Below are 57,671 nucleotides of genomic sequence, written 5' to 3' on the forward strand. Positions count from 1 at the left end.
AGCCGATCCGGATGGTGGCATGAGAGACAAGTGAATGTCTCAGCCTGAATCACTCAACTGCGCGCGGACGATGTCATCGATCCGGGCGCTGTGTTGTGTGTTGAACCCATCGGGGTTGGCCGTGTTCAGGCCGGATCCCGCACTTGACCCCTTTTCCCTGAACACCCATGTGGTGGGCAGCGCTTTGTGCTGCCCGCGCTGTAGGAGGAGAAACCTGATGGATCACGAGTCCACGATGTTGTCGGTCGCATTCAATGGGGCCGATAACACGGGTAAGACCACGCAGATCGGCCTGCTGGCCCGCCGGATCGGTCCGGCTGCGGCGCCCGCCGGCGCCCTGCACGACCACGACTCTCGATGGACCGCTATCCAGGGCGACATGGCCGGGTGGTGGTTCGAGACGGGCCCCATCGAGGAGGTCGTGGACGTCCTCGCGTCTTCTTACCTCGCGCGATCCGCCGCCCCCGACGGCGAGAGCCTGCGACTGCTGGACCGGGGCATCCCCATGTTGGAGGCGTCGGTCGCCGCCACCGTCGCCGTCCGCGAGAACCTGGCCGCCCCGGCGGCGGCCGACCGGGCACGGGCCCTGCTCGAACCTTGGGCCACGGACCTTCGCGCCGCCGAGAACGCTGAGCTTTCCCTCTATCTGGCGTTCTCCGAGGAGATCGGCGAGAACGTGACCCGCAGCCTCGCCCACCAGGCGAGCGTCACCCCGCCCTACGACCGCTACCAGCAGGCCCTGCACGAACGACTCCACGGCATGGCCGAAGAGGGCCGCTTCTCGCACACGGTGCTGATCGGTGACCGCTCCATCGTCGAGGTGCAGCGGGAGATCCGGCGTGTGCTGCACCCGTGGCACTCGGCCGTGCCTGCCCGTGCCCTGGACGGGGTGCAGATCATCGCGCTCGCCGGGCTGTCCGAGAGCGGCAAGAGCACCGCCGGCGAGTATCTGCGCATGCGACACGGCCACGCCCGCCTCAAGCTCGGGTGGCTGCTCGACACCGCCGCCGCGCACGCCGGCATACCCGACCCGTACGCGGTCACGGAGGTCGTCCAGGCCGAGTTGATCGTCGACGCCCTGGATCGCTATCTGACGGCCCACTACTACGTGAAGGACGTGACGATCGAGTCGCTGCACTCCTTGGGGTCCACCGCCGCACTGCGGCGACTGCTCGGACGGCAGGTCACCGTCACGTACCTCGACACGCCCATGGCGGCCCGCCGCGCACGCAGCGAAACCGGAGCCGACGACGTGGTCGTGCGCGACGTCGTCAAGGAGAGTCGAGGCGCGGACAGGATCGCGGGCATCGCGGACCGGGTGATCGACAACTCCGGTACACGGCTCGGCCTGGAGCGCTGCCTGGACGCGATGGTCCTCGATCGCCACTGGCCCGCACGGCGCCCGGAGGCGCAGCCCGTGAACATGCTGGGCCTCCCGATCAGCCTGGAGTCCTACCTGCACAAGCTGCTGGACCGCACCACCGGCGGCGCTGACCCGGTGGTGGACCTGCTGGCCGTCACCGGGTCCGGTGCCCGGGGCGAGTTCCAGAGCGGGTGGAGCGACCTCGATGTGTTCGTCGTCTCCGACAACGCCCGTCTGGGTGCCCTCGCCCACGTGCTGGCCGAACTCCGCGCCGACCTGGAAGGCGTCAAGCTCGGCATCAGCGTCGTCACGCTCGCCGAATGCCGCGCCGGAAACCTGTCCGTTCGGCTCCAGCATGTGCTGGCCCAGATCGGTGCTGGTGCCATCACCCCGCTGTGGGTCCGAAACGGCCTGCGGCTCCCCGCTCCGGACCCGGCCGCCATCGTGGCCGCCACCGTCATGAACGGGGTCCAAGCAACCTTCGACATCCGCCGGCAGATCCTCGCCGGCGCCGGCGATCTGCGCACCCTCTACAAGGTGACGGGGGTGTCCGCGAAGGTGCAGTTGGAGTTCCGCGGCGTACCGGTCTCCGCCGACGAGGACGCCCTGACCATGCTCCTCGGCGCCCACGGCCACGACACCTCCCTGGCCCGCACCGCCCGTACCGACCGCGACGCCGCCCTCGAGGCCGCCCGGATCGTCCTCGACCTGTGGAACGACACCATGAACGGAGTGGAGCAGTGACCGACGCAGTCTTCGCCAAGAACTTCCCCGATCGCACGGCCGCGAGGAGGGAAGTTCTTGGCCACCGCCTGGTCGAACACCGTCTCTCCGTTCCCCGGCTCCATGGTCTTCACGACGGGCCGGACGGCAGCCAGGTGGTCTTCGACGACGTGTTCGCTCAGGGACGGTGCGAACTCCTCCTCGGCGACATCATCGCCCTCGCCGACCGCGACCCGAGCCAGATACCCCGTGTCGTCGAGCTCGTTGAAGCCGTGTGCCACGACCTGACCACGGCCTTCATGCCCGAACGCCGATACCCCCTGAGTAGCTGCGTTCCCACCCTCTACGCCGACCGCATCCGACCCGGTGGACGCCTGGACACCTGGTACCTGAACCCCGGCCACTCCCTCGTTCCGGCCGGAGGAAACGTTCCCGCTCTCACTGCGGCTGACCTCGCCGACCACACGATCACCGTCAACGGCCGGCCGCTCGCCATCAACCTCCCCGACATCGTCCACACCACCCGCCAGATCCTGACACCGGACAGCAGCTGGGTGAGCGGACACACTCAGGGAGACCCCACCGAGCCCAACATCGCCGACCCCCTGTGCTGGCTCGACTTCACACTCGCCGGCCTCAACACCCTTCCGGGCGAAGCCGCCAACCTCCTCTGGTACCTGATGGGCCTGGGCGGCTGGCTCGTCCCCACCTATCAACCCGACACCTACCAGCGCACCATGCGCCTCGCCCTGCCGCCCCTCACGACCCCCCGGATCACCCAGCAGCACCACCACCCCCGACTCCGACACCTCGACATCCACTACCAGTGGAACACCGGCCCCGGCCGCCGAGCCGCCCTCACCACCGCCCTGCAAGCCCTGCCCGACATCCCCTGGCACGACTTGCGCCCCTTCCTCACCCTCCGCGTCCTCGGCGTCGTCAGTCCCCGGCCCATGACGACGACCGACACCCTCCTGATGCTGATCAAAGCCGCCGAACTCCATCAGACGAGCAGCAACGCCACCGAGTTCTTCACCCAGCACACATTTGAAACGGAGCTTCCGTGAACCCCACCCTCCCCATCACTGATCAGACGCTGCGCAGCCGACCCCTGCGCGGCCGCACTGCTCTGGTCACCGGAGCCACCGGTGGCATCGGCAGCGCGATCTGCCGTGCCCTCGCCACCGCCGGCGCCCAGGTTGCCATCGCCCATTTCGACGAGGACGCTGCCGCCGCCGGCCTCCTGGACCAGCTGCCCACCCGAGGCATCGCCGTCTCCGGTGATCTCACCGATCCGATGTTCCCGGCCGCCCTGATCGCCACCGTCACCGACGCCCTCGCACCCGTCGACATCCTGATCAACAACGCCGGCGCCTACCCCCGTATCCCCTGGGAAGACCTGGACGAGGCCGACTGGGCACAGTCCCTGGCCGTCAACCTCCACGCTCCGCGCCGCCTGTGCCAGGCTGTCACCGCGAGCATGACGGCACGCGAGTGGGGCAGGATCGTGAACATCGGCTCGATCAATGCCCTCGTGGGCCGTCGCCAGCTCACCCCCTACGCCACGGCCAAGTCCGCGATGATCGGACTGACCCGGTCCCTGGCCCGCGATGTCGGCGCGGGCGGGATCACCGTCAACTCGGTCCTGCCCGGAGCGATCCAGGTTCCTGCTGAAGATGCCCTCCCGCCCTCCGCCCGGGTGTCCCCCGAGCACCAGATCGCCCGCCAGTGCGTTCCCCGCCGCGGGCGGCCGGAGGACGTGGCGGCCGCTGTCGCCTACCTGGCAAGTCCTTCGGCCGGGTTCATCACCGGTCAGAGTCTCCACGTCGATGGCGGCTGGCTGATGAACTGATCTCCTCCGGCCGGGTTCATCACCGGTCAGAGTCTCCACGTTGACGGCGGCTGGATGATGAACTGATCTCCTCGACAGCAACGCCTGAGGAGACACAGTGAAAGAACGAGTGCGTGCCGTCCTGATCACCCCGGCCCACACCATGCTCATCATCCGCCGCACCGTCCCCGGCCGCGACGTCTACCACGTCCTCGTCGGCGGCGGCATCGAGGACGGCGACCCCACCCCGGAAGCGGCTCTCCACCGTGAGATCCACGAGGAGATTGCCGGGAAGGCTCACATCGTCCGGCTGCTGGGCACTCTCGCCGACATCGAACGCGAAGAGATCCAGCACATCTATCTCGCCGAGGTCCGCACCTGGGCCTTCGACGACCGTACCGGCAGCGAGTTCACGCGTGTCGATCGCGGCACCTACGAACTCGTCGAGACCCCCCTCACCACCCCCCAGGCCCTGGCCACCCTCAACCTCCAGCCTCCATCGGTGCTGCCCCTGATCCAGGAGGTCATGTCCGAATGGGCGTGAAGCGGCGCTGGAAACTCGGCTTCCTGGCCGCGAACGCCGCGCGACAGCGAGGAAGACCATCTGGCCGATCACGAGCTGTGCAAGGGCACGTGGGGCGAGCTGGTGTGTTCGGATCTCACGTCCAGGCGGAGCAGCCCGTCACCTTCGAAGGAATTCGGTTGGTATGGCGGTTGGCCTAACAAACCCACCACAGACTTCTGCACGGAGCGGTTCAGATCCGCAGTGCGCCGGCTGATCCTCGGCGTACGCCAGTGGGCACACCGTGCAGACCGACCACGGAAGGGGTTCGATTCCTGAGCGCTGCAGGTGATCCCTGTGGCGTGTCCCTGGAGATCTCTGCAGCTCCAACTTCCCCAGCACCCCGGTGCGCGCTCTGCCTTCGGGCAGGTGCGGCGCCGGGGTGCTGTGTTTTTTCGTGGCTCGCCTTACTCGCCCCGTGAAGGCAGTGAGCACAAGGGATCAGCAGAGCTGATCCGGATCTGACGTTGAAGAACGTCCTTGTCCCGCCAGGAGTCGAGCCATGAACTGCCCGAACTGCGCCAGCGATATGGAGTCGAGCGCCTACGGCATCCGCGCTGGCAAGAAGACCACGCACACGTGCTCCGAGTGCGGTTACAGCGAAACACGCTGAGCGGCTGCTTCTCTCCTTCAACTGCGATCTCGGGCGAACCCATGACAGGCTCGCTCGCCGCCAGCTCCCTCCTCATCGGCATGGGCCTGGCCAGCCTGGCCGACTCCATGAGCGGCTACTGCCTTGCCGCTGCCGCTGCCGTACCCGGCGAGATCATCCTCTTCATCGCGGCGCGAGATCTTGTCAGCCGTCTTGCCCCGCCTGGAGCACGTGGACGGTACGCCGGCCTGTGGGGCAGCAACCTCGCGCTGGCCGTCGTCACCGCGACTTGGGTGATCTGCGGTACCGGAGTGCTCGGGGCTGTCCTGTGCTGGCCCTTGCACTCCAGCATCCGTACTCCGTAACGGCACTGGCAACGCCGAGGTGTTCGTCCCCTGGCTGACGAATCCGGACGACCTCGTTCACCAGGACCTCGCCGCCCTGGAGGCCGCACACATCTACGGCGGGCGCTGCGAACTCGACGAACTCGTCTTCTTTCGAACCCATGCGGGCGGCCCACCCCCAGCACAAGCACTGACCAAGGAGCACGGACCATCATGAGTTTCCTCAGCCGCATCGGCTGCATCGAGACCGAAGAGCAGGAGCGGACCCGGCTGGCCCAGGCCCCCGAAGGCTCGCTGAACCACTACCTGTCAACTCTGCCCGTGACCATCGACGAGTGGCCCAAGGACCTGCTCGTCGAACTGCCCTGGCAGCAGCCGCGCACTCACCAGGCCTACCGCGTCGTCGTGGTGCCGATCGAGTTCCGGGAGGAGGCTCTGCCTGAGGGTGTCGAGGAGGAGCCGCTGCCGCGCAAGCGCCACTCCGGCGCTTGGATGTGTGCCGTGGTGTTCTCCGACCACCCGGACTACCCGGCCAGCGGCTTCCGCATCGACGTCCCAGCCGCCGAGATTGTCCGAGGCCGGAAGGTCGACCTCGCCACCGCCCTGGCTCCGTTGTCATACGTGTCCGGCGAGACTCTGCACACCCCGGAACCGCTGTGCGGCTCGTGCGAAGACTGCGGCCTCTTCCGCCCTCCGTTCTAACGCCACGGCGCCTGCGGATCCGGGGCCTTTGGCCGGTCCCTCCCGGTTCGAGGCGAGGCGGGGCACTGACCGCACGCCGGTTTCCGCAATGCACCTGTGCGGTGTACCAGGTCACCAGGTACGCGGAACCGGTTTGGATGGTGCGCGAAGTCGGCGGCGAGCGGCGGCAGGTCGGCAGCCATAGCACCACCCGTAAAGGGCGCGCTCGCGCTGGCGGTCGGCGCGGTTGCCCACGAGCGGGAGAAGGCCGCCGCCGCGCCCGACCGACCGTCGCGGAAATCCGGATGGCGTATCCGCTCGCCGGTGGGGGTGCCACGCTGCGGCTCATGACCGCCGAGGGCAGCGCGACCGAACGCCACATGATCCCGCTCACGGAGCGGGGCGCGGCCGGTCGGGAGAACCACCCCGCCGGTATCTACCTGGACGCCGTCACCGACGGCGCGAACACGGAAGGACTGAAGACCGCCGCCGGGTGGCACCTGATGCGGTTTGGGTTCAACTACGCGCGCGGCGCGGCCTGGGCGCCGTACACCGGCAGCGCGAGCAGCGAGGCACAGTGGAAAGGAGTGGTGGTCGATGCTGCCCGACGGGCACCAGTGGCCACACACGGTGCGCGTCGCCATCACGGCAACCCCTTCTGGCGCCACCTGACCTTCACCAACGACATCGAGGTCCGGATCACCGTTCCACACGAGGCAGACCGGACGCCACGCCCCGAGCGGCTGCGCTGCACGGTCAAGCCCTTCGATGCGTCGAACCCGAGCTACACCGGGGACCCGCACGCCAGGGGGTGGCCGAAGATCGGGCCCGACCAGGAAGGCACGGTCACAGGAAGCCTGAGTGGTCTCTTCTCGAACGGTGGCCAGCAACTGTGTCAGGACCGGATCACGATCCTCGTGCCGGACGGCAGTATCCAGCCGTAGCCGACTGGGGGCTCTCCCTTTCTGCATGATCAGCGGAGCTGATCCGGTCTGGCCTTCGGAAGATCACGTCCACGCCAGGAGTACAGCCGTGAGCCAGGCGCTCCGCTGCAGAGCAGCGCCGGGGGTCTCACTGCCGAATCCATCACATCTTCCGGGGGAGATCGCCATGCCCGAGCGCACCGAGCACACCCTGCTCTACATCAAGTATGTCGACGACGCCCTCGCCGAGCAGGGTGTCGCCGCAGTTGAAAGCGCGATCTCTGGCATCAGCCTGAGGATCAGGCCACCTCCTTAACTGTGCTTGCCCGCGGGCTTCGCGGCGACGGCCTGCTGCTCGACGTGCCGGGCCGCGATGTACAGGCCCTCGCGGTTCAGGTGTCGCGAGTAGCTCGAGTCGAGGTAGAGCACGGGCACATCGCCAGCGGCCTTCAGAAGCGCAGGGTGCAGCAGGTGCTTGATAGGACCCGAGCCGCCGCCGTAGACGTAGACGACCTCGGTCGTCGCACCGGCCTGGGAGAGGACGTCGCCGAAGGAGGAGAGGATCTCGTCGACCAGGTAGCTGGCCTCGTCCTCGACGAAGCCGGCGGCGCGCTGGTGACGATTCTTCACCAGCACAGACGGCTTCGCGTGGAGGAAGTCCGCCAGCTGCTTGCGTGAGGAGAACTGCAGCGTGGCGTCCGACTCACTCATGCGCTCCATGGCGTTCATCAGCGCGGTGCCGTAGCCCTCGTCGAGCGTGGCTGCCGCCTCGGGGTTGAACCGCCCATCGGTGAAGACCGGGAAGTTCACGGTGCCCTCACCGATGTCGACGCCGATGGTGTTCTGCACCGCCACCAGATCGGAGGCCGTGACCCCTTCCACGACGGAGGCGTCGCGAGTGCGCAGATCATCAAGAAGAGCCTGGGCCAGCGGCTCGCCCTTGTCGGTGATGGCGAACTGCGCGGAGGCACCCTCGGCCATCACCTGAACGTCGACGAACTGCAGGCGCACCGAGACCGGGGTGCTGAAGTTCTTGATCGTCACCAGGTGCACCGCGGGGTCGGAGCTGCCCAGCAGACCGATGAACTCGGCGGCGTAGGCGTGGCGGCGCGCGACGAACTCGGAGATCGGCAGCGCCAGGCCGGCGCGCACGTGCACGCGCAGCTCGTGATCGGGCAGCGCGCCGTTCTCGCGGACGTAGTCGCGCAGGGCCTTCGCGGCGAAGGCACCCAGGACCAGGACCTTGCTCAGCTCCTGATCAGCCTTGGAGTGCTTGCCCAGTACCTCGAACTCGGTGAACTTCGAGCCGCGCACGCTCAGCGCTGCCCGGCCGAAGATTCGGCGGTCCGACGCCGCAACCAGGGTTGTGGTGAGCGAGCAGTCGAGCTGGTTGTAGAAGTCGCCGGCCATCACGGAGGCCGCATCCGCGTCGGGGAGCGGCACCTTCGGCGAGGTGCGGGAAGTCGAGACGACTGCGCTGGGCAGATCGATCTCGTCGAAGATCTCCCGCTTCGTATTCTGGATGACGCCCTTGACGTAGCCGTTGCCGACGTCGATGCCGCCGGTGAGGGTGATGATGTCGTTGCTGTTGGCGCTCATGAATCCGGTCCCTCGGTGTCTGTGTTGTCTGCCTGGAAAATGAAATTCACCGCGTCACTCAGCGCCGAGTACTCGCCATGATTTCGTCAATGGAGGCCAGCTTCGGCGGCTCCGGGGTTGGGCCGGGGGCACTTACCGCAGGATCCTCGACCGTCTCAACAGGTGTGGGAACCGGCTCGGGTTGGGCTACCGGCGCTGGTGCTGTCTTCTCGACGACGGCGTCGGCCTGGTCGGCGACCACGGGCTGTGGCTGGCGAGGAATGGCGGTCGGACGGCGCTCGGTGACCGCCTCGTCGTCCTCGCGCTGCTCGGTGCTCTCCAGCGGCGGCCGGCCGCGACGCGGCAGCTGCTCGACGGGCTTGTAGTAGACGTCGACGTATCCGTCGCGCTGAATGGACTCCCGAATGAGCAGTCGCAGTGACTGCGAGATGTTCTCCTGCTGATCGAGCCACTCGATCACCGAGGTGTCGGCAGCGGGCACGGTCCAGCGGATCTTGCGAGGTTCACTCGGCTGATTCGCCATTGCACTCACCTCGCCCTTCCGATCGCTCCTGCACTCCATCCAGTCGTTCGCCGAATGTCTCTCGCTCTGTCACGTGGACTCACCACCCTTCATGTTTCCCTTCGGATTCGAATCACTATGAGCTCACTCTAGTGTCCCTATTGAGCCCCATGCAAGTCCCATTCGATACGCGAGTTGGACGCCATTAATGTCCCCGGTCGTCTCCGGCGGAGACACCTGCGAGGCGCTGCAGTGCCCCTGCCGGAGACGACTGGGCGCAAGCCGACGGCGCCATGCGCCTATGAGTCCCACATGCAACGCAACAAGGGCTCCCACGGGACGCCCGCGAGACACCTGGCGTCAGGGCGTGGTCTCGGGGAAGCCGATCGGGGGCACGCGTAAGCTCCCACTGGTGTCCCGACTGCGCCTCCTCAGAGACGCCACCCGGCTCCCCGACACAGACGTGTCCTCCGAGGGCGCTATGTGCGACACCGGGGCGGCACTGTTGGAGCGCGCACGAGATACTGTGCGGACACGCGCGGGACTCTGAAAGACCCAGCAACATCAGTCGGTGTCTTATGCGTGTCCCAGTCGCGGCCCCTGCGTGTTCCGGTGGGTCACCGCAGAGACGCGAGGGAAGCGCTGATTCACGGGGCCGCGAGGCCTGACCGCCCCCTTGCTGAAGCCATCCGGCGGGTACGTTGAGACAGTCACGGACCGCTGGCGGAGCGTGGCCGGCACAGCTGTCAGCGAGRCACCGACACAGCGCTGGTGCGGCGGTCGGCACGGGGGCGTCATCGAGCCGACACGGTCGCGCAGAGTGAGAAGGGTCGAAGGGGGGAGTAGGCCCCCACACCCAGCGAGCGTGCGAGGAATGACGTGCTTGCACAGTACGGGCCGTGGGGTGGAAGGGGCTCGGAGGCATTGCTGCGGAGGCGCTCCCTGGAGGAAGACGACAACGCTCCGATACCCCTCGAGCTGCTCGCTGTGCCCGATGGGCAGATGGTCGCCGCAGCCGGGGCTCTCTTCTTCTGATGCATCCACGAGAGACCGCCCCGGGCTCGCCGCGCAAGCGCGAAACGAAACACGGCCCGGGGCCGGATCGTGTGTCGACAAGGTAGTGCCGAACGCCCGCCTCCGGCGCGGTGCGTGACGTGCTGGCACGCCGCCGCGGCACCACCGGAGCAACGGCCAGAGCACGGCGAATCCAGGTCGGTGCAACCAGCAACACGATGGTGCGAGGCCGGCTACGCCGTCAGCAGCGAGCGATGAAGCAGAGCGTTATCCACAGCCGAAGCGACGGCGTCGCGCGAGGACGGATCCGCTGCTAGGCGAGGGCTGTGCCGCCTGCGGCAGCAAGGTGGCGAACCGGAGCTGTGCGCCGTCGGGGGCAGACCCGTACCCCGCCTCGTTCGTGCCTCACGAGGACGGATCGGCACGGGGGTACGGCCGTATCCGGAACGACGAAACAGCAGTACGGCCAGAAGGTGTGACGACCAGGCGAAACGGCCAGACCCGTACTCCCGCTGCTCGAAAGGGGGGAGGGGTACGAGTCGAGAGGGTACGGACCGTTTCCCCTGATGTTCCAGGCTTCCACTCATGCTCCAGCCGTGGAACAGCGGGGACGGCGACAAGGAAGTGAAAGGGCATAAGGGAAACTGATAACGCGTGCCCTGCGGACCCTCGCTCCGCTCGGCCTCTTTACTGCGCTCCGATGACGTGTCAGGCATAGCCCGACGGGTTTCCACCGGTCGCTGAGCTCGCCGGCCCCTCGGTCGCCGGCGCTCCCTCTGGCTATGCCCAGCCCTGCGCTTGAGAGGCGAACCCCAACGCTGCCCCGCCGCAGTTGTCCACAGACGTGCGGACCAGCGAGCGGACAGGGGTGAAGGGTGCAGCAGTGGATAGGCGGGCGGGCAGCGCCTGGCTCAGGCGAGAAGTGACGCTCCGCGCGGCGGCTCGCAGTGCGATCCGGCCAGGGGTGGATCACTCAAGCGGGATCTTCCGGGTCGTCAGCCGGCAGGGCTGGCGCGGGAGCTGGGCTGAACATCGAGATCGCACGGACCCCACCGGGGTCCGCACTCGATGGTCGCTACCCCACCCGAGTCCACGCAGAGGCACGACATCGACACAGTCCCAGCCTGAACTCGTCCTGCGATAAAGGAGCCTGCTGCGTGCCGAAGTTGTAGCAGTCGAACAGCGAAGCCGTCGCCGAGTATGCGCTCCGGCGAAGTCGGGGACGTCGATAGTGTCGACTTCACCGACGACGAGAACAGAACGGTCGTCACCGTGAGCATCCCCCGCAGCGGTGACGGGATGTACATCGCCCACCTCATGCCGATGTGTAGTGACGATCAGATCCGCGTCGAGCTCCATCGGGAGAAGGGCCTGGCCGTGATCGGGTCCAGTACCGGCTGGCCGGAATGGGACAGCGGCATGCGGGCCGCCGCGCCTGCCCAGACGTCATGACCACAGCTCTCGATTCCAGCTGTGGAGACCACCGAGTCATAAGGAGAGGAGACTCGAATGATTGCTGAAATGATTCCAGAATCGTCCTCGCGCGTCGTCCTCGTCACCGGTTCCCGCAGCTGGAACGACGCGAAGAGCATGCGTGAGACGTTCAGCGACGCCTGGCGCGGCTGGGGGCCCAAGAACGCCACCCGGCCGGTGCTTCTTTCGGGGCACTGTCCCAAGGGGGCCGACGCCATGGCTGAACTGATGTGGCGGGACGCAGGCTCCGAGATCATCATCTTTCCCGCCGATTGGTCGGCCCACAGGGGAGCAGCCGGCTTCCAGCGGAACCAGGAGATGGTCGACGCCGCCCAGGTCTTCCGCGAGGCCGGGGCTCAGGTGCTGTGCACGGCCTTCTTCGACCTCTGCCAGAAGCCCGGATGCCCGAAGCGAAGCCAGGAGCAGCTCATGCCAGATACACCGGGGCACTTCTCGCACGGCACCATCCACTGCAGGGCTCGAGCGCGAGCTGCGGGGATCAAGACGACCAACGTGATCCATCCGGTCTGAAGACGCGCGAAGGGCCCTGCAGTGTGCTGCAGGGCCCTTCGGGGGCGAACGAGAGAAGTCGGCCAGGAGGCGAACATCAGGCTCAGCGCTAGTTGCTCCGATCGATGCCGTGAGCCTCGTCGTAGGCCTTCATGACCTTCTTCGGGATGCGCCCCCGATCCGCGAACTCGTGGCCCTTCTCCTTGGCCCACTCGCGGATCTTGTCTCGCTCCTCGGCAGTCGTCTCAGGTACGACTCGCTTCTTGGGTGCAGGCTTCCCGGCTTTCCGGCTGACCTCCATGTACGACTTCAGCGCAGCCTCAAGGCTCTTCTTCTCCTCAGCTGTGAGATCGACTTCGTACCAGGTGTCTCCCAGGCCGAAGGTCACGGTAGCCGCATCCGGCTTACCGCTGAGATCTGACTCGACAATGCTTCGAATAGCCATACTGGCGAGAGTAGCTGATGCGCAAGGACTTTGGAAAGCCTGTCGCAATCATTCGACATAGGTGTGCCATTTGGGGCCCGGATGAGGCTCAAAGATGCTGGTGAATTGGCAGAAGGAGTGACTGTTACTGCTAGAATCGCAGTAACGTTGAAAGGCGTCTCATGCCCCGTTCTCCACCGACCAGCGACCCCGATCGAGAGGGCCTCCACGATGTCCACGCTTCATGCCGTCGACGACCACTCGCTCGCCGACGAGGACATCGACCTCTTCATGCTGCTGTGCCAACGCAGAGGATGGTCGGATCAGTACCTGAAGGAGATCGAGTCCACCGAGCACGACGAACTCCTGGACCTGGCCGAGATGGTCGAAGCCCTTCATGACTCCCGGAGCGCGGGCAAGAAGATCAGCACCGCCCCCGACTTCGACATGGACGGCATCTCCTCTGGCGTCCTCGGCCACGCAGGCCTGTCCGAGCTCGGCTTTGACGTCGAGCTGCACCTCCCCGACTACCGCCGCGGCTGCGAGCTCGCGCCCGAGGACGTCGCCGAGATCCATGCGAAGTGGCCTGATGCCCGGGCTCTGCTCACCAGCGACGGCGGAGTGAACTCCCGCCGCGGTATCGCCGCCGCGCGTGCCCTGGGCTGGACGACGTTGGTGACCGACCACCACGAGGAGCTCGCGCCGGGCTCGACCGCGGACATCACTGTCGACCCGTGCCGGATCGACGAGACCTACGCCCATACCGGGATCTGCGGTGCCCACGACCTCTACCGGGTGATCGAGGCGTACACCCGCGTGCACCGGCCCGAGAAGCTCTGGGAGATCCGCCTGCTGCGTCTGTTCGCCGGCCTCGGCACTGTCTCCGACGTCATGCCCGTGCCGTACGAGAACCGCCAGCTGGTGCGCGATGCGATCTCGATTGCCCGCCTGCTGCGCGTCGCCGCGCCGAAGACCATCCCCAATCCCTGGGGTGGGTTCGACGCCGACCCCGATGCCATCGACATCGACATCGAGCGGTCGATGCTGATGCAGCTGCTGCGCACCGAGCCGCATCACCCGGTCTTCCTCCGGGCCTTCGAGGTCTTCGCGATCGTGCTCAAGGCCTTCGCCCAGGCCGGCAAGATCGCCGGGGACCAGCCTCTGGCCCCGTGGGTGTGCCTCCTGGACGCCCCCCGGGCACGTACGGGCTGCTGGCCAACCGGATGATGGGGATCAACGGCCACCCGGTCGTCCTCGTCAACCGGCCTGCCGGCCCCGACGATTTCGTCAGCGGTTCCGGCCGCGCGCCGAGGTGGTTCGACATCATCACCAGCCTGGAGCAGCACGACGGTCTCAGCGCCATCGGACACCAGCAGGCCTGCGGCGTTCGCGTCGCGAAGGCCGAGAAGCTGGGCGACCCAGGTCGTCTCTTTCGGATCTTGTCGGCCGGGCCCGCGGCGTCCGGTGCCGTACATGGCAAGGCGGAGGGGTGCAGCGTGTACTGGACGTACTCGGGCGCCCCGACAACCTGGGGGTCTCCCCGGACGGAGTCTGGGGGATCAGGTGCGGTGCCGGGCGTCGCGGGTCCGGCAAGATCCGGAAGAGACGGCCTGGCCGCCGTGCTGCAGCAGACCACGCAGGTTGCCCTGCTCGCCGTCAGCACCGATGGCCCCAAAGGCGATCTCGTGCTCGGCCCGGACGCCGACTGTGACGCCGGCCTTGAAGATCTGCAGCCGCTGTTCGAGCTGGTGCGCCGGACCGAGGGCCTCAAGCCCTTCGGGTACGGCTTCACCACGCCGGTCGTCGAGATCGCGATCGAGCCCCTGGGCCTGCGCGTGGACCGGATCGGATCCGAATCGCACTACCTGCGCCTGGTCACCCGGTCCGGCCTGTCCTGCCTGTCCTGCCTGTGGTGGAACGTCGCCGAGGAGAAGTTCGACGTGATCCAGAGCTTCGTGCAGCGCGCCAGCCGTACCCAGCTCGGGACGCTGCGCTTCACGGCGACGTTGCAGCTGAACACCTTCCGCGGCGACACCCGCGTCCAGGCCGTCATCAACGAACAGATCACCACGGCTGCTTGAGCCCCGTAGAGGAGAAGACCATGACGACGCCACCGACCACTTCGCGTCTGCTCGGCATCGGGTGGTGCGCCCTCGTGCCGTTCGCCGTCGTCGCGGCCTACCTCGGTCTGGGCACCGTCGCAGTCCGCCTCGTCGGCGAGCCGATCGTCGCGACCTCCGTCCTGGGCATGCTTGTTGTCGTCCTGGTCGGCTCAGTGAGGATCCAGCGGCCCCAGTGGCTCGCGCATGCGCCGGCCCCGCGGCCGAGCATGGAAATTCCGCGCTTCGGGTGGACCGCCGTCGGCTGCGCGGTTCTGGCATTCCTCGCCGGGCAGTCGCTGGCCTTGTGGATCTACGCCGCGACCGGGTCCACAGGCTTCGACGCGTCGAACCAGACGAGGCACGCGGCTGGAGTGCTGGCGACCCTGCTGCTCGCCATGGTCGCGGCTCCTGCGGGAGAGGAGGCCCTGTTCCGAGGGCTGGTCTACCCATTGCTGCGCAAGCGGGTGAGCATCCTCGCTTCCACGCTGGTCACCGCCGTGGTGTTCGGCCTGCTGCACGGCAACGCCGTGCAGTTCGCCTCGACCCTGCCATTGGCGGTGCTCCTGGCCCTGATCTACGAACACACGCGCGTGCTGTGGCCCTGCGTGCTCCTGCACCTGGGCTTCAACCTCGCTGCCGCCCTTGTCCCAGCACAGGCGCTCTTCGCTCTGGCGAACCCCGTCTCCGCAGTGCTCCTGTACCTGGCTTTCGCTGGTTGTGCCTTTGGGCTCTACCGGCGGGTCGCCGGCTTGACCGCGCCAGGCGCAGCCCAGGCCCCGGGTGGCGAGTCCGCGATGCAGTGAGCGAGGTACTCAGCCTCTTCTGGACACCGATGGTGCCCTCCGCACTGGACCTGACGGCCTGCCAGCCACCGGTCCCGCGTACGGAGGGCATGTTCGTGGTGACTGGGGCGATCCGGCCACCGGGGGTGTGGCTGAAGGTAACTATTCAGTGATGCTCATCAGGAGGGGAGAGGATCTCATCATGGCTGTCGTCGGCACCCGCACGTACGACTCGCGAGGAAAGCTCGTCCATCCCGAGACGCTCGACATCAGTCGTGCGAAGATCCTGGGTCCAGCACCCCGACCTCGCCGCGGCCGTCGCCGCGGTCGCCGGCGTGTGCACCCCGCCGCTGGAGGCCGCGCTGCGCGTTCTGTGGCCGCACGTCGTGCGCAGCCCTCACCAACGGCGAGCCGCGCTCTCGCTCGATGCCTGCGCCCGGGAACTCGTGTTCATCGGCGGCCCGCTACTCGTCCTGGCCCCGCACACCCTGACCGGCACCACCGTCGTGCTCATCGCCACAGCGGCGATCGTGCTCGCCGGGTGCGCGCTGTTCCTCACCGCACCGCCGGCCGCCCCGCACGTGGAAGCCGTCCTGCACCCGCACGCACTGGCTCGGCCCGATCCGTACCCCTGGTCTGCGCGCCCTGGCGGCAGCCCTGTTCGGGGCGGGCATCACCCTGGGAGCACTCAACGTCGTCGCCCTCGCCGCCGCCGAACGTCACCACGCCGAGTACCTCTCGACGATGACGCCCGCGGCGCTCGCCGTCGGCAGCCTGATCGGCGGCCTCCTCTACGGACGCCGCACCTGGCCCGGCACGCCGACGCGTCAACTCCGCACGCTCGGTTGTGGCTTTGCGGTCGGCTCCCTGCCGACGCTTGCCGACCCCGCCCCTGCCCTGGCCATCACGGTCGCCGTACTGCCCGGCCTCTTCCTCGCGCCGCTGCCGGTGACGGCCTTCCACACGCTGGACTTCCTCGGCCCCCGCCTGCTCTCGCTGAGGCGTCGGCCTGGCTCATCGCCTCTCTGGGCCTGGGACAGGCCGGTGGGATCGCACTCGCGGGGCTCGTGCCAGCGGCCACTGCTCCCGCGGCAGCCGCAGGTGTTGCCGCCGGCGGGGCCGCAGCCGGGTCCGTCGTGCTGCCGCCACTTCACCCCTGCTGCCGACCGCCCTCCGGTGGCGGCTACTCAGCCGAGCCGCCGACCAGACCATGAGAGAAGTAAGTCAGCCTCCCCGCACAAGGGTTGGGGCAGACTACGGCGAGCATGGATCCCGGGTGCACCCGAACGTGCGCTAAATCCAGTCGACTTGACAGGATCGTTACGTGTAGGGATATCGTACGATCTCCCATCAAGTGGGCTAGATGGTCAACATCTTTGGTTGACCTGGCCATACTGTTCAGTTCCGCAACGGGGGGTAAGGCCAGTACATGCGGTGGAAAGCTCGCCGCGTCGGCAAGGGGTATGCGGTCAGCCGCCGTGCCGGACGCAGAGTGGCCGGGAACATCGTTGAGGAAACCAAGCGCCGGGCGCAGCCGTTTGACAACATCTTCCCCCCGCGCAGTGTCCGCGGATCACGACCAGTCCACCGCATTGCCACCCGGGCGTTCACGGGCGCCGTCATCGCGATGGCCTTCGTGTCCACCGTTGCGTTCGAGGTTGTCGCTGAAGTTCCGTACTTCATGGAACCGCACGCCGACGTCTTGGGTCTGCATATAGGCATGGGCCTGTTCTGTCTCTGCACCGCTGCCGTCGCGGTCTGCGCGGCGCAGCGGCGCGGCGCGGTCAAGCAGACACCCCGGCGGGCGGTGAAGCCCGGCAGGGTGGTGATGGCCGTGGCGATGGTGCAGCACGTCGTCTACGACGTGCTGCACATGGTCACCACACGTCGTCACGCTGGGCAGCGAGGCGGGGGTTCACTGCACACGCGGAAAGTCTGACGACTACTGGCTCAGCCTGCCCAACGCATGCCTGAGCGCGGGGCGGCTGGCGACCCGAAAGCAAGCGGGGCAGGGGCGAGGGGGGACGGGGCGATGAGGTGGGCTGCTCGACGGAAGACCGCCCGGAGCGGGGAGAGTGGCGGGTTGCGTGCAGAACCAGGCGGTAGAACGCCGACGCACCTCGCGAGAGCGGTCATGCGGTGGCGCGGGGATCCTTCGCGACGCGCCCTCTTGAAGGAATGCGAGAAGCTGCTTGCCGATCTGCCTGTGCCCACTCCCTTCAGTGTCGAGGCGCTGGTCCGGAACATGGAGCATGCACTGAAGCGTCAGATTCGGCTGGTGCCTTTTGACGACCCGGATGGAGGGCTGGGCACAGCCTGCGGCCTTCGAGTCAGGACGCCGGAGTTCACGGTCGTGCTCTACCGGCGCCGATCCAGCCGGAACCAGACCGAGCACATCATCCTTCATGAGCTGGCGCACGAGTGGCTGGACCACGGGAGCACCCTGACCGATGAAGAGGTCGAGCGATACGTCCCTGGGCACATCCGGGAGGAAGTCCTTCGTCGATTCCCCTCGGCTCTGGTCCAAGGCCGCGTGAACTACGACAGCCCGGAGGAGCAGCAGGCCGAGTTGTCGGCGTCCCTGATCAAGCGGTTGGCCCGCCGTCAGCCGTTGGCCGGCGACGACATGGTCAGCCTCTTGGAGTCCTCGCTCTCCCACCCGGTTGCTCCGCCGCGGCGTAGCTCCAAGAACGAATAACGGACGGCATGCTCGACTTCTTCAGGTACCTGACCGCGGCAGTGATGACCCTCATAGCCGTCTGGCGATTCCCCGCCGTCCGGTACGGTGACGCCCACCGCCGAGCCCTCTGGGGCGGCTACGCCGGATTCTCCGTGGCCTTGTGGCTCTACACACCAGCAGCGCTGCACGCCGTGGACCGCATCCCCGTGATCGACCTGAACGCTCTCCTCAGACACTTCGCCAGCACCGCCGCCATCATCGCGTCCTTGACGTACGTTGCGACCAGCTACGGCAAGAGCTCCGAGGCCGTGGTGCCCCGACACGTCACGGTGTCGCGCTGGATCGCCCGTGCCTCCTACCCGGTGGGCGCAATCGGCGTGACCCTGCTCACCATTCTCTTTTTCACCGTTGTGGACCGCCACCGGCAAAGTGACGACTTTCTCGGCGATCATGCAGGGGAATTGGGCGCCGCTGTGTATATGAGCGTCTTCTACTTCTTCCCGCTCGTCACAACCGCCGTCTGCGGCTACCAGTGGTCGCGGGGGGCGCGAGAAGCCGAGACGACCAGTATGCGAATCGGTCTCAGGCTCATGGGAATCTCGATGTGGATGGGGCTCCTCCATACGACGGCCCGAATCGTCATCGTGTGGACGGCGGTATTTTTCCCGCTGAGCCATTCCACAGTGGAGATACTCATTGATCTCACGGCGATGTGGATGAACCTGCTCTTCCTGATCGTGGCTGTAGGCGCGAGCATCCCCACCACCAGCGTCGTTGCTGCTCGCTGGAAGACATGGAAGACCCTCTACCGGCTTCACCCGCTCTGGTTCGACCTGGTGAAGGCTTTCCCCGGAACGAGTCTCTACCCGCCCGGGTCGCGCCTGGCCGAGCTGATCCACATGCGGGTCCCCAGCGATGTCCGCCTGGACCGATGGACCCAGGACGTCGCCGATGCCTGCGAGAAGCTCCGGTACTACGCCCCGGAGACGCTCCTGTGGGCAGCTGAGGAGACAGCCGCGTCGCACCCCGACCCCGAGCCGGGCGCCGAGGCGTACTGGATTGCCGCGGCGCTCCGTGCCGCTGCCTCCACAAAGGCCAGCCAGTACGCGACAGGCCCGCTCCAGGAGAAACCTTTCGTCGACACGAACAGTGAGGCAGCTTGGCTCGTGCGAGTGAGCAAGGCTTACGCGGTCATCACCCCGGGCGACGCTCAAGAGCTTCTGCAGCAGTCTGCGGAGCTGAGTCTTGAACCGGACGCGTAAAACGGTGCAGCCCGAAAATGCTATTCGAGTTGCAGGTGCTGCTCCTTGCGGCTGAAGAAGTCGACTCAATTGGGAGGTCGCGTGAAATAGGAAATAGACCCCAGGTGCTATTGCCGCCCTTCGGATTCGGGCGGGGCCCGCCAGTCCCGCAAAGAGGTGGCTGGTACCGTGGGCCAGACAGTGGGTGGCATCGTTTTCCGCCCTGTAAATACCGCCGACCCTGGAAAGCGAAGCGCAGGCGCTGTCGCCGCCACGCGTATGCCGGGGCCGGAACGCTGTCCAGTACGGGCGGCGCCCAGATTCTCAGCACTGGAGTTCCTGCATGTCTCAGCACACCGGCCTCGTCCTCGACTTCGGAGGCGTGCTCACCACACCGCTCCTGCCCGTGGTGCTCGCCTTCGAGCAGCGTGAAGGGCTTCCCCAGGGTGCATGCATCTCGGCCCTGTACCAGGACGAAGAGGGCGTCCGGATCACCAGCGACCTCGAGCGTGGAGCGGTCAGCCAGACCGAGTGGAACGAGATTGCCGGCAAGAAGCTGGGCGTCTCTCCCGACAACTTGATGGGCAGGATCTTCGGAGGCCTGCGTCCGGAGCCGCTGCTGATCAACGCGGCCGCCGCGGCGCGGCGAGCGGGGATCAAGGTGGGCATCCTGTCCAATTCGGTGGGCCTCGCGCCCTGGGACCTCTACGACGGCTACGACCTCGACAAGCTGTACGACGTCGTGGTGATCTCCGAGCACCACCAGCTGCGCAAGCCCGACCCCGAGCTCTTCGAGATCACGCTCAAGCTCATGGAGATGCCTGCCGAGCAGTGCGTCTTCGTGGACGACACCGAGGCGTACGTCCAGGCGGCGGAGCAGCTCGGTTTCGCGGGGGTGCACAACAAGGACCCCAAGCAGACGGTGGCCGACCTGTCGAACCTGCTGGGCGTGGACCTCACCGCCGCGCCGTAGCCGGCCCCCCGGGCAGGCGCCTGGTCCAGCCGTCCCCGGCCGTTGGCCACCTCACTGCGAGGTGGCCAACCGGCACGCCGCATGGGGCGTGCCCCAAGCTGCAGCTCAGCCGCGAAGGGCGTCAGGCTGAGGGCGGGAAGCGGCCGGCTCTGCCATGGCCAGGGGCGGACGGCTCGGCGGCGCTGTCAAGGCGTGGCGCCGGCGTCACTGCTCGCTCTGCTCGCCCGGCAGCTTGTTCTTCAGCTCTCCGACGACTTCGTTGATCTTGGCCATCATGCCGGCCGACAGCCCCGCCTGGTTGCCGCGGGCGGCGAGGCCGAGGATCTGGCCTTGGTGAATCGACCCGAGGAAGCGGATGGCTTCGAGGAATTCACCGGCCGCAGGGCTCAACTCGGCGTCGTCCTGGAAGAGGGCGATGTCGACCTGGAGAGCATGAGCCAGGCCGGCACGTACTGCGTCCGAGGCAGTCGTTGGGGCGCCCGAACGAAGCGCGGCGATATCATCGGCAGTCATGTGCGTCGTGCCGCTGTGCTCGTTGACGGCCTGCGCGATCTGCTCGTTGGACGGAGACGTTTGGCCTACGTACCCGTGCTCCAGAAGATAGTTGATCTTCTCGCCGACCGTGCGAGGTGCAGACGGACGAGCTTCCCTCAGCGGCCGCACCCTGCGGAGCCCGAACGAGACATCCTGCGCGGTCAGTAGCTCTTCCGTCGTCACCCCGTAGGCGCGCGAGAGAGGTCCCACGTAGGCATCCTGGAGTCGACGCCTGCCGGACTCCGCGTTGCTCAGCGGCACGCGACTGGCGTTGATGGCCTCGGAGGCCTGCGCCACGCTGAGGCCGGCGTCGCAGCGGAGCAACTGCAGGTCCACGGCGCCGTCGTAGGGGAAGAGGACGTCAAGGTCCTGACCAAGTGCCGACGCGATCCCTGGGAGTTTCTCCCCCTTGGGGAACTCCTCGCCGCTTTCCCATCGCGCCACAGTCGGGCCGCGGACACCTACTTTCGCGCCCAACTCCTTCTGGCTGAGCTCCTTACCCCGTCTGACAGCCCGCACTCGGCTGCCGTCGAATTGACGTGGCACATGAACTCCTGCGACTTGGCGGTCTGGACCTCGGGTGGCGACGAGAGAACCCTAACGGCAACTGGCTTGATCGATCCATGCATCTACCGTACGTTTCTGTATCGCACCTGATGGTAGGGCTCTGCTCGCGCGTCGATCCTATGCCCTGGTTAGTCCATCGCTGAACTACTCGCCCTGTTCATGACCGGGTCCACCGGACCCGGTCATGCAACGGTCCAGGAACCTGGAAGGATCCCACCGATGATCCAGTCCCACCCAGAGGTGTTCAACTCTGGCGAGTTCAAAGGTTTCAACGAAGCCCGGCGAATCATGTGGTGCTATGAGGCTCGTGCCCGCGTGTGCGAGCGGTTCGAGGAGACGAGCTTCATCGGCGATACCAACGTTGCAGCGGTCCACGTCGACAACACCACCAGGGCGGACCGCGTGTTCCTCGTGGCATTCGACGAGGCCGGCCAGCAGGTCGGCGTTGACACGCTCTACATCGACGGACCGAATCAACACCTCGACATCGCTTCCGAGTTCGACCACGACTTCACCGGGATGGACGTCGTGCCGGACTCGCAGCTTGACCAGGCCATCTCTCGCGAGAACGGCTGGGTCGTCAACCTGAAGGTACTGCGCGAGTACGAGCCCTTGGTCGATCGCCGGGCCACGCAGCGTGCGGTGTTCTTGATGCATCTGCAGGACATGATGAAGACCGGCGATGTCCGCGGATTCCTGTTTGGCCGAGGTGAGTCCGATGAGACTGATGCGGCGTGAGGGGCCACGATCTTGTACATCGGACGACCCCGCTGACCAGGCTGTCGGCGGGGTCGCCTGATCTCTGACGCTGTTGCGGCGCCGCGTTCTCGCAACGAGGGGGGATCAGCACAGCTGATCCGGGTGTCGAACCCGGGCCGACTGCAGGCGTGCCGTGGACCGGCTCGCGCCGGTCCCGGGTGACGCCTGGCGGTGAGCCCCACGAGGTCAGGCAGTTCGTCTTCGACGCAGTCGCCTTCTAGGAGCGGAACCCGTGAGCGAACCGCTGAGCAGAACGGCATCCTGTCCATGGACGACGAGATCGAGAAGCTGCGCCGGCTGCGCACGCGACTGATGGACCTGCAGGCCGCCGGTCAGCAGACTTCTCCGCCTGAGGAGACGACGCCCTGACGGCCTCGTGGCGTCAGGGCGTCGATTCAGGCTCGGTACGTGACGGTGTTGCCCTGTCGCGTCGTCACACCGGCGGGATGAGCAGCGAGGCCCCCGCGTAGATGAGATCCTGAATCTGGACCTTGCTTATCTCGACCAGAATGCCGATCGGAACCCCCGTCATCCCCGAGATCGCGGCGAGCGTATCGCCCGGCTCGATGGTGTACGGCTTCGTCTTCGGCGCGGGCTCGGCCGGTGCGCCCGATCCGTTGGGCTCGTCCTCGTCCTCGTCCTCGTCGCCGCGACCGGGCGTCGGAGCCGGACTCGCCCCGCTCTCGTCCTGCTTCGCCGTGCCGCCCTCGCTCGGCTGCTGGGCGCTGCCGCCTCCGGCGTCCTTCTCGTTCGGGTTCCCCGGTACCTCGGCCGGGGCGTGATTGCCCTGCAGTGCCCGGGTGAAGCCGCCGTCGGAAGTCGCGAGCTGCGTCAGGCCCCAGCCGGCGAAGAGCGCCGCTCCGCCCGCCATGACGCTGGCCGCGATGAGCGGCCCTTTGCCGAAGCCCATCGGGCCGGCGTGACTCCCGGCAGTCGCCCTCGTCTGTGCCTTCGGCTTCGACGCCGTCCCCACTGGCCCCTGAATCGTAGCCGCCATCCCTGCCTCAACTCCTCTATGAATAGCATGCAGAGTCATCCGTGTTCGACATTGACATTCTACTCATAGTCGAATCCAAGTCGATACGATAGGGGATTGAATGGCGGTCGGAATCCTGTCCGATGGGTCGCCAATGGATCCCCGAACCATCGACCGCCAGGCCGAACGAAGGAAGCGCACCACCATGGCCAACGACGATCATTCACGCCGAGGTCCAGTTCGCCGATCCGAACAACCCACCCTCGAGGGGCAGTTCGTTTCCGCGCGCCGCTACGGCTCCCCGAAGCGGCCCGAAACCGGACCCAACTACTCCATCGACTCGAAGGGCACCACCCTGCCGGTCATCGCGATCCCTTCTTTGAAGGGCGACGGCACCTACGACCAGGACGAGTCCGGCCGGGAGCTCGTGCATGGCCTCGACGTCACGCTCGTCCTTCAATGACCGCGGTCTGGCCCTCAAGCAGGTGATCGTTCACGAGTAGCCGCGCTACTACAATGCCGGCGGCATCGATCAGGCTGAGCTGGCTGCGCGTGGCATCGTGCTCAACGGCACGCCGCGCTCCGTTCAGGCCACCCCTGCCAGTGCTGCCCCTCCCGCCGCTGTCCCGGTGGCGACCGAGGTGGAGGACGGCCTGTCCTTTCCGGCCCCGCAGCCTGCGTCCGCACCTGTGGCCGTGGCCGCTCAGGCCCTGGTTCAGACTGCCCCGGCGACCGTGGGTGTCCGCGCCGGCCTTCGCGTCCATCGAGGACCTCTACGCGCAGCCGGCCGTGAAGGCCAGCGAGAGCTCCGGCGCTTCAGCGTCCGCTGTCGACACCACCGAGGACATGCCCGGCATCCCGTACTCGCAGGCCATCATCGAGCAGACCCTGTCCGGTGCACGTCATCAGCTCCGGGATCCCGGCGACTTCAACCACGACATGTCCCGCTGGGAGTTCTCGGTTCTCGCCTCGCTCTACGGTCGGATGCGGACGCAACTGCGGGCCTGCAGCGCCCTCGGCGTCGAGTACTCGACAGGCGACACCTCGTGGGTGCTCTACAAGGCTGGGCTCGACGTCATTCCTGCGCGCCCCAAACACAGCGAGCGGCGAAACGGCCGGCCTTCCTCCTCGACCGGGCGGCTGCGCTCGTGGCTGACCGCGAGGCCCGCTCCTCGTCGACCAACTGACGCTCCATGCCTGTTCCTGCTGCTTCTGCTTCTGCTCCTGGTTCATCTGCTGCCTCCGTCAGCGGGTGAGGCAGGTGACGGGTACTGCGCAGGAGCCGAGTACAGGTGGGGGACAGCGCTGATCGCGCGGAGCGCGATCGGGTGGCGATGTGCAGCAGGACTCCATTGAGGCTGGTGCGACGCCCGCTCCCATGGGCGAACCCGGTATTGGCAAGTCCAGCTTCGTCGAGGCCCTGGCCTACTTCATGGGCACGCAGGCCTTCACGCTGCCGTGCAACCAGCTCGCCGACCGCCCTGGACGACCGTGACCGAGTGGTGGCCCTGTGGCGCTCGCTCGGCATTGTCTGCATGCAGGTCGACGAGGGGAACTTCTGAAGTCGTGACTGTCCATCAATCAGGGGCCCGTGCTCCAGCCCCGCACCGTGCGGGACTGGAGCACGGGCTCCTCCTTCTCTTGCCTGGCCCGCCTCTCGGAGATGGAGTGAACCATCATTCGACACCCGTATCGACTCGGCGATGACCCTCGTATGTGAGTCGACAAGAAGTTGATCTCGACTGACTATACTGAAGGCATGACTCGCAACGACAACGCTCACGACAACAGCACTTCCGGTGCCGAGCTCCCGAAGTTCTCTGTCAATGTCGTCCCGACAGGCCAGCTCGGGCACGAGGAACTCGCCACGATTCTGAACCTCTATCGCCGCGGCCAGATCACGCCGCTGATCTTCGGAGACGGCAACAAGCCCGAGGCTGCGATCATCCCCTTTGCCGCGTTCGTGCGCCTCATGAAGTACGACCACGCGGCCCATGTCCACGCTGAGGCTGATTTCCAGGCCGAGCTCTCCCATCGCATCCAGGAGTCCGACGCCTCCGGCGAGGCGGGCATGACCATCGAAGAGCTGGCCGAGAGCCTCGGCCCGCTCGGTCAGCAGTGGGCGGATGACCATCGTGCTGCCCAGCAGAAGAAGACCCATGAGTGAGCGTGGGCCTGCCATCCGCTTCCTGCCGACCGCCGGTCTCAAGCAGGACCTCCAGACTCTCCACGACGCTGCGATGATGCGACCTCTTGGACCGGAGGGCCGGCTCCTGCGCGTGGCTCTCAACCAGCTGAGCCGGATCCAGCAAGGCGCGCCGGGCACGCACCCGCTGGGGTACTTGCCCAGTTATCCCGACCTCTCCGATTGCGAGACCACATACGTCGGCGCGGATCCGAATGCAAAGCCCTCGCACCGGATCGTCTGGCGGGAGCACGCGCCCCAGCGCCCGGGCGAGCCCGTCACCCGCGAGGTCATCGCCCTGGGTGAACGCGCGAACGGGCAGGCCTACTACATGGCCGGTCAGCGTCTGGGCCGCCCTGTGGGCTTCACTCTCGCCGAGCTGGCCGCGCAGCGCGAGCCGATTGCGAGTCCCTCGCGACCCGGACGGCGCTTGATCGGCAGTTTCGACACGCCATCCATGAACGAGCCTGACCTCCAGTTCGAGTGACCTGTACCTGGCCGTGGCCGGCGTGCTCATCGTCCCGGTCAGCGCGCTCGTGCTGATCTTCGTCATCGCCGACGGCTGAGCCTCGCGGCCGAACTTGTCTCATCCATAAAGAAAATCCCCGTGATGCCTGCAGGCATCACGGGGATTTTCCTTTCTGTCGGCTCCTCGCTGTCTACGACGCGGGCCGCAGCTCACGACCTTCAATGACGTTTTCGAACTTGTCGGCATCCCCGATCGCCCCGTAGGTATCGCGTGAGGCGTCGTCCCCATTGCCCCCCAGTCGGCGGTTGAAGCTGCTCGATGCGGAGAACTTGAGAACCACGTAGTCATCGACGTTGCTCTTGCCGAAGCGCACCTTGTGACCCTTATGGTCCTGCCGGTAGAAGCGGCCGAAGCTCGTGAGTACGACCGCCTCTCCGCAGCTGACCGCGCCAGTGAGTTCACCAAGCAACGACTCGTACACCTTGTTCACCACCCGGACGGGCAACTTGCTGCGAGTCGCGACCCGCGAGATGAATTCGCGCTTACTGACACGCGGCGTCTTCGTCGTTTCCATGTCTACACCCTGCCCTATCGTCGTTCATTACACGGTTCCACTGAGAAACCAGTCTATCGGAGATAGGTATGAGTGGAGAAGAGGAGTTGGGCGTATCAAGTGCAGTCGCCATGCTTTCTTTGCTCATTTGACTAGATTTCCAGATCTGGCTCGATCCCCTCCCGGTCGTCCTCGGGCTCATAGCCGACCGACTCGATGATGGTCCGCGTGTTCGGATCGCGGCGCCGGTTCACGACCTTGTCGTGAGACTCCCCGAACCGCTGCTGCGCCGCCACGCGGTCGGCCGCATCGAGCTTCGCGCCGATGCTGCGCTCTCCGAACTCCATCATCGAACTCAGTGCCGACATCGCGCCCTGCTTGATGGCGTTGACGTTCGGCCTGTTCTGCGCCCGCTGTTGCTCCCATCGGCTCCGATCCTCCGGTGTGACGTAGCCGAACATCCGCGCGAAGCGCGATCCGAACCTGACCTGCTGTCGCTCGTTCTGTTCCTGGTTCATGCCCCCTCCTCCTGCTCCTTGTTCGTGTTCCCGGATCGCGCTCAGGTGGGCTGGTAGTCCTCGGAGTCGGCCCCAGCGTTCGGGCCGTTGTCCTGCGCGCCGGCCTCCTGCTCGGCCGACGGACCCGTAGGGCGCGACCGCGCCTTGAGCCGCTGCTCCTCGAAGAAGGCCCCGGGGTCGTCGACCGCCGTCTGCAGTGCTTGCTGCCAGTTCTCTCCGAGGCTCCGCTTCAGCTGAGGCTCAAGATCCGGGTACTTCTCGTTCACTGCCTCTATCGCGTCGACGTAGGCGTTGGAGTAGACCCGCTGCTGCTCCTCGGGTGGCAGACCGTCGATGTCCATGCTCGCGATCATCACCTCGGACTGGTCCAGGCGCTGCTGGAGCATGCCGGGCAACCCGCTGGTGTCCAGACCCTGCTTCTGCGCCGCGAAGCCGACCAGGTAGCCCAGCATGTTGCCCCCGTAGGCCTCTTGGTCACCGCGGCCCAGCGCATTGAGAAGCGAGGTCTTCATCGTCTCGGCGAGCTGAACCTGGTGGGCGTCCGCGTCCATAGGCCGGCGCAGTGTGAACATCCCGTCCTCGGGCAGACGCTGGCCCAGCTGGTCGTCGAACTCCCCGCTCCAAACCGTGTGGACCCGGTCGGAGCCCGCGATCTGCTGCTCGTGTGCAGGGGCCTTGACGATCCGTCCGTGGGCCACGCCGTTGAACATCGTGCGCAGCTCGGGCTCGTACTCCATCCGCTCGCCGATGATCTTTCGGGCGCGCTGGACGACCTCCCGGCGCTCCAGGCCGTCTTCGCTCATCTGCTCGTGCAGCCGCTTGCGCAGCGCCCGGTAGCTATCGCGGATCAGGCCAACGTCCGCGCCCGGCTCACGCATCTTCCAGAAGGCGCTCTCCATGAGCGCGACCTCGGTCATGGCTGCCGAGTCCGGAGTGAACATCTCCCGGTGGCCGCGCTCACGATGCTGCATGGCGTCGAAGCGCTTGCGCCACTTCTTCGTCAGGTGGTCACGCGGATCCGTGCTGCCGATCAGGCGCTCGCGCCGGGCGTCGCTCGGCAGGTCCTTGAAGATCCTCTGCCGGTGCGTGATGCCGCTCTCGGCAAAGGCCACCATGCCACGGCCCCTCGTGTCGATGCGCTCCTGGATCTTGTCCTTGAGGGGTTGGAGGTAGCTGTCCATCTCCTTCTTGAAATCCGGGGCGAGCATCCGCATCGTCATCACCATGCCGACCGCCTGGATGATCGAATTGGCATTCACTCCGCGCGAGAGCGGCTTGAGACACGACTGCATCATCATCTGCATGTAGACGTGGTGCATGACGCCGAGATCCTGGGTCCGCTCCTCGTCGTCGAAGCCGGGCACCAACAGCTTCGAGTCCCGCAGCGAGGCCATGTACTTCTCGCCGGCCAGCCGCGTCTCCGCCCTGAGTTTGAGTAGCTGCTCGCGCTGATCCAGGCCCTCGCTTTCGTCCTCGGCTCGGTCGACGTCGATCCCGTGCACGCGCTCACGGTCGGCCATCCGCTTCCGGGTCTTCTCACCGAAGAACTCGCGGGCACGGTCCCGGAGCCGCTCACGCCAGGCGCGCGCACCGTCTGCGTCCTGCGGCCCCGGATCGTCGATCACCTCGGCGTCGATCGGCTCGTCCGAGCGCGAGGCCCAGTTGGCATAGGTGTTGCCTCGCGGCTCACCGGTCCGAAGCCGATCGACGCCAACCGGAAGCACCTTGATCGCGCGCCGGCGGCCCGCGGGTCCTGTTCCCAGTTCCTTGTGCCGTGCCATCTCAGTACCCCATCCCGTAGTCGCCGCCGTTGGCCTCCGGCTGATCGATCTCGATGCTCGGCGTGTAGACCCGGCGCGCCGGGCCCACGCCAACGGCATGCGCGGAGCGGCGATTCGAGCCGCGGGTGCGGGACGCCTGTGCGTCTCGCGAGATCACGTCGCGCTTGACCACCGAGTCATCGACAGCGATTACGGCGTTGTCCAGGCTGTGCGTCTTGGTGGAGCCCAGCTGATCGAGCTGCCAGGACGCCTGCACCCGAGCCTTCAGAGTCCCCGAGGACGCGAACTGCTCGTTCTTCTCGCCGTCGTAGACGCTCTCGCGGTTCTTGGCCGCCTCGACCAGATCGGTGAACGCGCCGCCGTAGGCCATCCGGTCCATCACGGTGCCCCGCAGCGACACGTCTTCTTCCAAGTTGCGGATGAGCCCGGTCGCCGGGTCCTTCAGCGCACTGGCCACGCGGGCCACATACTCCGGGTTGACCGTGACTCCGAAGCCCTCCTTGGACTCGTAGAACTCGACGAACTGCTTCTTCCACTCCTCCTCCGTAGCCTGGACGGGCTCACCGTCGACGAATGGCGTGCGCCACTGGCCCGGGCCGACCTGTTCGATTCTGCGGCCCCTCCAGAGATCGCGGCCGGGGCCCTGGAGCATCGCGTACTTGTGCCGGGCCTCGGCGGCGTCGTGCTTGGCCTGCAGGATCGACTGGGTCACCGGGTAGGTGACCTCCAGGACGGCCTTGAGGTCCTTGCCGCGCAGCGCGCGCACGGCGCGCTGGCTGAACGAGCCGCCCAGGCCGGTGCCATGTGACTTGATCGCCGTGGCGAACATCGAGGCTTCCTGGTCGGTCTGCGTGATGCCGGGCACGCCCTGCGCATCACCCAGGTTCCGGGCGTAGTCGGTGAGCTTCTGCTCGTTCCCCTTGGCGCCGGTCTCGACACAGACCTCGCGCACGCTCTGCAGGTGCGCCTCGCAATCCGAGAACGTCAGTGCCGTACCGAACTCGCCACGCTGCGCCTGGCGGTACAGCCCGCTCAGCTCCTGCGTCACGACCTGTTGGGCGAGCTTGATGTCCTCCGGCGAATCCGAACCCGTGAGTGCCTGCAGCCGGAGCCGGTTCGCCTGGCTCCGCGAACCCTCCAACTCAGCGGCCAATCCAGCGTCCTTGGACAGTGCGACCTGGGTGTCCAGCGACACCTGCATGGCCAGCGGGTGTGAACCATCGCCCTTGACCACTCCGGTGTCCAACAGGTTGGCCGGCACCGAGAGCTTCGCCAGGGCCTCAGCCTTGGCTGCCTCGCTGTGCAGCTTCACCACGGCGACGGCGTCACCGTCGAAGTCGCCGTCGAAGCAAGCGTCCATCACCGGGTTGATCGCGGCGCCGGTGAGTCGGTCGTCGATCGCGACCCGCAGGTAGCGCACGCCGGCGTCACGGAGCACCGGGTCACGCCACACCAGCGCGTGGTCGCCCTCGGCAAGCCCCAGCTGCTCGGCCTTGACCGAGCTGAGCGCAACCTGGTCGACGTTCAGCCGTGGGTCCGCGGTCCACACCATCGTCGCCGAGTCGGTGAGCCGTGAGGCCATCAGCCCGGTCTTGAAGATGTTGCTCTTGCCTGTCAGCACTCGGTTCTGGACGTCGGTCGTGATCGCTTCGAAGGCGCGCTGAGCGTGCGAGACCGATTCGCTCATGGCGCGACGCACCTCGGCGCGCTTCTCGGCGGACAGACCCTGGCCGTCAAGCTGCTCGGCCATGTAGCGGTAGCGGCAAGCCTCCACGAAGACGTCCTGGTAGGCGCGGGTGTAGTCGTGCGTGACGGAGGACCCGTCCTCGAACTCCTGACCACTGCGCAGATGCGAGGACATCACCGGCAGCTTCCACGAGCTCGCGCTCACCGTCTCGGTCTGCTCACCAGTCGGATACGTGAGCGGGAACGGGATCTCCATGTCGCCGCCGCGGTCGCCGATGAGGTCGCCGAAGGACTTGCGCATCGCCATGGTATTCAGTCCCGGGAGCTGGCCCGCCTTGCGCGGCTGCGTGCGCAGCAAGTCGGGCATCGGGATGAACCGACGCTCGGGACGCTCGTCGAGGGCCTCAGCCTGGCCGATCACGCGCAGCGTGCCGTCAGCGTCCATGTCCATGCCGGATACCAGCAGGTACTCGCGCAGGCTCGACTCGGCCCCGCTGTTGTGGCCGTAGAACTCGCGCATGATCGCCGGGCAGTCCTGAGACTGCAGCGCCCAGGCCAGCTGAGAGGAGGCCTTACGGCCCTTGCCAGCACGCACCTGCTCGTCGTCGTAGATCTTCGTCTTCTCGTCGACGGCCATATGGGTGACCACGAAGCGCATCTCGCCCAGGGCACTCGGCCGCAGTTCTCCGTTGGGCGAGCGCAGATCGGAGACGTTCCCGCTCATCAGCTCGCGCGCCGAGCCCGCGTTGCGCCGGGAGATGAGACTGAACGGACTCATCACCACGTCCAGACCCGGGTTGGCCCGGAACCAGTCGACCTCTTCGACGACGGCCTGCTGCCGCGCGTCGTGCAGAGGCATGTCCCGGTCGACGATCAGCGAGATCACGCCCTTGTTGCCGTGCAGATCCGAGATCTTGTCGCCCACGACGAGAGCGCGCTCCTGACCGCCGGCCCCGCGGATGCGGTGGCGCCCGGCGAACTCCTTCGACACCACGATCGGGTCATCAGCCGTCCAGCCGCCGAAGGTCATCAGCGCCGTCTTCGCCGGCGCGGTGACCTCAGAGGACTGCATGATCGTCGAGGCCGTCATCTGCTGACGGTCGAACGGGTCGTACCGCAGCGTCTCGAGCTCGGGGAGAGCCATGAGCGGCGCACGCTGTCCGGCCACGCTCTCGTCGCCCGGCACGATCCGACCATCGGTGTCGACCTGGGCCTGAGTGGTCAGGTACCGCACGATGCCCTGGTTGGTCGCGCCTCCGGTCATCACCGGGTCGAAGTAGCCGCTGGGCGCAGCCACGTTGTTCCGGTCCTTGCCGGTGAGCACCGTCATGTTCCGCCCGCCGGTGAGCCGCCAGGCGTCGAAGCGGTTGTCATCAGCCGGGTCGGTTCGGTCGCGCTGGGACCTGTACTCGGCGTAGACCGTCGAGCCGGCCTTGATCTCGTTGGAGTAGCGCACACGGCGCGCCTCGGTCTGCAGGATCGCTGCCGCCCACTCCTCCAGGTGCGCCTTGATCTCGCCGGTGGACTCGTCCCGCTGGTACGTGGTGGCCCGCTCGATGAAGTCGATCGGGTGCTTGGTGCCATACAGCTGTGAGTAGACCGTGTTGAGCGAGGAGGGCTCGCCGGTCTCGCTCCGCCCGGTGATGAGGTCACCGGCGATCTGGTACTGGATGCGCTCGTGCATGAGCTGCTCGTAGCCGCGCAGGCGCGTGCGCTCCTCGACCGAGGTCGGAGCCTCGCCCGGAGTCTGGGCCGTGATCGTGGCCTCGTAGCCGGGCACGATGAGGGCGTTCTGCCCGCTGGCGAAGTCGGTGGTGATCTCGCCGTACTCGCCGACATCGAAGACCTGGCCGATCTCACCCGAGATCGGAGTTCCCTTGCCGTCACGGCGAAGCTTCGCGCCACTCCAGCGAATGACGCCGTGCTCGTCGACCAGGATCTCGGAGACCTTCGCCGCGTTGCGCTCAATGCTCTCACGCACAGTGACCCCGATACGCCGTATGAACGCAGATTCGTGGTCGGCGATCGGCACGGAACGCTCGGCGTCGAAGCGGACGAGCCGGTCCTTGAACCGGGTCGTCTGGAAGGTCGAGCCCATGATCTCGTCAGGGGAGATCTCGCAACGACGAAGCGCTGAGGCGAGGTTGTCGAGGTTCGACCACTGCCCGGTGGGGCTGGTCATGTATCGCGCCACCCGCTCCGGGTTGAAGCGCTGATCGACCCACTCGCCGTCGACGTCATGGGGTTGCGCCTCCCAGGTCCCGATGAGTTCGAAGGGAACGTCCTCAGCGTGCTGTCGGACCTTCTCGACGGCGGTGCCGCCGTAGACAAGGTTGCCCATCTCGGGCGCCTCCTCGGCCTGCAGCTCGCCGATCCCCTCCAGCCTTTCCTGGTACATCTCCTCAGTCGCACCCGGGCGCAGCAGTTCGCTGCGCGCGCCTGTGAGTACGTCCCAGTACGAGCGCTGGATGGCAGCGACCTCAGAGTCAGCCGAGTACTCCGGCGGTTCGATCGCATCCAGCTGTCCGCCGGTTCGCTCCAGCTCCGTCTCGGCACGAGCAATGAGATCCTCGACGCCAAGGGCTGCCCGCAGGTTCTCCCGAGCGCTCTCGACGGCGGTCTTCGCATAGGCCTCGGCCGGCTCGGTGTCGAGGAAGAAGGCCGGCAGTGAGCGGTTCTTCGCGTCCCGGCGCAGCATCACCTTCGAGCCGGGCCGAGGGCCGGACTCACCGGGGGCCACGTAGTCGCCGACCACGAACATCGACTCACGGTCAACGTGGTAGCTGTCGGGCACATCCACCATGCGGTCACGGCCGCGCTCCTGGTGTGTCGCGCCGGTCTCGCCGGCGGCGTGCCCCGGCAGATCCGTACGCTCGACGCGATGTCCCTGGGCGAAGCGCAGTAGTTGGACAGCCTCCGTCGGCGAGGGGGAGTAGACCGCCATGCCGCCGGGAACCCGGTAGTTCGTCGAGTAGCGCAGCACGGTGCCGTTGTCGTATACCCGAGCTCCGGCGTACTGCTCCTGACGCGTGTCGGTGAGGCGGATCTCCATGCCGGTCCCAGCGATCTTCGCCTTGATCTGACCTGGCTCGCGGTCGCGCATCACCTCGTAGGACACGCCCTGGGCCTTCAGCTCTTCGAGCAGAGCGGCCGAGCGCGCCACGGCGCGCGGGGACATGAAGCGGTTGCGGTCGACGCGGTTCGTCTGCGGGTCCCGGCCGCCGTCGATGACCCACTCGCGCACCTGGTCGTACTCCTGCTGGCTCATCTTGTCCATCAGCGCGGTGAGTCCAGCGGCGTCGTCGTTCGTCATCGCGCGGCCTGCCTCGAACGGCCTGCCGTCGTCGCCGATGCGCCAGAGCACCATGTTTCCGCGCCGCGGATCGGCCAGGGTCTCCACCTCGCCGCCGGCCACGCGTCCGATCGTCTCGTCCGGCAGGTACACCAGCGCGGTCCCGGCGCGCTTCACGGTCGCGCGTTCGGACCAGTCGGGGTCGTAGGGGCTGATCGGCAGCCCGGCCGACTTCGGGTCGACCTGGGCACCGACACCGGTGACGCGGGTGAACTCCCGCTGCGACTGCTGATAGCGCTCGTTCTGCGGGGAATGATCACCGAACTGCGGCTCGTAGCCGGACACCTTCTCCGCGAACGCCTGGTCGATGGCAGAGAGGCAGTCCGCGATGCCCAGCCGCGGGTCGGCCAGTGCGGTGCCCCGCTGGCCGAGGATCTCGTCGACTCGGGCGCGGATCGCCTTGGCCTGGGAGATCGGAACGACCTGTCCGGTCTGCGCCCGGGCCTGCCCGACTGCCTTGTAGTAGACGTACTCGTAGAAGTACCTGCGTAGTCCGCGTGCCTTCTTCATGGTCAATCAGCCTCCTGTGGACGCTTCGGGTTGCATAGAGCCTACATCGCCTATCGAAAGAGAGTTGGAGGCTATTCAAAAGGTCAGTGCCGAGGCTGTCTCTCTTAGGTGAGAGATGGCCTCGGCACTGGTTGTGATCCTTGTCCGACCCCAAGCGGCCGTCAGCTACTTCGAGTTCATCTCGATGGCCATTGCCCTGTCGAACCGGCCGTCGGCCAGCACCTCCCAGCTCGGCAGCGAGGCCAGGTACTGGTAGAAGGCCGAGTAGACCCTCACCGTCGCCAGCGACTTCAGGTCCTCCTCGGTGACGTCCTCCTCCGCGAACACCCGCGAGTCCTTGTCGTTCACGTGGCCGTTGATCCGGCGGGCGGCATTGGCGTATGCGTCCGAGCGGATCTGGCTGATGTAGGTCTGAGACCCATCGGCGCTGCGCAGTTCGCCGTCGCCGCCGACCGAGAAGTGCTCGCGATCCTGTTCCAACTCGGTCTGCGCGGCCTTGTAAGCCTCACCGATCTCGATGTCCAGGCTCTTGACCTTTGCCGAGCCGTCGGGATTGACCAGCATCTCCTTGCTGATCGTCCCCTCCGCGTAGAGCAGACGCCGCCGCTCGACGCTGAGCGCCTGACTCTCGGCGACTGCGACCCCGACCTCGACGTTCTCAATGAACTGGTCCTCGTCGAACATGCTCATCCCCTCGTACTCGTCGGGGTCGACGACCACCGGAGCGTTGGGGTCCTGGCACTTGTCGACCGTGGTCATCGTCGTGATGACCTCCATGACCTCGTCGGCGTAGACGTCCGGGTCCAGGCGCTCGATGTCGACCTCCTGGTAGCCGTAGATCTCCTTGTACTGCGCCTTCGCGTCCGCGGCCTTGACCGCCTGCCGCATGCGCTTCTCCAGCATCTTCACGAAGTCCGGCTGATTCATCCGCACGTCGAAGTCCATGGCACTGGACAGCGTGGGGATCGTCTGCAGCGAGTACGTGTGCCCCGGGTGCTTGATCGTGTTCCCCAGTAGCCGGAACGACATCGGCAGGATCGTCTGGTTGCGGTTCCAGATCGGCGCATCGCCGGCCCGGAAGACGATCGAGTTGCGCGGCGAGAGGAAGGCCATGTCGTTGTAGCTGATCAGCGGCTCTTCCTTGGTGCTCATCGTGTAGGAGACCCGGCCCTCGGTCTTGCCGCCGATGACCTTGTCGAGATCCTGGCTGATCTGCTTGCTGTCCCTGTACGACCGGTGAGTCTTGCCGCTCATCTTCTCCAGCGTCTCGATCATCGAGTCGTCCGTGGACTTCAAGAAGACGATGTTCGAGGTGTTGCCCTGCACGATCTTGTCGACGCTCTCGCCGTAGACGTCGCGCAGTTGCTGCAGGGTCTGCAGGATGAGCGTGAACTGCTGCTCCTGGCCCAGGCCGATGGAGAGCATCGTCGCGAAGCCGTCGATGCCCTTGCCCTCCGACTGCAGGTTGCCGAGCTCGTCGAGCATGAACCGCGTGCGGTAGAGCGGCTTCTGGTTTGACTTCGTCATGTACGCCTGGTCGGCGCTCACGTCGAACAGCTGCTTGACCAAGATCAGGATCAGTTTCGCGTACTTCATCAGGTGAGGCGGAGTCACTAGGAACAGCGCCTTCGGGGACTCCGAGTAGCGAGACAGCTTCTGCGTGACCGCCCGTGCCTGATACGAGACCTTCTCCGGGTTGCCGCCACCGGAGAAGTCGAGTCGCGTGTCCGGGTAGAGCGTGTCCCCGGCCTGGAAGGACAGGATCTTCCCGTCCCGAGTGCCACCCTCACGCACCGGCTTCAGCTCACGCATCACGCCGTTCTTCACGATCTTCTTGCCCGTCACCGGCTCGACCACGTAGTGCCGGCCGTTGAGCGAGACCTGGTGGGTCTTCGTGAAGCTGAAGTAGAAGGTGCGCACCAGCATCTTCGTCTGTGGGTTGACCAGCTCCAGCTTGAGCCAGGCTTCGTCGTCAGGGAACTTGCCCTTGAAGTTGTACCGGGCCCAACCTTCGCGGCCGACGATCTCCTCGTGCTCGAAGTCCTCGCCGAGGCTCTTGGTGAACATGGGGTCCGCGTAGGCCGACCACACGGCCTGCTGACCGACGAGGTGGTCGCGCTTGACGTAGTTCGGCGCGAAGCGCACGCCGAGGCGACGCGGGAAGCTCAGGCCGGCCAGGTCGGTGTTCTGCGACGGCTTGCCCGAGGTCAGCGTCGAGATCGTGGGGTCGGTGAAGAACGACATGGCGGTGATCGCGATGCCGTACACCGAGGCGAGCATCTTCTCCGCCCCGGCCATCGAGCGCAGCGCGTTGTGGGCGTTGCCCACCATCGTGCGCATGTTGTTGCGGGGCAGCTCTTCGCTCGCGTTGAAGTACAGGCTGAGCATGTCCTGATCGGCCTTGCCTTCCCACATGAAGGCCTGGGCCGCAGCCCTCTCCTGCTCCTCGGCCAGGGCGTCCCCGTTGTTCTCGAACTCGCCGGCCTTGACCCGCTTCTCCAGTTCGGCCTCAGGGTTCTTGATCTTCTTCGAGCTCATCTGCACGAAGAGCTGGTAGCAGTTGTAGAGCGTGACCTTGCCCCAGATGTCATCGAGCTTCTGCTCGAGCAGCGCCGGGTCCATGTTGAGCACGGCTGCGGCGCTGCGCAGCTCCCGTTCCTCCTCCAGGTAGAAGTCGATGAGTCCGTAGGCCGCTCGCTTGAAGGCGTTGTTGGCGGCGTTTGGCCAGACCGGGTCCTCGCCGCCGTCGAGCGGAAAGAAGATCCCGGCGATGTTCTCCACGTACAGTGCGCACTTGGTGAAGTTGCCTTCACGCGCTGCGTCGGCCGCCAGCCCCAGGGGGTTGTAGATGTCGGTCTTCATGGAGTTGATCAGGTTGAACTGCACCGGTTCGAACCCGCGTGTGACCAGGGGTACGTAGTTCTTCACCAACAGCTCGCCCTTGGGGTCGTTGATGACCATGTTCGAGGGCTTCTTCTCTCGCGACCACATGTCGATGACCGGCTCGATGTACGTCTGGCCCTTACCGGCTCGGGTAATGGCCAGAACCATCGTGTTCACCGGCGCGGTATCGACTACGTACGCCCCGGCGGGGCGCTGGACCTCGTACGCCGGGAACGTCCAGTCCTCCTTGATCAGGGCGGCGACGGTCTTGTACATGTCCGATCCGAAGCCGAGTTTGTCCCGGTTCTTGCCGTCAGGGTTGTACGGGATGCGAGTTGTGTCGTACTTCTGCCGCAGGGTCTTGTCATCGGGGAGGCCGGAAGCCTCGAACAGCTCGTCGCCGAAGCCTTCGTCGATGATCGGCAGGGTCTGCGTCAGCGGACTGCCTTCGTCGTCGTCCATGACCTCGCCGGCGTAATAGGCGAGGTTCCCCTCCTCATCGATGACGTCCTTCTTGGCGCGCTGGGCGACCTCGACGGTGCCCAGACCCTTCTGCCTGAGCATCATGTGACTGAGCATCGAGCTGACCTGCACGCTCGAGTGAGCGCCGGCGTCGGGGAACCAGTCGTAGTTCTGCTGGATCTCTTCCGGCAGAGCGATGTGCTGGTCGTTCTGGTACTGGTTGATGTCGCTCGTGGTGTTCATCAGGTTCGCCGCGGCGACCCTCCGCGAGAACCACGTGCCGATGGCGAGGGCGACCATCAGACCCGAGCCGAGCGTGATGAAGAGCTTGAACCCCGAGACGTCGGCCAGCTGCTCTCCGACCGTCGTCGCGATCTTCTCGGGCTCAGCCGGCCTGTCGGCGCTGAGCTCGTCGTCCTTCGCCGCGGTGTACCAGATGGGGACCGGAACAGCGTCAGCGCTGGGGTAGCACTTCGCCTTCACGTCCGGGTTGCCGTCCTTGGTCAGGGGCCGGTAACACTTCACGACCGAGCCGCCCGCACCCGTCGTGGTGTCCTGAACGTAATACGCACTCGGTTTGCCTCTGCCGCTGCCGGACACACCCGAGCCCACGGACACGCCCACCGAGAGCACCGCCGCGGCGATGAGCGAGTAGAGGACCCAGGCAACGACCGTCACCAGCACTCCGGTGATCACCGCGACGACGATGCCCGGTCTGGTCGACCTCAGGGTCAGGAACTTGCTGCGGTCCAGTTGCTGGTTGTCGTAGACGTCTCGGTTCGTCAGCGTCTCGCCGGGCGTCCGCGCCGAGATCTTCTCCCAGCTGTTCGCCTTCGGCCGTGCCGCCTTCCGCCTGTTCGTGGCCATCGTGATTCCTTACTCCCGAGCCTCGCTCATTTCGCTGTCCCGCTGTCCAGTGCGCCCGCCTGCGCAGACGACGACGGCGCATGGGGAACGCGTCCCATGCGCCGTCAGATCACCCCGTCGGTCATGACCGGATCGCTCAACGGATCAAGACCACCCCGACGATGAAGCCGGCCACGCCCATCAGGAGCGAGAGCGTGACGATCATGACGACGAGGATCTTGTTCGAGCGGCTCTGCATCTCGGAAGCCCGCGCCAGCTCGTTGGCGTAGGACTCCTTGTCGGCCTGCATCTCCGTCAGGCGTGCTTCGTACCGCTTGGCCACTGAATCCTCGACCGTCGACAGCTGCTTGAGCAGGTCGGTGACCCGCGTCACCTGGGAGTTGGTCTTCTCCTTCTCCAGGTCGAGGTTGTGCTGCCAGTCGGCGTCCCGAGTCGTCATCTGGATGACGGCGTCCTTGCGGTTGCGTTCGAGCTCGTCCTCCATTCGGCGGATCCGGTCGGCGTGCTCAGAGCGCACCGACTCCAGGAGGTCCCGCTGTTCCCGGCGCAGGATGCCGATCTCGTCCGTGGTCCGCTGGTGCTCGGCCAGCGCCTCGTACTGGGCGATGTCGACCTTGCGGTTGTCGTCGACGATTCGCTGGATCTCGGACTTCCACCGGTTCAGGCGCTCTTCCTCGGCCGCCAGGTACTCCGACTGCCGTTCGGCCAGCACCTCGAATATCCGCGTCTGCCCGGTCTGCATCTTCAGCGTTGCGTCCGACCGCCGGACCCGCAGGATTTCCTGCTGGTTGTGCGCGTGGGTATCCTCGATGTCCCGCTCGATCTCGGCGACGGAGTCAATCTGCTCGCGCTCCATCCGCGAGCGGTTGCGCTCCTTGTACTGCAGCTCCGCCGAGAGCGCCGCCTGCTGGGCCACCTTGGCGGCCTGCGCCTCGTAGTCCTTGGCGATCTCCGCCCGGCGGGCTCGGATCTTTTCCTCCCTCTCTGTCTGCCGCTGCTGGTGCTCAGCCTCAGCCGCGTCCTTCAACAGCTTGTACCGGGAGCCCTCGCGGTCGGTGGCCACCGCACGGATGACCTGCTCGGTGTGCGCCGACATGAGGTTGACGTAGAGCGCACGCAGCTCAACCTCGTGCGCGGAACGGAGCTGCATCAAGTCTGCGTTGGCCTGCCGGTTGAGCTGGGCGACCTGGTCCCCGAGCCACTCGGTCGCTCCCTCGGGCACGGCGATCTGTACGACCGGTGCGCCGATGGCGAAGGTCGCGTTGAACTCATCGAGCCGGACGTCCAGGTCCAGCTCCTCGGAGAGGAACCGGCGGGCGATGACATCGCGCACCTGGGCCTGATCGGCCAGCAGCACAGCGTCGCCGGCCTCCTGGTAGTCGCCTTCGACGCCGTAGCCGGCGTCGGTCTCGTCGAAGCCCTCGTAGCCGGTCACCTCGTCGCCGTCGTGGTCCGGCCATGACTCGACCGAAGCGGTGCCCACGTCGTCCCCGTCGAACACGGGCGTGTCCACCCCTTCATCGTCGACGACGTCGCTGAAACGCGGCTCGTCGTCCAGGCCCTCGTCAGCCCCCTCGCCACCGGGGATCTCATCGAAGATCGCATCCCCCTCGTCCTCCCAGAGGACCGCCGGGGCGGGGCCAGCGGTCCCAGCCTCGGCGACCAGGCCGCTGTGCTCTTCCCACGCCTTCTTACCCACGGCTTCTTCGAGGCTCGTGGTACCGGCAGCGACAAAGCGCGCCTCCGCGAAGGTCGCATCGTTCACCAGATCGACGAGCAGATCGCCGCCGGGCTTCTGCCACACGACGGCCCAGGCGTAGGTGGCACCGGTGAGCAGTGAGTACTCCTCCATGCGCGCGAGAGTCTCGTCGGTGGGGATGATGCCGAAGACCTCCTCTTCGATCATCTCCGCCGTGGCCACCGTGCGGATCTGGTCGGAACTGATGAGCTCGATGATCGAGCCCTTCGCCTCGTCCCGGCCGTGCCGTTTGCTCAAGCCGCCGATCTCGTCGGCCGCAAGCACGAGCATCACCCAGGCCGTGCCGCTGGGAAAGACGAACGGAGTGTTCGACCGCAGCAACTCGACCGCTGCCGGGATCGCCGTCTCTCTCACCACGGAGGCCAGAAGCTCGTCGGGCTTCTTCTTCCGTTCCTTCTTCTGGCGGACCGCCGCCGCTCCCAGAATGCCCATTGATGCCGATCCCTTCGCCCAAAGAACACAGTCCGCCTGGTTTATGAGCATCCTATCGTCGCCTTGTCAGAGTAAGCAACTACAGGATGTCTAAGGGCTATCGACTCGTTAGTCGACTAGTTCACCCGGCCTTGACCGACTCATCGCACCGCGCTGACCTCGATGTAGGCATCGGAACTCAGCAGGTTTTTGTCGTCGCTGACCAAGTCGCCGACGACGTCGATGCGGATCCGTCGCTCTGAGGGGTGCTCGTTGAGGAAGGTCGCCACCGCGGTGGTGACCTCGTCGGTCAGCCGCGCCACGGCCGCACGCGCGCCGCCGGCATCGGAGTCGGTGTCACCCTTGTCCTCGATGAGGTACTGCAGGACCCTCGCATCGACGTCGGCCCGCACGTTGTGCTTGATGAACACCTCCTGCACCATCTGCCGCAGCTTCTTCCGTACGATCTTCTGCTGCGTCGGCAGCGACAGCGGCTGGAAGGGTACGATCGCGTCGATGCGGCCCAGCAGCTCGGGCGGGAACCGGTTGTCGCCTGTCGTCGAGGAGATGGAGCGGCGGATCAGCTTCTCGTACTCCATCAGCTGTTTGCCCGAGCCGGTGTCGTCGGCGGCGTACTGCGAGATGCTCTTGTAGATCTCCGTGCCGGCGTTCGTCGTCAGAACGATGTACGTGTTGAGGAAGCTCACTTCGCGGTTGTTGTCGTCGTTGAGCCGGCCGTCGTCGAGCACCTGTAGTAGCACGCGCGTGACCATCGCCGAGGCCTTCTCGACCTCGTCGAAAAGCAGCACAGCGTGGGAGAGGTCCCACACCCGCTTGGTGAGTTCGGAGCGGAAGGCCGCGAATGACGAGTCCTCGGCGTACTCCGTCATGTCGAAACGGATCAGGTGCCGCTGGTCATCGCCGAACAGCAGCTTCGCCAGCTGCTTGGTGAGTTCGGTCTTGCCGACACCAGTGGAGCCCGTGAACAGCAGGCTCGCCATCGGCTTTCCCTTGTCGTTGAGGTCCGCCACCGCCAGCTGTAGGCGACGTGCCACCGCGCTGGTCGCCCAGTCCTGGCTGAACACCTTCTCGTCCAGCTGCTTCTTGATCTTCGCGCCGTCGACCTTGAAGGCCACGTTGACGTTCAGGGTCTCCATGAGCACGTCCGAGAGCAGGTCCCGGTCCATCGGCCGGTGCGTCAGGCGAGACCAGCCGACCATGGAGTCGAGCACGAGGATCGACTTGCGCGGTTGAGCGCTGGCCGGCATGTAGCGCTGGGTGTACTCGTAGATCTGCCGGAAGATGTGGTCGTCGTAGAACTCGTCAGCCACCCCGTATCGTTCGGCCATGCCCTGCAGGATCTTGATGGTCGTCGACTGGTCGGGCGGGTTCAGGTTGATGCGTTGCAGTCGCTCGACGAGCGGCTGGTTCGGCGAGATGTGCTTGTGGAACTCCTCGTAGGTTGTCGCCGCGATGATCCTGATGCCGCGGGTTCCCGATGCGGCGAGGACCGGTTTGATCGCCTCGACGGCGGCGTCGGAGAGCTGAACGACCTGATGGAACTCGTCGATGAAGAGGACCAGTTCGTGCCTCTCGTTTCTGACGAAGTCCTCGGCCTCGTCGAAGAAGCCCTTGAGGATCGCGGCCATGTTCTCGGCGGTGCCCGCCTCGGAGATCATGCGCGCCGGGTCCACCTCCAGGTAGAGGCGGTCCTTGTCCACCAGCATCGTGGCCTGGACCAGGGCCGTCTTGCCCGTGCCGGCCTCGGCCAACAGGAGCGCGTTGCACAGCTCGGGACGGCTCATCGAGGCCAGCAGCTGTGTCGTCTCATGCTCGCGGCCGACGATGTCGCGCTCGGCCTTCTTCAGTGGCTCCGAGAGCTTGGACAGGAGCCGGTAGCGCTCGTTGAGCTGCACCTCTTGAAACATGCCACACAAGACCTCTCGACAGGACTGCTGATTCAACTGCAATATCAGTCAAAACCTATCATGAGTCGTACTTGATAGGGCGCTTGATGGTGAGTGGGAAGGGTGYGCTCACTGGCTGGGTCTTGGATCGGAACCCGGCGGCCGCGCGATCAGTGCTCGACATCTCGTAGCCGTAGGTCGTGCACTCCAGTGGGTCAAGGCGATCGACTTGTGCGTCCAGATGCATGCGCTCGCGCGCGCAGCGCTGACGGTTTCGGTGGTGTGAGCTGGCCGGCAGGTAGGCGCCCCGTGGTAGCGGTCCAGCGAAGCCGTCATGGTCTGTTGCCCTATCCCGCTCGTGTCCCGTGCAGTCGAAAGGCCCCTGGATGTCATTCCAGGGGCCTTTCGCATACGGCTCGACCTTGGTCTCAGCCGGCCGTCGGCTGGTCGATCTCGACCTCGGCTGCCTGCTCCCACTCGGTCTCGGGGGCCGAAGCCTGAGCCTGTGACTCCTTGGCCGCGGCCTCGGCCCTGCGGGCTGCGCGCATGGAGGTGAGTTGGTTGTCCAGCGTTTTGCTGTCGACCTCGAACTCGGAGGCCTCGACGGACTTGGTGTTGACCACCAGGCCGGTGCCGCGCGTCGAGGGCATCACATTGCCCTTGAAGCCGTAGACGGTGCCGACCTCGTTGCCGTCCTTGTCCAGGATCGGCTCGGTGTTCGACCCCGCGGCCTTGGTGATCTCCTCCATCTGACTGATGGAGTACGGGGCGCCGTTGTTGTAGCGGACCTGGCCGTCCTCACCCCGAACCCGATCGGACTTCAGATGCAGGTTCGTCTGATTCGGGCCGCGCAGATCTCGAGCGTCAAGCTGGATGTCGGCGTACTGGGACTTGCCATCCCTGGTGAAGCCCTTCTTGCGGACTATCGCGATGAGGTTGACTCCGGTCATCGCGCCCCTGCCCTTGAGAAGTGCCATGATCTCTTCCCTCCACTTGTTCCGACTGTCATCTGGCAAGTCGGCCGCGATCAGTCACATCGCCCGAACAAGACGTTGAGTCCCCGCCGAACATTCTTCACGCTAATACCCTTATAGGTCATTCGACAAGACCGCTAACTAGCCTGTCCAGTTGAGCTCAAAAACGGATTAGATGGACGGCTGATGCGAGTCCAATGCCATCTCGGCATCTGGAGTGGTCACAGCCTGATCGACTTGGGCCTGGACCCGCACGACGAGGCCGGCGTCCAGCGAGGAAGCCTTGGATTGCCGCATCCGCTCGGCCTGCTCGCGCCCGGCGCGCAGCTCCGAGATTCGGGAACGCAACACGAGCGAGCCGGATCCCTCGCCCGTCTGCTGAGGCGTCAGCTCCCGGGAGACCCGTGTCATCGCCGCGACATCGTTCACCGGCAGATCGGGAATTGCCTCTGCCTGACCGGACTGGTCCAGGTAGTCCATCGCCGCCAGCAGCAGCCGTCGGCGATCCCTGGCCGTCTCGACGAAGGCCTGGTGTGCGCGCGGCCCGATTTGGACGTCGGTGACGAAGTCGTAGCCCAGGTGGTGTAGATCCAAGCCCTTGACCTCGTCGAAGTCATACGCGGCACCGACGACGACCTTGAAGTCCGTGCTGACCGCGTCGGTCTCCGTACTCGCCCGATCCTCGGCGCTCGACCCCACGCGCAGCACCAGGCCGGAGGAAGCGAGATCGGCCCGGAGGCCGTCCAGTTTCTGGTCATAGGACTGCTTCATCGCCCGAATGCGCGCGTCCAGCACCGCCCGGCCGCGCTTGCCCTCGGTCAGGAGCCTGCCGCCGGGCTGATCGTAGATTGTCCGGCCCAGATTCTCGGCCTCCTCGGAGTCTTTCATCCGCTGCAGAGAGGCATCCGCGCGCAGGGCCATGAGCGAGAGCAGCCGCTGGCCGTAAGCCGCCACGTCCTGCTGCTGCTCGTGCCATGCGCCTGCATCCCCGACAAAGGGTAGGAAGTGCCGGTACTTGCTCATCAGCCTCCAGTGGTAGTCCTCCTCGAAGCGATAGAAGGCGTAGAGCGGGCGCGAATCCTCGGCGGCAGCACCGGCCTTCTCGGCCTGTTCCCACTGGTGAGCGAGATCGCGATAGACCCCGACCTTCTCCCGGTGATGCTGCAGACGTGAGGCGTAGCTGCGCAGCCGGAAGCCGAAGGAGACCAGATCAGCTTCCGTGTTCTCGTGGTCCACCTGACGATCTGCAGCCAGCGCCGCCATCTGCTGATAGTCCATCCCCATGACTTCGAGCATCGGCGTGCGCACTCGCAGTTCCGACTCCTGCATGGCTCGCAGCATCTGGTAGATGCCGTTGACGGCGCGCTCCGTGATCTGCGTACGTCCCTGCTCGACCAGCTTCTGCCATTCCTCCGTGCTCAGAGACTCCTTCGCGCGGCGCTCGTTGGCGTAGTCGACGATGCGCTCCATGGCCTCCGGCATCGGGGACCCAGCACGTTCGAGCTGCTCCTTCACGAGCTCGGTCACCAGCTGGTTCGCCTTGCGCATGCGAGCGTCGTTCGAGCCGGCGCGCCAAAGCGTTCGGTCCCCAGGCAGGCAGGCGAGCAGAAACTGCGGCAGGGACTCGGCACGGATTCGCTCGTGCGCCCACCGCTTGATGAAGGTGGTGACGTTGCGCCGCTCGTAGCCGACGGCGCTGGAGAGGTGAGCCACCGCCTGCTTCTCGTCGAGCCAGGCATCGACGCCGCGGCGGAGCCGGGACTTGTGCCGGTCCAGTAGCTTGCCGCGCTGTGTGCCGTTCTTCGTCACCTGGCCCCGGCCGCCGTCGACCATGGCCAGGTGGCAGTGCACATGCTCGGTGTCGACCTGGATGACCCCCACGTACCGCAGGTCGTCGAAGCCGCTGGGGCCCGAGCTCATCCGCTCCAGGCCGTACATGATCGCCATGCGCAGCTTCATCTGATCGATGTGGCCGCGGTAGTCACCGCGGGCTTCGCAGCGGAAGTCATCGTCGGTGATCTTTTGCTTCCGCAGGTACTCCTCGTCGAAGGACAGCACGGTCTTCAACACGGTGTGCCCCGCGTCGAAGTAGTGCTGGATGTCCTTGCTGGCCGCCTTGAGCTGTTCGTCCGAGAGCGAGACCGAGCCGTAGCCGAAAGCCACGCCGCCGTCGCCTTGAGCCTGGCGCATCTCGTGCTTCGTCGCACCCCGCGAGATGCCGACGCGCCCGACGGCGGACTCCCGCGCCGTGTAGCGCAGGATGAAGTCGTCGGTGCGCAGACGCTGGATCGGAGCCAGAGACTCCGTCGCCTGCGCGCGGGCCATGTACCGGGTGACGTAGTCGCCCGGCGTCGCGCCGCGCGATCCCTTGCCGCCGGGCAGCGGCACGCTGAACTCATTCACGATCACGATGTCCTGCTTCAGGCCCATCGTCGCTCTCCTTCCTATCTCGCTACCGATGCACTACGGCCCCGGCTGCTGTCCGCCAGCACCCGGGGCCGCGCACGCCGTGCCTGATCCGCCCTCAGGAGCCCAAGCCCTGCTCGTCGTCAACGCCGAAGTCCAGATCGGCCGCACGCTGGGCCACCTGGAGCTTGCGCTCGTCCAGGCTCGGGACGGGCTTGACCTCACGTCGGCGTGTCTCCTGCTCCTCCGCCTCCAGATCGGGATCCAGGTTCAGGTCGCGCTGTGCCTCACGGGTCGGGACCGAGGAAGCGGCCGGCACCTTCTGCTCTTCAGTCCTGTGCAGTGGTGCAGCCACGCGCTCCCGGTAGAGGTTCTCCGTGGTGCCCTCGGTGCTCGCACGCTCGGTCTTGTACTGCTCCCGTTCGGTGGCGATCTCCGCCTCGATCTGCCGCAAGCGTGCGTTCATGCCGTCAGCGACCGGCGCTGCCTCAGGCACGGGCGCTCCGACGACATGCTTGACCTCGGTGTCCAGGCCCAGCTCGTCCTCGGTGAACAGCGGGTTGATCGCGTCCGAGCGCGACTTCAGCCCACGTGCATCGACTACGGCCTCGGCCCGCGGGACGCCGTTCTTGGAGTGGTCGGCGAAGTAGCCGGCGAGGTCATAGCCGCTGGACTCGAGATCGATCTCCAAGCCCCCGATGCCGTGGACCTGGGTGAAGACCACGGGCACATCGCCTTCGGTCTGCACCTCCGACGGAGCGAGGACAAGCATGTCCGCCGTGGCCGGCAGCTCCCACTCGATCCCAGTGACCTGCTCGGGCACGGTGAAGCCACTCGTGAAGTATCCCTTGCTGGCCAGCGCCACCAGCTGCTGGTCGTCGAACTCGTAGAAGGCGTCCACCTTCTCGCCCTGGCCGGGGGAGTAGGTCACCTGGGAGATACCGAACGGCAGGGCCTCGGCCGGGGTGACCGAGCGCAGCTCGCCCCTCATGTGCAGATACGGACGATAGTTCTCCTCCTCGCCCCGATGCTTGAGGTCGAGCGATTCGACCATGACGCCGAGCTCGGCGACCACCCCCTCCAGCCGGTACGTCTCCACTCCTCGTTCACGCAGGACACGGTGGGCCCATACGTCGTTCATCGTCAGTCCTGCGGTACGCATCACTTGCTCCTCTTGCGGTTGGTCTTGCTCTGGTTGGCGGTCCTGGTCGTGGACTTCGGTGCGACGTCGGCCCCGGTTGCCTCGCCCTGGGCGTCCTGGATCTTCGCGATCATCCGTGTTGCCCAGCGCCACATGCCGCGCATCACGGCGATCTCGCCCGCGGCGAGCAGTGCGACCAGGAAGAGGAGCGGCATCAGCCACATGGCGATGGTTCCATCCGCGCTGAGCGCACCCTGGGATGCGCCCGACCGCTGGTGCAGCCATGCGCCCAGCAGCGGGAGGATGACCACGGCCGTGATGAATGCCAGCAGGTAGTCGGCGAGAAGGACGACGGCCCGGAAGAACCCCGCCCACACCACGACGGAGAACCTACCGGCCTGATTCTTCGGAGCCAGGCGCCGCCATCCGGTGCGCAGCTTCGAATCCTCGTGCTCCTTCTCAGGCTTCGCCGTGGTCTTCCTCGCCGCCGCGGCCGTGCTCGTCGGGACAGTCGTCTCGGTTTTCTCCAGGGCCTGAGTCGACATGTTCGTGTCCTTACGTCTCGTAGGGGTCTTCTGGGGTGCGTGCCGAAACGGCGGGCGCTTCGCTCACCGTTTCGGGGAGCTGGTGCCGACGAGGGCGTCGCGGGTCTTGCTGGAGGCCCGATAGGCGTCCAGCGACGTCGCCGTGCCGTCCTGAGAGGTGGAGTAAGTGAGGACCACGAACTCGCTCTTGGCAGCGCTGCTCTGATYCGGTCCAACGCGGACCGGATCGAGACGGGCCACCCCCGTGTAGGAGTAGTTCAGGCCCTGCACCCGACTCACATGAACGTCCAGATCAGCAAGCGCGTACGTCGTCCCGGCGCCCTTCGTGGCTCCGGTCGCAGTCATCCACTCCGGCACGAACTCGGTCAGTACCCGGGACTCGTGGTCGAGGAAGCCGTAGCGCGTGTCGAGTAGTGCCTGCTGCTCCTTGACGGTCCGGCTCGACGCCGAGCTGTCCGTGAGACTGAGCAGAAGGGACCGACCCGTCGTCCTGTCACGGTTCACCCGCTCGATGTCCACGCCCGGCAGCTGGGCCAACAGCGCCGTGTGCTGTGCTGCGAGCTCGGTCTGGGCGTCGCTGAGGTTGCCTTCGAGCTTCTGAACAACCGCGTTGTCCTGGATGTCCGACGCAGCCGGACCGTCGCCGAGCAGGCTGGCTCCGAGTGCGACCACCGAGAGCGCGAGCAGCCCGCCGGTGCCGCCGAGCAGGATCCTCCCGGCGTGCAGGCGCAACTTGTCCTTGATCTCCTCCTTCACGGTGCCTCCACCTCCTGCTCCAGAGCCTCGCCCGTGGCCGTTGTACCGGTCTGGATGTTCACGAACGCGTTGCGGACCAGGTCGTAGTCGGCGCGGGCCCAGGCCAGCACCGCCGGCTTCTCGCCCGCACCGGTCCTGGTCTCCATCGCCAGCCAGGTCACCGCGATGGTGCCGTCGTCGTTGACCAGGTAAGGCACCTGGACGGCCCACTCAAAGCCGGAGTTGAAGCACATTGGGATCCCGACGCCGGCTGGTACGTCCTTGTCGCTGGCGAGCAGGTACCACGGGCCCAGGTCCCCCTGGTGTACCGAGGGGGCGAAGTAGGGGATGAGATTGCGTAGCGTCGACTGAGACGTCGCCGCGTCGAGCTTGCCGCCGTCTGCCGCCACGTTGGGCGTCAGGTAGCGGTAGTCGTCCTGCAGCTTCGCGACCTGACCAGCCGCCGTCAGGGCCGTGGTCAGACCACGCTCGGCGTCGTCGGCYTTCGGTAGCGCCGCAGTCTTCGCCTTGGTGATCCTGATCTGCTCCTGCAGAGAGGACATCTTCGGCACAGCCGTACCGCGCACCGCGCTCTGGCCGTCGGAGGTTCCTGCGGAGAGTACGAAGCACAGCAGTGCGCCCACACCCATGCTCAGGCCGGCCGCAAGGGTGGGCTTGCGCAGGCTGCCCGCGGGCTCCATGCGCTCAGGAGTGTCCGCGTCCTCCTGCGAGGACCCGGACGTCGCGACGAAGCGCGTCTTGCGTACCGCGGCCCCGCTCGACTCATCGGTCCGTGTCGACGCCATTAGCCCTCAACTCACCGTTCCACTCGAATATCAGCATGACTCTATCAGTGAGGCGAGTTGAAAGGGAGTGTGCGTCATTTGGAATGGCGAGTCTCGCCGCTTGCCGGCACGCCGGAGAGGTTCGAGACCTTGCCCTGGGCGTCGACCGTGACGAAGAGCAGCGCGCGCCGGTACGCCGTGACACTGGCTTTGCTCGCCTTGTTCTGGGACGTCGCGTCGGAGGTGACCTCGACGTCGGCAAGGACGGCGTAGGTGTAGACGCCCGCCTCGGCGTCGATGACCTCTATGTCCGGATCCGCGCCGAGGGCCGAGTTCAGGCCAACCGTGTCGATGTAGTAGTAACGCCGCCCTTGGGAATCCTCGTTGAACCTCGACGGGGGCATGAACGACTTCAGGAACACCTCGTTCTCGGTGAGGCCGAACCGACTCTTCAGGCTCTCGCGCGCAGCCTCGTAGCTCTGCCCCGAGTCCCACGTGAAGACCATCGAGAGCAGCGACCTGATGCGCTCACCGTCGGTGCTCAGCCGGCTCTGGCTGACACCCAGGGCCGCCATAACGTCCGCGTTCACCTGCTCAGCGCGACTCTTCTGGACTGCCGCCAGATGTCCCTCGACATCGTTGATCTGGGCTTCCTGCTCAACCAGGGCCGCGTGCTGGCTGCTCCAGGTCACTCCGCCAACCGTCGCGACGACCGCGAGGACCGCTGCCGTCCCCAGGACCGAGAGGTTGCGCCGGAAGAATCCCCGCCGCGTGGGTGCTGCCGTCTGCTCCGTCATCGCTTCCCGCTCTCCTCCTGTGTCCCCGTGCCACTGAGCTCTGTCCCCGTGCCGCTGAGTTCGGGTACTCCGGACCCGGCCGGCATCTTGACCGCCGGGTTCTCGTACTGGGCCCCAGCGGCGGTTACCACGAGGGCCAAGTGGTCGAAGGCCCCCGCCGTGCCATTGCGCACGTAACGCGCGCTCGCCCAGGCGAGCACCTCGCCGCTCGTCGTATCCCGGCACAGCCAGACGACCCTTGCCTGGTTCGTCGCGCCCGAGCCGCCCTTCACGCTCAGATCGGGCGTCACCGTCTCGACCTTCCATGCGTACGTGCTCGGGTCAGCTGCTTTCTCGCCGTCGTAGCGGATGTACCAGGCGTGGCGCGGATCGATCTCGGTGGTCGCATCGAACGGCGTCAGCGACGAGGTGCTGTACGCCTCCTTGTCACTGACGAGGAAGGAGTCCTTGCCGAACAGCGGCGCCAGGTCCCGTCGGTGCTCGACGATTTCCAGCGTGGCCTGGTTCGGAGCCCCGTTGTTCGGGCTGGGCTGGACACTGGCCTGGTGGTACAACGTGGCGAAGGTCTGCTCACCTGCCGCGACCTTCTTCGCGTCGGCGGCTGCCGCCTCGGCGAGCTTTGACAGCTGCGCGCCGGCGTCCGCATTCACGGGCGTGGACTGGGCATCGTCCAACTGTTCCTTGAGTCGGACGATCCGGGCCTCGTTGTCCGCTGTGGTCGCCTTGAAGCTCTCGCCGGTCACGCCCGCAGCGACGACCAGGGCGAGGATCCCGGCACTCATCACCGCGGTGACGCCGCGGCGGAGCAGGCGCGCGTTGTCCGCTGGGGCGCGGGCCTGGCCCTTCTCGCGCTGGCGCGTCATCCAGCCCGCGAAGCGCTCTTCGAGCTCGACTCCGGTGACCTTCGTGTGCGTCTTCGATACCGCGGGCTTCTCCTCGGGCATCGACTCGCTCTCCTGCTCCGCTCCGGTGCTCTCGGACTCGTCAGGGGTTGTCGTCACGGAACGCTCCTCACTCCGCATTGTTCTCATAAACGAACCAAGCCTATACCGAAAGCCATTCATGGCCGAGTCTGAATCCATTCAGAAAGGGCGTCGAAGGTGGAACTGGCGCGCGGACCTGACTCGGACACGAAGAAGCCGGTGCCCGGATCGCCGAGCACCGGCTTCTTCCTCCCAGGTCAGATGCTGCGCATCAGGCCTTTTTGATCTTGTCGGAGGTGAGCATCGCATCCGACATATCCACGAACTTCCAGCCCTGGGCAGCCATCTGCGCCGCGCTGGCGACGCGGACCCGGCCCATGTAGGCGCAGTAGCCAGCCTCACCGAGGATGACCCTGTCCCCCTGGACGCCGAGCACCACGAGGGTGTGGCCGACGGGAGTGGATCCCGGCCCGGACCCGACCGAGTAGGGGACAGGGGTCGACTGCAGCGTCTTGCCGGTCTCCCTCGCGATCGTGTAGGCCGTCTCCTTGCCATCACCGGACGGGTAGGCCTGGAACGTCGTGTACTTGTTCACGAAGTAGGTTGAGAAGCTAACGCAGTTCATTGCGTGGTTGTCGCCGCAGGAACCAGGGCCGCCGCCCGGACCGTACCGGTCGTCGAGGAACTTGTCCCCCTCCTTGTTGAAGAGGTCGACGAGGGCCTGGGCCTCCTCCTGCGTCATCCCGCCGTCCTTCGGCGAGACGGAACCGCCGTCCGTGGAGGTGCAGTTTCCCAGGATCGTGTTGATCCCGTTCGCTATGTGCTCGATGATCCCGCCGACGATGTCCTCGACGCCACCCACGATCGAGCTGTCGACCGACCAGCCGCTCATCTTGCCGAACCACATCTCGGCCTTGTCGCCTCGTGCAGCGATCCCGGCCGCGCCGTCAGCGGAGCGCTCCCAGTTCTCGTGAAAGTGCAGCGCTGCCGCACGCGGCGAGCCCTGCGACTTCCTGAGCATGTCCTTGAAGACCGCAACGTCGCCCGGGTTGTCACCATCGACCATGAAGGCCAACTGGGCCTTGATCGTAGACCAGTCGACGCCCTTGCCCTGCGCGTACTGGCGCAGCAGCGTGTTGCGGCCGAACGTCCACTGCCCAAGACCGATACCGTTGTCCGTGTTCTGCGCGGCGCTGGCCTTCGCGGCGGTCATGGCATACGTCCCCGTCGGAAAGTTCTGCACACTCGTCGGGTCGATCCCAGACTCCTGCGACCAGTTTCCGAGGATGCCCGCGATGTTCGCCTTCGGCATCCCCCAACTACTGAGTACCGAGTAGATCTCCTTGGCGTTCTTCTCCACATCCGCCGGGACGGTGGCACCGGAACCGTTGCCGACGCTACCCGCGTTGACGACGCACGCCGCCCTGTTCGCGTTGATGCCGCCCTCGGTCAACGCCGTCGAGTTGAGGACACCGGTCAAGACCGTGCCCAGCAGGGCCACGGTGGCAGTCACCGCGACCGCACCCGACATCGCTGCCGCTACAGGGGCCATCGTCGCGGTGACGGTGATGCCCAGGACCGCGCCGGCCCCCTTGGCTATAAAGCTGCCGATCGCCATGAACGGCGCAGCGATCGCATGACCAACTGCCTTAACGATGTTGACAATGAGCGTCCACACCAGCTTCCCGGCGTTGACGGCCATCGCCATGGCTGCGAAGAACATGGACTTGAGCCAGTTCAGTAAGGCCATGGCCATGATCACGCCGATGGCTGGCGGAGCAGCAGCCGCACCACCGCCGACGGCGACGCCCTTGGCCGCCTTCGAGCCCAGGCCCTCGCCGCCCTTCGTCGCACCGCGCTCGTAGCCCGTGCCGCCGACACCCAGCTCGCGCTGGTCGGCCGGCTTGGCGTTCGGGCTGCCGCCGGTGGCCTTGGACACGCCCTTGACCGCGTCCTGGGCCCCCTCGACAGCGACGTTCTTCGCTGCGCCAACGGCGGCTCCCGGAAGCCCGCCAGCCTGTGCGCCGGCCACGGCACCGGAGACAGCGGCTCCCGCGTAACGCCCGACGTTGCGACGGGTCGCGCTGCTGCCGTCTCCTTCGATCGCCTTCTGGGTCGCGCCTCCGGCCAGGTTCCCGGCGACGCCGTTCATACCCTGCTTGAACGTCGCCCCGGCATTCGCGGCCCCGGCATTCGCGGCCCCGGTCTTCGTCGCCCCGGGATTCGCGGCCTCGGTCTTCGTCGCCCCGGGATTCGCGGCCTCGGTATTCGCGGCCTCGGTATTCGCGGCCTCGGTATTCGTCGCCCCGGGATTCGCGGCCCCGGCCTTCGCGGCCCCGGCCTTCGCGGCCCCGGCCTTCGCGGCCCCGGCCTTCGTCGCCCGGGGATTCGCGGCCCCGGTCTTCGTCGCCCCGGCCTTCGCGGCCCCGGCTGTCTTGCCTGCGGTGCCTGCACTGTCCGGTATCTTCGACCCAGCCTCCGGCATCTTCGGCGCAGTGTTCGCCGTGCCCGATGGGCCAGAAGGACCGGAAGAATCAGCTTCCCGTCCCGGGAGCTGCTTGGGCACGGTGGTCTTACCCGAAGGAGGCTTCTCGATGTCCTCCTTATGGCCGAGGCTCTTGGTCCCGCGACCCTGCCGGGGCATCCGCTGACTCACCGACGCGTCCGGCTGGTCCTTCGTCGTCCCCTTCTTGGAGCTCCGATTCGGTTGGTCGGCGGCCATGCTGTTTTCCTTTCCGGCTCAATCCAGGTAGCAGGGTGCGACACTTCCTCGCCGCACTCAGTGGAGCGTCGTGAGGAAGTCCTTGTCGTCGCGAATGGTGCTGTTGGACTGCACGTCCCGCAGACTCACGTCCAGTCGGAGTAGGTCGAGCGAGAGATCCGACTGGTACTTGGACTTGTTCCTTGAGTAGTTCTGATACGCCTGTGAAAGGTTGTTCATGATGTTCATGAGCGGGCGCATCGTCACGTCAGAGGACTGGTAGTCCTTGGTGAGACTGGTGCCATCCGAGAGAATCCACTGCATGTCCGAGATCTGCTGACTCGTCGGATCTGAGCCCTCGTCACGCTTCTTCGTGAAGAACTGGGCGTAGCTCTGTCCGGCTGGCGTCAGGGCATCGAGGTAGCCGTCGTAGACGTTGCCTGTGCGCCAGTTGAGGTCGAAGCCGCCGGGGGTGACGTGCTTGGTCTGCAGCGCCAGCGTCGGGACACCGTCCTTTGCCTCGGCTGCGGAGACGCCCGTGATCTTGTCCGTGGCGATCGAGGCCGGAACGGTCGGCGGACGCAGGAACAACCCGTCGATCTTCGTCGTCTGCAGGTCGGACGTGTAAGACCGAATCTGCGTCAGATTCGCGCGCATCTCGACGAGCTTCTGGTCCAGGGCGTTCCTGGCCCCGGTCTCCTTCTCCTTGAGTGCGACCCCGTAGTAGGCCTGCGCGGGATCGAAGGTCGGAGCGTTGAGCGCCGCGATTTTCTGGACCCCGGACGCACCGGGGTTGAAGAAGACCCGCCACTGGTCGTACTTGGAGAAGGTCTCGTCGCCGGCCGGCTTGCCGCTGCTCTGCTTCTGCTCCGCTCCGGGCGCGGTGAGTTCGGCATTCGCACGGACCGTCAGATTCAACACCTGACGGTCGAAGGGCCGGTCGGCGTTCAGGAGGACCCCGATGTAGCCGGTCGAGCCGAAGGCGTAGAGAGAGCCCTTGATCCCGCTGGTGCTGACCGGCTCGCTGTTGAGCGAGGTGTCCGACCCGAGCAGGAACGCCCTGTAGTCCGCGGCGTTGTACGAGATCTGAGCGGTCGGGCTGAAGTGCATCATCACGAGCGCCTTGTTGCCGCTCTCGTTGGTGTAGACCCCGTCTACGGTGCCTTCGAGATTCGTCTTCGACGTTTTGAAGTCGCGGGTGTACAGCGCCGTCTGCGACAGCGAGTCACGCTCCGCCTGGTATGCCGAGACCCCTGATGCGCCGATCGAGATCGCGCCCGTGACCGCGAAGATGCTGAAGAACACCCCAAAACGCTCGATCGCGTGGTGCGAGTCAAGCTTGAACTTCCTACTGAAGGCCAGCGCCTTGTCCTTGATCCCCATGTTCTGCTCTCTTTCGCGCGTGCACCGTGCTGCGAGCCCGGATATGGCGAACCGGGTCGGAAGAGGCGGACTTGCACCTCAACCGACCCGGTTCGCTCGATGCCTTTGTCACCGTTCGTGTGCGCGGTCTGTGACGGCCCCCTACTTGGAAGGGCCGCTCAGGAATCCGCTGACCTGGTCGACGGTCCGCACGATCACCGTGCCGCCGCCGAGATCCGTAATGGTCTGCTGGCCGCCGGAGCCGATCGTCGAGATCAGCGACCACCCGCCGGTGCCCAAAGCTCCGCCGACGAGAATGAGGAGTGCGATCGTGCCCCAGCCCTGCTGTTGGCCAGCGGACTGCGGGTTGGCCATCAGCTTCTTGATCAAGAGCACGCCGCCCCAGACCAGGCCGACAACACCGAGCAGCATGAGTACAGAACCTCCCCAGAGCTGGACCTGGGACTTGGCGTTCGTCAGGAAGCTGGTCAGGTCCCAGGCGGCGCTCGGCAGGGATGCCTGTGTGAGGACGGCTGCCCCGTAGGTGTTCGGCATACTTCTTTCCCCTCGCCTTTCGATTCATTCAGTGGGCGTGACATCGAGTCGCACCGCAACAAGCGCAGACTGCCTACCGTGGCAGGTGGTGATAGGGGCTGAAGCGGTCCATGACATCCATCGACGCCTCTTGTCGACTCGTATACGTGTGCATCTTGAGTGGTCAATCTACACCATTCGAATGGTGCAGTGTAGGGGGCGCCAGGGTCTGTCGATAGACGGCCGAAAGGGGCTCAGAAGCGAGGCGAATCGACGTCGCGGCGCGTGGCCGTGGAGGTGGCGCGTGGCCGTGGAGGTGCGGCGGAGGCCTGTGGAATCCGCAGTGCGAGATGTGTAATGTGCCGCTCTAGCATTGCTGCGACGCTGGCCTGCTCGGTTCCGAGGTGGGCCGCCCCCACCTACCCCCGTCGATCGCGATCTCGACCAGGAAGTGTCAAACCGCCATGAATCCACTGCCCGGTGACCTTTTCGCCCGCCGGCTTCGTCAAGAGCGCGAACGCCTCGGCATCAGCCAGGCAGAGCTAGCGCGCCGTATGGCCGCACTGCTTGGCACGAACGTTGACTCCACCGCCATCACGCGCATCGAGCAGCAGACCCGTGCGGTCAGGCTCGACGAGGCGGTCACCGCTGCCGAGGCTCTCGGGGTTCCGCTGATCACACTGGTCAGCGACAACTACGCCCGGGAAAACGAGGCTGAGATCCAGAAACAGCTCGCCGAGCTCGCCATCGCCGAGCAGGAGCAGGAGAGGCTGCGGCAGAAGATCCACCGGATCACCCAGACCATCCAGCAACTCTCCGCCGAGCGGGAGGCCTTCCGCTCTCACGCGCTGAGCGTCAACCCTGAAACCGCCGGCGACCACGAGCTCGACCCTGAGCCCCAGGCCTCTCTCGATGTCCGGATGCGTGTTGTCCGCAACAAGCCAGCCGGAGAGGGGACAGGCCTAGGCGCATGACGCTGTTGCGGGCGGCCGGGTTGAACTTCCGGTCGCAGACGTTCACCGTCTCGGTTTCCGCCACCGGCCGGCCTGCACGATCTCCTCGGTGCTCGCGCCGTTCCGCCTTATCCGGGTGACATGACCAGCCCGCAGACTGTGGAAGTCGTACGCCGACGGATCCCTCCCGGCCCCTCCCATGTGCCGGTGCGGCATCGCGTGCAGCGCGTCGCCGCTCACGCCGGTCGTGTGGATCCGTGCGTCCCTTCGAATGGGGGGCGTCGCCCGCAGCAAGGAGTGGACGACCAAGGTCCGCGCTGCTGATCAGCCCCGCGTGGCCGGCGGCGCCAAAGACGTGCGCGTCGAGTTGGCACCCGTACGACCGCCGCATGATCGTCCGCCGACGCGCATGGGCATCTTCTGTAGTAGAGGCCGCCACCAATGCGCCCCACCGGTGAACCGTGCACGGCGCGCAGGTCGATGGCACCGGCTCGGACGGCGTGACAGCGGCGTCGAGAAGCGCATTGTCCTGGTTGGCCTTCGGCTGGCCGCGGGTATAGATCCGTCGATCAGATGTAGCCCCAGGCCGTGCAGGCGCACGGCCGCAGTGTCCCGCATCGCCGAGACTCTCGGGTGGTGCAGATAGGATCGTAGGTATGGGAATTGACTGGGAAAACATACTCGGCACAAGCGGGAACGGCCTCAACGAGGCATACGACACGGCGGTATCCGCGGTCATCTATGGCGAGACCCCGGAGGGCGACCATCAGCCACTCCCAGTCGGCGAAGAGACCGACGACACGGACGGCTTGCGCTGACCTGAGGGCGCACACAGAAACTGCCCGATGAGCCGGGGTTCTTGTTGGGCTTGAGCGCGCCACGGGTAGCGATCAGAGATGTAGTCAATCCAACGCATGAGGAGATGGCCACCTGGGCCTGCGTACCCGGAGTGCAGCCCCCGGTCTCCCAGGACTGGGCCCGAGCGTTCGGCTCGCTATTCGTGACCTTGGCAGCCGCTGGGCATTGCCCTCGCGGTCAGTTCTTCCCTCGGCTGCCTGTGCCTTCTAGGTGGCAACGCCGTGCTCATGTGTTTCCGGACGATGCCCGAAGTAACGAGTAGCCGCACGATAGGGCTTGGGATGTGCTGGCCTGGCGGTTCGGCTCAGGGGTGGATCAGCAGGCCGTTGCGCGGACACGGTCGGGTTCCACGCTCGGCCTGCTGCCGGTTGGGCGCTTGGCGCTGCGGTCGGAGACCAGGGCGCCGATTGCGGCGATGACCTCGGGCAGGTCGTCGCGCTCGCCGGTCCAGCGTTGTAG

48 protein-coding genes and 1 pseudogene are annotated in these 57,671 nt (G+C 66.1%); 25 read left to right on the top strand and 24 right to left on the bottom strand.

What is annotated here, in order from left to right; all coding sequences use genetic code 11:
- Window positions 1-217 precede the first annotated feature (217 nt).
- The 8 genes from AB4039_RS22385 (at window position 218) to AB4039_RS22420 (ending at window position 7,335) form a co-directional block, all read left to right on the top strand.
- Complete coding sequence (locus tag AB4039_RS22385) at window positions 218-2,107, top strand: nucleotidyltransferase domain-containing protein (RefSeq protein ID WP_266842987.1); 1,890 nt, start codon at window positions 218-220, stop codon at window positions 2,105-2,107.
- Complete coding sequence (locus AB4039_RS22390) at window positions 2,104-3,153, top strand: hypothetical protein (RefSeq protein ID WP_266842989.1); 1,050 nt, start codon at window positions 2,104-2,106, stop codon at window positions 3,151-3,153. The genes AB4039_RS22385 and AB4039_RS22390 overlap by 4 nt, the downstream gene beginning before the upstream one ends.
- On the top strand, window positions 3,150-3,938 hold the full coding sequence (locus tag AB4039_RS22395; RefSeq protein WP_266842991.1) for an SDR family oxidoreductase: 789 nt from the start codon (window positions 3,150-3,152) through the stop codon (window positions 3,936-3,938). Before AB4039_RS22390 ends, AB4039_RS22395 begins: the two co-directional genes overlap by 4 nt.
- A gap of 97 nt (window positions 3,939-4,035) precedes the next feature.
- Window positions 4,036-4,461 (top strand): NUDIX hydrolase, encoded by a 426-nt coding sequence (locus tag AB4039_RS22400; protein WP_406086648.1) that lies wholly within the window; start codon window positions 4,036-4,038, stop codon window positions 4,459-4,461.
- Between the two features lie 672 nt (window positions 4,462-5,133).
- Complete coding sequence (locus tag AB4039_RS22405; protein WP_442271638.1) at window positions 5,134-5,436, top strand: hypothetical protein; 303 nt, start codon at window positions 5,134-5,136, stop codon at window positions 5,434-5,436.
- A gap of 192 nt (window positions 5,437-5,628) precedes the next feature.
- Window positions 5,629-6,117 carry a hypothetical protein gene (locus AB4039_RS22410; protein WP_266842999.1) on the top strand — a complete coding sequence of 163 codons (489 nt, stop codon included), beginning with the start codon at window positions 5,629-5,631 and terminating at the stop codon, window positions 6,115-6,117.
- Between the two features lie 326 nt (window positions 6,118-6,443).
- A complete protein-coding gene (locus AB4039_RS22415; RefSeq protein WP_266843003.1) occupies window positions 6,444-7,040 on the top strand; it encodes a hypothetical protein in 597 nt (198 codons plus the stop codon).
- Between the two features lie 166 nt (window positions 7,041-7,206).
- Window positions 7,207-7,335, top strand: coding sequence for a hypothetical protein (locus tag AB4039_RS22420; RefSeq protein ID WP_266843005.1), 129 nt, complete (start codon window positions 7,207-7,209; stop codon window positions 7,333-7,335).
- On the opposite strand, the gene AB4039_RS22425 is transcribed toward AB4039_RS22420, so the two are convergent.
- Both AB4039_RS22425 and AB4039_RS22430 read right to left on the bottom strand, forming a co-directional pair.
- Entirely contained in the window at window positions 7,332-8,618 is a 1,287-nt protein-coding gene (locus AB4039_RS22425; protein ID WP_266843007.1) for a ParM/StbA family protein, read from the bottom strand. The genes AB4039_RS22420 and AB4039_RS22425 overlap by 4 nt on opposite strands.
- Window positions 8,619-8,676: 58 nt before the next feature.
- The gene (locus tag AB4039_RS22430; RefSeq protein WP_266843009.1) at window positions 8,677-9,141 is read right to left on the bottom strand and encodes a hypothetical protein; all 465 of its coding nucleotides are present in this window, start codon (window positions 9,139-9,141) and stop codon (window positions 8,677-8,679) included.
- Between the two features lie 2,193 nt (window positions 9,142-11,334).
- Here AB4039_RS22430 and AB4039_RS22435 point away from each other — a divergent pair.
- Together AB4039_RS22435 and AB4039_RS22440 are read left to right on the top strand one after the other, a co-directional pair.
- Window positions 11,335-11,586, top strand: a complete 252-nt coding sequence (locus tag AB4039_RS22435; RefSeq protein WP_442271639.1) for a hypothetical protein — start codon at window positions 11,335-11,337, stop codon at window positions 11,584-11,586.
- A gap of 57 nt (window positions 11,587-11,643) precedes the next feature.
- Complete coding sequence (locus AB4039_RS22440; protein ID WP_266843013.1) at window positions 11,644-12,138, top strand: SLOG family protein; 495 nt, start codon at window positions 11,644-11,646, stop codon at window positions 12,136-12,138.
- A gap of 88 nt (window positions 12,139-12,226) precedes the next feature.
- On the opposite strand, the gene AB4039_RS22445 is transcribed toward AB4039_RS22440, so the two are convergent.
- Window positions 12,227-12,562, bottom strand: a complete 336-nt coding sequence (locus tag AB4039_RS22445) for a histone-like nucleoid-structuring protein Lsr2 (RefSeq protein WP_266843015.1) — start codon at window positions 12,560-12,562, stop codon at window positions 12,227-12,229.
- Window positions 12,563-12,772: 210 nt separating this feature from the next.
- Between AB4039_RS22445 and AB4039_RS22450 the strand changes: the two genes are divergently transcribed.
- The 7 genes from AB4039_RS22450 (at window position 12,773) to AB4039_RS22480 (ending at window position 20,319) form a co-directional block, all read left to right on the top strand.
- Window positions 12,773-13,768 (top strand): DHH family phosphoesterase, encoded by a 996-nt coding sequence (locus AB4039_RS22450; RefSeq protein ID WP_442271640.1) that lies wholly within the window; start codon window positions 12,773-12,775, stop codon window positions 13,766-13,768.
- Window positions 13,765-14,622 carry a hypothetical protein gene (locus AB4039_RS22455; RefSeq protein ID WP_442271641.1) on the top strand — a complete coding sequence of 286 codons (858 nt, stop codon included), beginning with the start codon at window positions 13,765-13,767 and terminating at the stop codon, window positions 14,620-14,622. Before AB4039_RS22450 ends, AB4039_RS22455 begins: the two co-directional genes overlap by 4 nt.
- A gap of 20 nt (window positions 14,623-14,642) precedes the next feature.
- Window positions 14,643-15,446, top strand: a complete 804-nt coding sequence (locus AB4039_RS22460; protein WP_442271642.1) for a CPBP family intramembrane glutamic endopeptidase — start codon at window positions 14,643-14,645, stop codon at window positions 15,444-15,446.
- Between the two features lie 1,471 nt (window positions 15,447-16,917).
- A complete protein-coding gene (locus AB4039_RS22465; RefSeq protein ID WP_266843025.1) occupies window positions 16,918-17,364 on the top strand; it encodes a hypothetical protein in 447 nt (148 codons plus the stop codon).
- 231 nt (window positions 17,365-17,595) lie between these two features.
- A complete protein-coding gene (locus tag AB4039_RS22470) occupies window positions 17,596-18,123 on the top strand; it encodes a hypothetical protein (protein WP_266843027.1) in 528 nt (175 codons plus the stop codon).
- Window positions 18,124-18,131: 8 nt separating this feature from the next.
- Entirely contained in the window at window positions 18,132-19,367 is a 1,236-nt protein-coding gene (locus AB4039_RS22475) for an MAB_1171c family putative transporter (protein WP_266843029.1), read from the top strand.
- 322 nt (window positions 19,368-19,689) lie between these two features.
- Window positions 19,690-20,319 carry an HAD-IA family hydrolase gene (locus tag AB4039_RS22480; protein ID WP_266843031.1) on the top strand — a complete coding sequence of 210 codons (630 nt, stop codon included), beginning with the start codon at window positions 19,690-19,692 and terminating at the stop codon, window positions 20,317-20,319.
- A gap of 204 nt (window positions 20,320-20,523) precedes the next feature.
- Here AB4039_RS22480 and AB4039_RS22485 read toward each other — a convergent pair whose 3' ends face one another.
- Together AB4039_RS22485 and AB4039_RS22490 are read right to left on the bottom strand one after the other, a co-directional pair.
- The gene (locus AB4039_RS22485; protein ID WP_442271674.1) at window positions 20,524-21,189 is read right to left on the bottom strand and encodes a helix-turn-helix domain-containing protein; all 666 of its coding nucleotides are present in this window, start codon (window positions 21,187-21,189) and stop codon (window positions 20,524-20,526) included.
- Between the two features lie 30 nt (window positions 21,190-21,219).
- Window positions 21,220-21,399: pseudogene (locus AB4039_RS22490) on the bottom strand (helix-turn-helix domain-containing protein); the annotation flags it as partial.
- A 240-nt stretch (window positions 21,400-21,639) separates the two neighbouring features.
- Here AB4039_RS22490 and AB4039_RS22495 point away from each other — a divergent pair.
- On the top strand, window positions 21,640-22,158 hold the full coding sequence (locus tag AB4039_RS22495; RefSeq protein WP_266843033.1) for a hypothetical protein: 519 nt from the start codon (window positions 21,640-21,642) through the stop codon (window positions 22,156-22,158).
- Window positions 22,159-22,612: 454 nt separating this feature from the next.
- Here AB4039_RS22495 and AB4039_RS22500 read toward each other — a convergent pair whose 3' ends face one another.
- A complete protein-coding gene (locus tag AB4039_RS22500; RefSeq protein ID WP_442271643.1) occupies window positions 22,613-23,089 on the bottom strand; it encodes a LysM peptidoglycan-binding domain-containing protein in 477 nt (158 codons plus the stop codon).
- Window positions 23,090-23,360: 271 nt separating this feature from the next.
- Between AB4039_RS22500 and AB4039_RS22505 the strand changes: the two genes are divergently transcribed.
- The 5 genes from AB4039_RS22505 (at window position 23,361) to AB4039_RS22525 (ending at window position 25,827) form a co-directional block, all read left to right on the top strand.
- Window positions 23,361-23,618 carry a hypothetical protein gene (locus AB4039_RS22505; protein ID WP_442271644.1) on the top strand — a complete coding sequence of 86 codons (258 nt, stop codon included), beginning with the start codon at window positions 23,361-23,363 and terminating at the stop codon, window positions 23,616-23,618.
- A gap of 275 nt (window positions 23,619-23,893) precedes the next feature.
- Window positions 23,894-24,511, top strand: a complete 618-nt coding sequence (locus AB4039_RS22510; RefSeq protein WP_442271645.1) for a hypothetical protein — start codon at window positions 23,894-23,896, stop codon at window positions 24,509-24,511.
- 146 nt (window positions 24,512-24,657) lie between these two features.
- Complete coding sequence (locus AB4039_RS22515; protein WP_442271675.1) at window positions 24,658-24,717, top strand: hypothetical protein; 60 nt, start codon at window positions 24,658-24,660, stop codon at window positions 24,715-24,717.
- Between the two features lie 197 nt (window positions 24,718-24,914).
- Window positions 24,915-25,322 carry a hypothetical protein gene (locus AB4039_RS22520; RefSeq protein WP_266843043.1) on the top strand — a complete coding sequence of 136 codons (408 nt, stop codon included), beginning with the start codon at window positions 24,915-24,917 and terminating at the stop codon, window positions 25,320-25,322.
- Window positions 25,282-25,827 (top strand): hypothetical protein, encoded by a 546-nt coding sequence (locus tag AB4039_RS22525; protein ID WP_266843045.1) that lies wholly within the window; start codon window positions 25,282-25,284, stop codon window positions 25,825-25,827. Before AB4039_RS22520 ends, AB4039_RS22525 begins: the two co-directional genes overlap by 41 nt.
- A gap of 172 nt (window positions 25,828-25,999) precedes the next feature.
- Here the strand turns inward: AB4039_RS22525 and AB4039_RS22530 are convergent, their stop codons facing one another.
- The 18 genes from AB4039_RS22530 to AB4039_RS22615 form a co-directional block, all read right to left on the bottom strand.
- Window positions 26,000-26,383 carry an HU family DNA-binding protein gene (locus tag AB4039_RS22530; RefSeq protein ID WP_266843047.1) on the bottom strand — a complete coding sequence of 128 codons (384 nt, stop codon included), beginning with the start codon at window positions 26,381-26,383 and terminating at the stop codon, window positions 26,000-26,002.
- A 131-nt stretch (window positions 26,384-26,514) separates the two neighbouring features.
- Window positions 26,515-26,880, bottom strand: coding sequence for a hypothetical protein (locus AB4039_RS22535; protein WP_442271646.1), 366 nt, complete (start codon window positions 26,878-26,880; stop codon window positions 26,515-26,517).
- 41 nt (window positions 26,881-26,921) lie between these two features.
- A complete protein-coding gene (locus AB4039_RS22540) occupies window positions 26,922-28,661 on the bottom strand; it encodes a hypothetical protein (RefSeq protein ID WP_266843051.1) in 1,740 nt (579 codons plus the stop codon).
- A gap of 1 nt (window position 28,662) precedes the next feature.
- Complete coding sequence (locus tag AB4039_RS22545) at window positions 28,663-34,209, bottom strand: hypothetical protein (protein WP_442271676.1); 5,547 nt, start codon at window positions 34,207-34,209, stop codon at window positions 28,663-28,665.
- Window positions 34,210-34,374: 165 nt separating this feature from the next.
- Window positions 34,375-38,421: a type IV secretory system conjugative DNA transfer family protein gene (locus tag AB4039_RS22550; RefSeq protein ID WP_442271647.1), complete on the bottom strand. Its 4,047-nt coding sequence runs from the start codon at window positions 38,419-38,421 to the stop codon at window positions 34,375-34,377.
- 136 nt (window positions 38,422-38,557) lie between these two features.
- Entirely contained in the window at window positions 38,558-40,612 is a 2,055-nt protein-coding gene (locus tag AB4039_RS22555; RefSeq protein ID WP_442271648.1) for a hypothetical protein, read from the bottom strand.
- A gap of 140 nt (window positions 40,613-40,752) precedes the next feature.
- On the bottom strand, window positions 40,753-42,519 hold the full coding sequence (locus AB4039_RS22560; protein ID WP_442271649.1) for an AAA family ATPase: 1,767 nt from the start codon (window positions 42,517-42,519) through the stop codon (window positions 40,753-40,755).
- Between the two features lie 407 nt (window positions 42,520-42,926).
- The gene (locus tag AB4039_RS22565; protein ID WP_442271650.1) at window positions 42,927-43,475 is read right to left on the bottom strand and encodes a hypothetical protein; all 549 of its coding nucleotides are present in this window, start codon (window positions 43,473-43,475) and stop codon (window positions 42,927-42,929) included.
- 168 nt (window positions 43,476-43,643) lie between these two features.
- Entirely contained in the window at window positions 43,644-45,902 is a 2,259-nt protein-coding gene (gene mobL / locus AB4039_RS22570) for a relaxase MobL (RefSeq protein ID WP_442271651.1), read from the bottom strand.
- A gap of 94 nt (window positions 45,903-45,996) precedes the next feature.
- Window positions 45,997-47,040: a hypothetical protein gene (locus tag AB4039_RS22575; protein WP_266843065.1), complete on the bottom strand. Its 1,044-nt coding sequence runs from the start codon at window positions 47,038-47,040 to the stop codon at window positions 45,997-45,999.
- Window positions 47,040-47,564 carry a hypothetical protein gene (locus tag AB4039_RS22580; RefSeq protein WP_266843067.1) on the bottom strand — a complete coding sequence of 175 codons (525 nt, stop codon included), beginning with the start codon at window positions 47,562-47,564 and terminating at the stop codon, window positions 47,040-47,042. The genes AB4039_RS22575 and AB4039_RS22580 overlap by 1 nt, the downstream gene beginning before the upstream one ends.
- 63 nt (window positions 47,565-47,627) lie before the next feature.
- Complete coding sequence (locus tag AB4039_RS22585; RefSeq protein WP_442271652.1) at window positions 47,628-48,320, bottom strand: hypothetical protein; 693 nt, start codon at window positions 48,318-48,320, stop codon at window positions 47,628-47,630.
- Window positions 48,317-49,105 (bottom strand): hypothetical protein, encoded by a 789-nt coding sequence (locus AB4039_RS22590; protein WP_266843071.1) that lies wholly within the window; start codon window positions 49,103-49,105, stop codon window positions 48,317-48,319. The genes AB4039_RS22585 and AB4039_RS22590 overlap by 4 nt, the downstream gene beginning before the upstream one ends.
- Window positions 49,106-49,179: 74 nt before the next feature.
- Window positions 49,180-49,881 (bottom strand): hypothetical protein, encoded by a 702-nt coding sequence (locus tag AB4039_RS22595; RefSeq protein WP_266843073.1) that lies wholly within the window; start codon window positions 49,879-49,881, stop codon window positions 49,180-49,182.
- Window positions 49,878-50,882: a hypothetical protein gene (locus AB4039_RS22600; RefSeq protein WP_266843075.1), complete on the bottom strand. Its 1,005-nt coding sequence runs from the start codon at window positions 50,880-50,882 to the stop codon at window positions 49,878-49,880. The genes AB4039_RS22595 and AB4039_RS22600 overlap by 4 nt, the downstream gene beginning before the upstream one ends.
- Window positions 50,883-51,075: 193 nt before the next feature.
- Window positions 51,076-53,526, bottom strand: coding sequence for a phage tail tip lysozyme (locus tag AB4039_RS22605; protein ID WP_442271653.1), 2,451 nt, complete (start codon window positions 53,524-53,526; stop codon window positions 51,076-51,078).
- A gap of 57 nt (window positions 53,527-53,583) precedes the next feature.
- Complete coding sequence (locus AB4039_RS22610) at window positions 53,584-54,888, bottom strand: hypothetical protein (RefSeq protein WP_442271654.1); 1,305 nt, start codon at window positions 54,886-54,888, stop codon at window positions 53,584-53,586.
- Between the two features lie 141 nt (window positions 54,889-55,029).
- Window positions 55,030-55,422: a hypothetical protein gene (locus AB4039_RS22615; protein WP_266843081.1), complete on the bottom strand. Its 393-nt coding sequence runs from the start codon at window positions 55,420-55,422 to the stop codon at window positions 55,030-55,032.
- Between the two features lie 443 nt (window positions 55,423-55,865).
- Between AB4039_RS22615 and AB4039_RS22620 the strand changes: the two genes are divergently transcribed.
- Together AB4039_RS22620 and AB4039_RS22625 are read left to right on the top strand one after the other, a co-directional pair.
- Window positions 55,866-56,375: a helix-turn-helix domain-containing protein gene (locus tag AB4039_RS22620; RefSeq protein ID WP_266843082.1), complete on the top strand. Its 510-nt coding sequence runs from the start codon at window positions 55,866-55,868 to the stop codon at window positions 56,373-56,375.
- A gap of 635 nt (window positions 56,376-57,010) precedes the next feature.
- Entirely contained in the window at window positions 57,011-57,172 is a 162-nt protein-coding gene (locus tag AB4039_RS22625; protein ID WP_266843083.1) for a hypothetical protein, read from the top strand.
- Window positions 57,173-57,671: the final 499 nt, after the last annotated feature.

Source organism: Streptomyces sp. M-16 (genome assembly GCF_052114405.1).
In the GTDB taxonomy this organism is placed as follows: Bacteria; Actinomycetota; Actinomycetes; order Streptomycetales; family Streptomycetaceae; genus Streptomyces.

Coding starts and splice junctions, on each gene's coding strand:
- AB4039_RS22385 (WP_266842987.1), top strand. CDS start 218: ATGGATCACGAGTCCACGATGTTGTCGGTCGCATTCAATGGGGCCGAT.
- AB4039_RS22405 (WP_442271638.1), top strand. CDS start 5,134: ATGACAGGCTCGCTCGCCGCCAGCTCCCTCCTCATCGGCATGGGCCTG.
- AB4039_RS22410 (WP_266842999.1), top strand. CDS start 5,629: ATGAGTTTCCTCAGCCGCATCGGCTGCATCGAGACCGAAGAGCAGGAG.
- AB4039_RS22415 (WP_266843003.1), top strand. CDS start 6,444: ATGACCGCCGAGGGCAGCGCGACCGAACGCCACATGATCCCGCTCACG.
- AB4039_RS22420 (WP_266843005.1), top strand. CDS start 7,207: ATGCCCGAGCGCACCGAGCACACCCTGCTCTACATCAAGTATGTCGAC.
- AB4039_RS22425 (WP_266843007.1), bottom strand. CDS start 8,618: ATGAGCGCCAACAGCAACGACATCATCACCCTCACCGGCGGCATCGAC.
- AB4039_RS22430 (WP_266843009.1), bottom strand. CDS start 9,141: ATGGCGAATCAGCCGAGTGAACCTCGCAAGATCCGCTGGACCGTGCCC.
- AB4039_RS22435 (WP_442271639.1), top strand. CDS start 11,335: ATGCGCTCCGGCGAAGTCGGGGACGTCGATAGTGTCGACTTCACCGAC.
- AB4039_RS22440 (WP_266843013.1), top strand. CDS start 11,644: ATGATTGCTGAAATGATTCCAGAATCGTCCTCGCGCGTCGTCCTCGTC.
- AB4039_RS22445 (WP_266843015.1), bottom strand. CDS start 12,562: ATGGCTATTCGAAGCATTGTCGAGTCAGATCTCAGCGGTAAGCCGGAT.
- AB4039_RS22450 (WP_442271640.1), top strand. CDS start 12,773: ATGTCCACGCTTCATGCCGTCGACGACCACTCGCTCGCCGACGAGGAC.
- AB4039_RS22455 (WP_442271641.1), top strand. CDS start 13,765: ATGATGGGGATCAACGGCCACCCGGTCGTCCTCGTCAACCGGCCTGCC.
- AB4039_RS22460 (WP_442271642.1), top strand. CDS start 14,643: ATGACGACGCCACCGACCACTTCGCGTCTGCTCGGCATCGGGTGGTGC.
- AB4039_RS22475 (WP_266843029.1), top strand. CDS start 18,132: ATGCTCGACTTCTTCAGGTACCTGACCGCGGCAGTGATGACCCTCATA.
- AB4039_RS22480 (WP_266843031.1), top strand. CDS start 19,690: ATGTCTCAGCACACCGGCCTCGTCCTCGACTTCGGAGGCGTGCTCACC.
- AB4039_RS22495 (WP_266843033.1), top strand. CDS start 21,640: ATGATCCAGTCCCACCCAGAGGTGTTCAACTCTGGCGAGTTCAAAGGT.
- AB4039_RS22500 (WP_442271643.1), bottom strand. CDS start 23,089: ATGGGCTTCGGCAAAGGGCCGCTCATCGCGGCCAGCGTCATGGCGGGC.
- AB4039_RS22505 (WP_442271644.1), top strand. CDS start 23,361: ATGGCCAACGACGATCATTCACGCCGAGGTCCAGTTCGCCGATCCGAA.
- AB4039_RS22520 (WP_266843043.1), top strand. CDS start 24,915: ATGACTCGCAACGACAACGCTCACGACAACAGCACTTCCGGTGCCGAG.
- AB4039_RS22525 (WP_266843045.1), top strand. CDS start 25,282: ATGACCATCGTGCTGCCCAGCAGAAGAAGACCCATGAGTGAGCGTGGG.
- AB4039_RS22530 (WP_266843047.1), bottom strand. CDS start 26,383: ATGGAAACGACGAAGACGCCGCGTGTCAGTAAGCGCGAATTCATCTCG.
- AB4039_RS22535 (WP_442271646.1), bottom strand. CDS start 26,880: ATGAACCAGGAACAGAACGAGCGACAGCAGGTCAGGTTCGGATCGCGC.
- AB4039_RS22540 (WP_266843051.1), bottom strand. CDS start 28,661: ATGGCACGGCACAAGGAACTGGGAACAGGACCCGCGGGCCGCCGGCGC.
- AB4039_RS22545 (WP_442271676.1), bottom strand. CDS start 34,209: ATGAAGAAGGCACGCGGACTACGCAGGTACTTCTACGAGTACGTCTAC.
- AB4039_RS22550 (WP_442271647.1), bottom strand. CDS start 38,421: ATGGCCACGAACAGGCGGAAGGCGGCACGGCCGAAGGCGAACAGCTGG.
- AB4039_RS22555 (WP_442271648.1), bottom strand. CDS start 40,612: ATGGGCATTCTGGGAGCGGCGGCGGTCCGCCAGAAGAAGGAACGGAAG.
- AB4039_RS22560 (WP_442271649.1), bottom strand. CDS start 42,519: ATGTTTCAAGAGGTGCAGCTCAACGAGCGCTACCGGCTCCTGTCCAAG.
- AB4039_RS22565 (WP_442271650.1), bottom strand. CDS start 43,475: ATGGCACTTCTCAAGGGCAGGGGCGCGATGACCGGAGTCAACCTCATC.
- mobL (WP_442271651.1), bottom strand. CDS start 45,902: ATGGGCCTGAAGCAGGACATCGTGATCGTGAATGAGTTCAGCGTGCCG.
- AB4039_RS22575 (WP_266843065.1), bottom strand. CDS start 47,040: ATGCGTACCGCAGGACTGACGATGAACGACGTATGGGCCCACCGTGTC.
- AB4039_RS22580 (WP_266843067.1), bottom strand. CDS start 47,564: ATGTCGACTCAGGCCCTGGAGAAAACCGAGACGACTGTCCCGACGAGC.
- AB4039_RS22595 (WP_266843073.1), bottom strand. CDS start 49,881: ATGACGGAGCAGACGGCAGCACCCACGCGGCGGGGATTCTTCCGGCGC.
- AB4039_RS22605 (WP_442271653.1), bottom strand. CDS start 53,526: ATGGCCGCCGACCAACCGAATCGGAGCTCCAAGAAGGGGACGACGAAG.
- AB4039_RS22610 (WP_442271654.1), bottom strand. CDS start 54,888: ATGGGGATCAAGGACAAGGCGCTGGCCTTCAGTAGGAAGTTCAAGCTT.
- AB4039_RS22615 (WP_266843081.1), bottom strand. CDS start 55,422: ATGCCGAACACCTACGGGGCAGCCGTCCTCACACAGGCATCCCTGCCG.
- AB4039_RS22620 (WP_266843082.1), top strand. CDS start 55,866: ATGAATCCACTGCCCGGTGACCTTTTCGCCCGCCGGCTTCGTCAAGAG.
- AB4039_RS22625 (WP_266843083.1), top strand. CDS start 57,011: ATGGGAATTGACTGGGAAAACATACTCGGCACAAGCGGGAACGGCCTC.